At 60.0% G+C, this 53,369-nt stretch carries 62 protein-coding genes, 1 tRNA gene and 2 pseudogenes (1 of these 65 running past the window's edge); 28 read left to right on the forward strand and 37 right to left on the reverse strand.

The window, feature by feature from the left end; genetic code table 11:
* Positions 1-142: 142 nt before the first annotated feature.
* The 3 genes and pseudogenes from ACR0BA_RS12660 to ACR0BA_RS12670 all read right to left on the reverse strand — a co-directional run.
* Positions 143-430, reverse strand: a pseudogene (locus ACR0BA_RS12660) (transposase); the annotation flags it as partial.
* 86 nt (positions 431-516) lie between these two features.
* Entirely contained in the window at positions 517-1,452 is a 936-nt protein-coding gene (locus ACR0BA_RS12665) for a mechanosensitive ion channel family protein (protein ID WP_480728246.1), read from the reverse strand.
* A 61-nt stretch (positions 1,453-1,513) separates the two neighbouring features.
* On the reverse strand, positions 1,514-2,329 hold the full coding sequence (locus tag ACR0BA_RS12670) for a response regulator (protein ID WP_480728248.1): 816 nt from the start codon (positions 2,327-2,329) through the stop codon (positions 1,514-1,516).
* A gap of 57 nt (positions 2,330-2,386) precedes the next feature.
* Between ACR0BA_RS12670 and ACR0BA_RS12675 the strand changes: the two genes are divergently transcribed.
* The 4 genes from ACR0BA_RS12675 to ACR0BA_RS12690 are packed head-to-tail and all read left to right on the forward strand — an operon-like array spanning position 2,387 to position 6,390.
* Positions 2,387-2,611 carry a NepR family anti-sigma factor gene (locus ACR0BA_RS12675; protein WP_367648556.1) on the forward strand — a complete coding sequence of 75 codons (225 nt, stop codon included), beginning with the start codon at positions 2,387-2,389 and terminating at the stop codon, positions 2,609-2,611.
* Positions 2,604-3,149, forward strand: coding sequence for an RNA polymerase sigma factor (locus ACR0BA_RS12680; RefSeq protein WP_170360312.1), 546 nt, complete (start codon positions 2,604-2,606; stop codon positions 3,147-3,149). Before ACR0BA_RS12675 ends, ACR0BA_RS12680 begins: the two co-directional genes overlap by 8 nt.
* Before the next feature lie 6 nt (positions 3,150-3,155).
* Positions 3,156-4,916, forward strand: coding sequence for a sensor histidine kinase (locus ACR0BA_RS12685; protein ID WP_480728250.1), 1,761 nt, complete (start codon positions 3,156-3,158; stop codon positions 4,914-4,916).
* Positions 4,894-6,390: a phospholipase D family protein gene (locus tag ACR0BA_RS12690; RefSeq protein WP_480728252.1), complete on the forward strand. Its 1,497-nt coding sequence runs from the start codon at positions 4,894-4,896 to the stop codon at positions 6,388-6,390. The genes ACR0BA_RS12685 and ACR0BA_RS12690 overlap by 23 nt, the downstream gene beginning before the upstream one ends.
* A 5-nt stretch (positions 6,391-6,395) precedes the next feature.
* On the opposite strand, the gene ACR0BA_RS12695 is transcribed toward ACR0BA_RS12690, so the two are convergent.
* From ACR0BA_RS12695 to ACR0BA_RS12710, 4 genes are read right to left on the reverse strand one after another with little or no spacing between them, the layout of a single operon-like run.
* Positions 6,396-7,388 (reverse strand): AI-2E family transporter, encoded by a 993-nt coding sequence (locus tag ACR0BA_RS12695; protein ID WP_480728254.1) that lies wholly within the window; start codon positions 7,386-7,388, stop codon positions 6,396-6,398.
* Between the two features lie 9 nt (positions 7,389-7,397).
* Positions 7,398-8,159: a hypothetical protein gene (locus tag ACR0BA_RS12700; protein WP_480728255.1), complete on the reverse strand. Its 762-nt coding sequence runs from the start codon at positions 8,157-8,159 to the stop codon at positions 7,398-7,400.
* Complete coding sequence (locus tag ACR0BA_RS12705; protein ID WP_480728257.1) at positions 8,152-8,562, reverse strand: phage holin family protein; 411 nt, start codon at positions 8,560-8,562, stop codon at positions 8,152-8,154. The genes ACR0BA_RS12700 and ACR0BA_RS12705 overlap by 8 nt, the downstream gene beginning before the upstream one ends.
* Positions 8,543-9,052: a hypothetical protein gene (locus tag ACR0BA_RS12710; RefSeq protein ID WP_480728259.1), complete on the reverse strand. Its 510-nt coding sequence runs from the start codon at positions 9,050-9,052 to the stop codon at positions 8,543-8,545. The genes ACR0BA_RS12705 and ACR0BA_RS12710 overlap by 20 nt, the downstream gene beginning before the upstream one ends.
* Positions 9,053-9,264: 212 nt before the next feature.
* Here ACR0BA_RS12710 and ACR0BA_RS12715 point away from each other — a divergent pair, with 212 nt between their 5' ends.
* The 3 genes from ACR0BA_RS12715 (at position 9,265) to ACR0BA_RS12725 (ending at position 10,899) form a co-directional block, all read left to right on the forward strand.
* The gene (locus tag ACR0BA_RS12715; protein ID WP_170365257.1) at positions 9,265-9,462 is read left to right on the forward strand and encodes a CsbD family protein; all 198 of its coding nucleotides are present in this window, start codon (positions 9,265-9,267) and stop codon (positions 9,460-9,462) included.
* A gap of 92 nt (positions 9,463-9,554) precedes the next feature.
* Positions 9,555-10,175 carry a PRC-barrel domain-containing protein gene (locus tag ACR0BA_RS12720; protein ID WP_480728261.1) on the forward strand — a complete coding sequence of 207 codons (621 nt, stop codon included), beginning with the start codon at positions 9,555-9,557 and terminating at the stop codon, positions 10,173-10,175.
* 154 nt (positions 10,176-10,329) lie between these two features.
* The gene (locus ACR0BA_RS12725; RefSeq protein WP_480728262.1) at positions 10,330-10,899 is read left to right on the forward strand and encodes a PRC-barrel domain-containing protein; all 570 of its coding nucleotides are present in this window, start codon (positions 10,330-10,332) and stop codon (positions 10,897-10,899) included.
* Positions 10,900-10,985: 86 nt separating this feature from the next.
* Here ACR0BA_RS12725 and ACR0BA_RS12730 read toward each other — a convergent pair whose 3' ends face one another.
* Positions 10,986-11,735 (reverse strand): Crp/Fnr family transcriptional regulator, encoded by a 750-nt coding sequence (locus tag ACR0BA_RS12730; protein ID WP_170373029.1) that lies wholly within the window; start codon positions 11,733-11,735, stop codon positions 10,986-10,988.
* 63 nt (positions 11,736-11,798) lie between these two features.
* On the opposite strand from ACR0BA_RS12730, the gene ACR0BA_RS12735 reads away from it, so the two are divergent.
* Positions 11,799-12,197 (forward strand): hypothetical protein, encoded by a 399-nt coding sequence (locus tag ACR0BA_RS12735; RefSeq protein WP_170452354.1) that lies wholly within the window; start codon positions 11,799-11,801, stop codon positions 12,195-12,197.
* Positions 12,198-12,292: 95 nt separating this feature from the next.
* Here ACR0BA_RS12735 and ACR0BA_RS12740 read toward each other — a convergent pair whose 3' ends face one another.
* Entirely contained in the window at positions 12,293-12,484 is a 192-nt protein-coding gene (locus ACR0BA_RS12740) for a PLD nuclease N-terminal domain-containing protein (RefSeq protein WP_093961670.1), read from the reverse strand.
* A gap of 187 nt (positions 12,485-12,671) precedes the next feature.
* Here ACR0BA_RS12740 and ACR0BA_RS12745 point away from each other — a divergent pair, with 187 nt between their 5' ends.
* Entirely contained in the window at positions 12,672-13,526 is an 855-nt protein-coding gene (locus tag ACR0BA_RS12745) for a formate/nitrite transporter family protein (RefSeq protein WP_480728264.1), read from the forward strand.
* Between the two features lie 166 nt (positions 13,527-13,692).
* Here ACR0BA_RS12745 and ACR0BA_RS12750 read toward each other — a convergent pair whose 3' ends face one another.
* Entirely contained in the window at positions 13,693-13,977 is a 285-nt protein-coding gene (locus ACR0BA_RS12750) for a DUF883 family protein (RefSeq protein WP_170367725.1), read from the reverse strand.
* A gap of 123 nt (positions 13,978-14,100) precedes the next feature.
* Between ACR0BA_RS12750 and ACR0BA_RS12755 the strand changes: the two genes are divergently transcribed.
* From ACR0BA_RS12755 to ACR0BA_RS12770, 4 genes are all read left to right on the forward strand, one after another.
* Positions 14,101-14,262 carry a DUF1328 domain-containing protein gene (locus ACR0BA_RS12755; RefSeq protein WP_170339293.1) on the forward strand — a complete coding sequence of 54 codons (162 nt, stop codon included), beginning with the start codon at positions 14,101-14,103 and terminating at the stop codon, positions 14,260-14,262.
* 51 nt (positions 14,263-14,313) lie between these two features.
* Positions 14,314-15,939 (forward strand): acetolactate synthase large subunit, encoded by a 1,626-nt coding sequence (locus ACR0BA_RS12760; RefSeq protein ID WP_480728266.1) that lies wholly within the window; start codon positions 14,314-14,316, stop codon positions 15,937-15,939.
* Positions 15,940-16,008: 69 nt separating this feature from the next.
* Complete coding sequence (locus tag ACR0BA_RS12765) at positions 16,009-16,509, forward strand: Dps family protein (protein ID WP_170420633.1); 501 nt, start codon at positions 16,009-16,011, stop codon at positions 16,507-16,509.
* A 124-nt stretch (positions 16,510-16,633) separates the two neighbouring features.
* Positions 16,634-17,008 carry a YidH family protein gene (locus ACR0BA_RS12770; protein ID WP_260064268.1) on the forward strand — a complete coding sequence of 125 codons (375 nt, stop codon included), beginning with the start codon at positions 16,634-16,636 and terminating at the stop codon, positions 17,006-17,008.
* Here the strand turns inward: ACR0BA_RS12770 and ACR0BA_RS12775 are convergent.
* The 6 genes and pseudogenes from ACR0BA_RS12775 to ACR0BA_RS12800 all read right to left on the reverse strand — a co-directional run.
* A pseudogene (locus tag ACR0BA_RS12775) lies at positions 17,005-17,268 on the reverse strand (integrase core domain-containing protein); the annotation flags it as partial. The gene ACR0BA_RS12770 and the pseudogene ACR0BA_RS12775 overlap by 4 nt on opposite strands.
* A complete protein-coding gene (locus ACR0BA_RS12780; protein WP_480728267.1) occupies positions 17,216-17,398 on the reverse strand; it encodes a hypothetical protein in 183 nt (60 codons plus the stop codon). The pseudogene ACR0BA_RS12775 and the gene ACR0BA_RS12780, both read right to left, overlap by 53 nt.
* Positions 17,399-17,417: 19 nt before the next feature.
* A complete protein-coding gene (locus ACR0BA_RS12785; protein ID WP_480728269.1) occupies positions 17,418-18,518 on the reverse strand; it encodes an AAA family ATPase in 1,101 nt (366 codons plus the stop codon).
* Positions 18,519-18,826: 308 nt separating this feature from the next.
* A tRNA-Arg gene (locus tag ACR0BA_RS12790) sits at positions 18,827-18,903 on the reverse strand.
* 21 nt (positions 18,904-18,924) lie between these two features.
* On the reverse strand, positions 18,925-19,401 hold the full coding sequence (locus tag ACR0BA_RS12795) for a GNAT family N-acetyltransferase (RefSeq protein ID WP_170436615.1): 477 nt from the start codon (positions 19,399-19,401) through the stop codon (positions 18,925-18,927).
* On the reverse strand, positions 19,402-19,713 hold the full coding sequence (locus ACR0BA_RS12800; RefSeq protein WP_093963390.1) for an ETC complex I subunit: 312 nt from the start codon (positions 19,711-19,713) through the stop codon (positions 19,402-19,404).
* A gap of 160 nt (positions 19,714-19,873) precedes the next feature.
* Between ACR0BA_RS12800 and uvrB the strand changes: the two genes are divergently transcribed.
* The 3 genes from uvrB to ACR0BA_RS12815 all read left to right on the forward strand — a co-directional run bounded on the left by uvrB (position 19,874) and on the right by ACR0BA_RS12815 (position 23,636).
* A complete protein-coding gene (gene uvrB / locus ACR0BA_RS12805) occupies positions 19,874-22,060 on the forward strand; it encodes an excinuclease ABC subunit UvrB (protein WP_480728271.1) in 2,187 nt (728 codons plus the stop codon).
* 51 nt (positions 22,061-22,111) lie between these two features.
* Positions 22,112-22,711, forward strand: a complete 600-nt coding sequence (locus tag ACR0BA_RS12810; protein WP_170452342.1) for a hypothetical protein — start codon at positions 22,112-22,114, stop codon at positions 22,709-22,711.
* A gap of 217 nt (positions 22,712-22,928) precedes the next feature.
* Positions 22,929-23,636 (forward strand): ORF6N domain-containing protein, encoded by a 708-nt coding sequence (locus ACR0BA_RS12815; RefSeq protein ID WP_480728273.1) that lies wholly within the window; start codon positions 22,929-22,931, stop codon positions 23,634-23,636.
* Here ACR0BA_RS12815 and ACR0BA_RS12820 read toward each other — a convergent pair.
* The 4 genes from ACR0BA_RS12820 to ACR0BA_RS12835 all read right to left on the reverse strand — a co-directional run bounded on the left by ACR0BA_RS12820 (position 23,633) and on the right by ACR0BA_RS12835 (position 25,471).
* On the reverse strand, positions 23,633-23,986 hold the full coding sequence (locus tag ACR0BA_RS12820; protein WP_005978733.1) for an MmcQ/YjbR family DNA-binding protein: 354 nt from the start codon (positions 23,984-23,986) through the stop codon (positions 23,633-23,635). The two genes, ACR0BA_RS12815 and ACR0BA_RS12820, sit on opposite strands and share 4 nt — an antisense overlap.
* Before the next feature lie 56 nt (positions 23,987-24,042).
* Entirely contained in the window at positions 24,043-24,600 is a 558-nt protein-coding gene (locus ACR0BA_RS12825) for a lysozyme (RefSeq protein WP_170367709.1), read from the reverse strand.
* 27 nt (positions 24,601-24,627) lie between these two features.
* Positions 24,628-24,918 (reverse strand): hypothetical protein, encoded by a 291-nt coding sequence (locus ACR0BA_RS12830; RefSeq protein WP_170365278.1) that lies wholly within the window; start codon positions 24,916-24,918, stop codon positions 24,628-24,630.
* 160 nt (positions 24,919-25,078) lie between these two features.
* Positions 25,079-25,471, reverse strand: a complete 393-nt coding sequence (locus ACR0BA_RS12835) for an excalibur calcium-binding domain-containing protein (RefSeq protein ID WP_254437126.1) — start codon at positions 25,469-25,471, stop codon at positions 25,079-25,081.
* Positions 25,472-25,590: 119 nt separating this feature from the next.
* Here ACR0BA_RS12835 and ACR0BA_RS12840 point away from each other — a divergent pair, with 119 nt between their 5' ends.
* Complete coding sequence (locus ACR0BA_RS12840) at positions 25,591-26,100, forward strand: HugZ family pyridoxamine 5'-phosphate oxidase (RefSeq protein ID WP_480637461.1); 510 nt, start codon at positions 25,591-25,593, stop codon at positions 26,098-26,100.
* Here the strand turns inward: ACR0BA_RS12840 and ACR0BA_RS12845 are convergent.
* Both ACR0BA_RS12845 and ACR0BA_RS12850 read right to left on the reverse strand, forming a co-directional pair.
* Complete coding sequence (locus ACR0BA_RS12845) at positions 26,085-26,492, reverse strand: universal stress protein (protein ID WP_093963399.1); 408 nt, start codon at positions 26,490-26,492, stop codon at positions 26,085-26,087. The genes ACR0BA_RS12840 and ACR0BA_RS12845 overlap by 16 nt on opposite strands.
* Before the next feature lie 72 nt (positions 26,493-26,564).
* Entirely contained in the window at positions 26,565-26,885 is a 321-nt protein-coding gene (locus ACR0BA_RS12850) for an antibiotic biosynthesis monooxygenase family protein (RefSeq protein ID WP_480728276.1), read from the reverse strand.
* A 139-nt stretch (positions 26,886-27,024) separates the two neighbouring features.
* Between ACR0BA_RS12850 and ACR0BA_RS12855 the strand changes: the two genes are divergently transcribed.
* Positions 27,025-27,690, forward strand: a complete 666-nt coding sequence (locus tag ACR0BA_RS12855; RefSeq protein ID WP_480728278.1) for a hypothetical protein — start codon at positions 27,025-27,027, stop codon at positions 27,688-27,690.
* A 43-nt stretch (positions 27,691-27,733) separates the two neighbouring features.
* Here ACR0BA_RS12855 and ACR0BA_RS12860 read toward each other — a convergent pair whose 3' ends face one another.
* The 3 genes from ACR0BA_RS12860 to ACR0BA_RS12870 all read right to left on the reverse strand — a co-directional run bounded on the left by ACR0BA_RS12860 (position 27,734) and on the right by ACR0BA_RS12870 (position 32,186).
* Entirely contained in the window at positions 27,734-30,019 is a 2,286-nt protein-coding gene (locus ACR0BA_RS12860) for a glycosyl hydrolase family 28-related protein (protein ID WP_480728280.1), read from the reverse strand.
* 142 nt (positions 30,020-30,161) lie between these two features.
* Positions 30,162-30,563: a DUF4864 domain-containing protein gene (locus ACR0BA_RS12865; protein ID WP_170436180.1), complete on the reverse strand. Its 402-nt coding sequence runs from the start codon at positions 30,561-30,563 to the stop codon at positions 30,162-30,164.
* A 48-nt stretch (positions 30,564-30,611) separates the two neighbouring features.
* Positions 30,612-32,186, reverse strand: coding sequence for a lysine--tRNA ligase (locus ACR0BA_RS12870; protein ID WP_480728282.1), 1,575 nt, complete (start codon positions 32,184-32,186; stop codon positions 30,612-30,614).
* A 265-nt stretch (positions 32,187-32,451) separates the two neighbouring features.
* Here ACR0BA_RS12870 and ACR0BA_RS12875 point away from each other — a divergent pair, with 265 nt between their 5' ends.
* Complete coding sequence (locus tag ACR0BA_RS12875; RefSeq protein WP_093963405.1) at positions 32,452-32,874, forward strand: tellurite resistance TerB family protein; 423 nt, start codon at positions 32,452-32,454, stop codon at positions 32,872-32,874.
* Between the two features lie 6 nt (positions 32,875-32,880).
* Here ACR0BA_RS12875 and dacB read toward each other — a convergent pair whose 3' ends face one another.
* From dacB to ACR0BA_RS12890, 3 genes are all read right to left on the reverse strand, one after another.
* Positions 32,881-34,359: a D-alanyl-D-alanine carboxypeptidase/D-alanyl-D-alanine endopeptidase gene (gene dacB / locus ACR0BA_RS12880; protein WP_480728284.1), complete on the reverse strand. Its 1,479-nt coding sequence runs from the start codon at positions 34,357-34,359 to the stop codon at positions 32,881-32,883.
* A gap of 84 nt (positions 34,360-34,443) precedes the next feature.
* A complete protein-coding gene (locus ACR0BA_RS12885; protein ID WP_480728285.1) occupies positions 34,444-35,046 on the reverse strand; it encodes a nicotinate-nucleotide adenylyltransferase in 603 nt (200 codons plus the stop codon).
* 32 nt (positions 35,047-35,078) lie between these two features.
* Complete coding sequence (locus tag ACR0BA_RS12890) at positions 35,079-35,549, reverse strand: MOSC domain-containing protein (RefSeq protein WP_480728287.1); 471 nt, start codon at positions 35,547-35,549, stop codon at positions 35,079-35,081.
* Positions 35,550-35,685: 136 nt separating this feature from the next.
* On the opposite strand from ACR0BA_RS12890, the gene ettA reads away from it, so the two are divergent.
* From ettA to ACR0BA_RS12910, 4 genes are all read left to right on the forward strand, one after another.
* Positions 35,686-37,353, forward strand: a complete 1,668-nt coding sequence (gene ettA, locus ACR0BA_RS12895; protein WP_480728289.1) for an energy-dependent translational throttle protein EttA — start codon at positions 35,686-35,688, stop codon at positions 37,351-37,353.
* 84 nt (positions 37,354-37,437) lie between these two features.
* Entirely contained in the window at positions 37,438-37,803 is a 366-nt protein-coding gene (locus ACR0BA_RS12900) for a hypothetical protein (RefSeq protein ID WP_480728291.1), read from the forward strand.
* A 421-nt stretch (positions 37,804-38,224) separates the two neighbouring features.
* Positions 38,225-38,431, forward strand: coding sequence for a cold-shock protein (locus ACR0BA_RS12905; protein ID WP_093963409.1), 207 nt, complete (start codon positions 38,225-38,227; stop codon positions 38,429-38,431).
* A 190-nt stretch (positions 38,432-38,621) separates the two neighbouring features.
* Positions 38,622-39,182 carry a L,D-transpeptidase gene (locus ACR0BA_RS12910; RefSeq protein WP_170440322.1) on the forward strand — a complete coding sequence of 187 codons (561 nt, stop codon included), beginning with the start codon at positions 38,622-38,624 and terminating at the stop codon, positions 39,180-39,182.
* A gap of 8 nt (positions 39,183-39,190) precedes the next feature.
* On the opposite strand, the gene ACR0BA_RS12915 is transcribed toward ACR0BA_RS12910, so the two are convergent.
* Positions 39,191-39,805, reverse strand: coding sequence for an SOS response-associated peptidase (locus tag ACR0BA_RS12915; protein WP_170526039.1), 615 nt, complete (start codon positions 39,803-39,805; stop codon positions 39,191-39,193).
* Between the two features lie 3 nt (positions 39,806-39,808).
* Positions 39,809-40,450, reverse strand: coding sequence for an arylesterase (locus tag ACR0BA_RS12920; protein WP_254437125.1), 642 nt, complete (start codon positions 40,448-40,450; stop codon positions 39,809-39,811).
* A gap of 49 nt (positions 40,451-40,499) precedes the next feature.
* On the opposite strand from ACR0BA_RS12920, the gene ACR0BA_RS12925 reads away from it, so the two are divergent.
* Together ACR0BA_RS12925 and ACR0BA_RS12930 are read left to right on the forward strand one after the other, a co-directional pair.
* Positions 40,500-41,195 (forward strand): ABC transporter ATP-binding protein, encoded by a 696-nt coding sequence (locus ACR0BA_RS12925; RefSeq protein ID WP_170372157.1) that lies wholly within the window; start codon positions 40,500-40,502, stop codon positions 41,193-41,195.
* Positions 41,192-43,717: an ABC transporter permease gene (locus ACR0BA_RS12930; RefSeq protein ID WP_480728293.1), complete on the forward strand. Its 2,526-nt coding sequence runs from the start codon at positions 41,192-41,194 to the stop codon at positions 43,715-43,717. Before ACR0BA_RS12925 ends, ACR0BA_RS12930 begins: the two co-directional genes overlap by 4 nt.
* A gap of 2 nt (positions 43,718-43,719) precedes the next feature.
* On the opposite strand, the gene ACR0BA_RS12935 is transcribed toward ACR0BA_RS12930, so the two are convergent.
* On the reverse strand, positions 43,720-44,166 hold the full coding sequence (locus ACR0BA_RS12935) for an RrF2 family transcriptional regulator (protein ID WP_170360231.1): 447 nt from the start codon (positions 44,164-44,166) through the stop codon (positions 43,720-43,722).
* 97 nt (positions 44,167-44,263) lie between these two features.
* Between ACR0BA_RS12935 and ACR0BA_RS12940 the strand changes: the two genes are divergently transcribed.
* A complete protein-coding gene (locus tag ACR0BA_RS12940; RefSeq protein ID WP_480728295.1) occupies positions 44,264-44,833 on the forward strand; it encodes a gamma-glutamylcyclotransferase family protein in 570 nt (189 codons plus the stop codon).
* Positions 44,834-44,904: 71 nt separating this feature from the next.
* Here the strand turns inward: ACR0BA_RS12940 and gltX are convergent, their stop codons facing one another.
* Both gltX and ACR0BA_RS12950 read right to left on the reverse strand, forming a co-directional pair.
* A complete protein-coding gene (gene gltX / locus ACR0BA_RS12945; RefSeq protein ID WP_480728297.1) occupies positions 44,905-46,230 on the reverse strand; it encodes a glutamate--tRNA ligase in 1,326 nt (441 codons plus the stop codon).
* A gap of 74 nt (positions 46,231-46,304) precedes the next feature.
* A complete protein-coding gene (locus ACR0BA_RS12950; RefSeq protein WP_480728627.1) occupies positions 46,305-46,640 on the reverse strand; it encodes a DUF1801 domain-containing protein in 336 nt (111 codons plus the stop codon).
* 214 nt (positions 46,641-46,854) lie between these two features.
* Between ACR0BA_RS12950 and ACR0BA_RS12955 the strand changes: the two genes are divergently transcribed.
* Positions 46,855-47,787, forward strand: coding sequence for an MBL fold metallo-hydrolase (locus tag ACR0BA_RS12955; RefSeq protein ID WP_170601236.1), 933 nt, complete (start codon positions 46,855-46,857; stop codon positions 47,785-47,787).
* On the opposite strand, the gene ACR0BA_RS12960 is transcribed toward ACR0BA_RS12955, so the two are convergent.
* The 3 genes from ACR0BA_RS12960 to ACR0BA_RS12970 all read right to left on the reverse strand — a co-directional run bounded on the left by ACR0BA_RS12960 (position 47,788) and on the right by ACR0BA_RS12970 (position 51,496).
* Entirely contained in the window at positions 47,788-49,119 is a 1,332-nt protein-coding gene (locus ACR0BA_RS12960; RefSeq protein ID WP_480728299.1) for an NAD(P)/FAD-dependent oxidoreductase, read from the reverse strand.
* 144 nt (positions 49,120-49,263) lie between these two features.
* Complete coding sequence (locus ACR0BA_RS12965) at positions 49,264-49,539, reverse strand: hypothetical protein (RefSeq protein ID WP_480728301.1); 276 nt, start codon at positions 49,537-49,539, stop codon at positions 49,264-49,266.
* A gap of 298 nt (positions 49,540-49,837) precedes the next feature.
* Positions 49,838-51,496, reverse strand: a complete 1,659-nt coding sequence (locus ACR0BA_RS12970; protein WP_480728302.1) for an NAD+ synthase — start codon at positions 51,494-51,496, stop codon at positions 49,838-49,840.
* Between the two features lie 156 nt (positions 51,497-51,652).
* On the opposite strand from ACR0BA_RS12970, the gene ACR0BA_RS12975 reads away from it, so the two are divergent.
* The gene (locus tag ACR0BA_RS12975) at positions 51,653-53,125 is read left to right on the forward strand and encodes an MORN repeat-containing protein (protein ID WP_480728304.1); all 1,473 of its coding nucleotides are present in this window, start codon (positions 51,653-51,655) and stop codon (positions 53,123-53,125) included.
* A 4-nt stretch (positions 53,126-53,129) separates the two neighbouring features.
* On the opposite strand, the gene ACR0BA_RS12980 is transcribed toward ACR0BA_RS12975, so the two are convergent.
* A protein-coding gene (locus tag ACR0BA_RS12980; RefSeq protein ID WP_480728306.1) for an SDR family NAD(P)-dependent oxidoreductase crosses the window boundary here: on the reverse strand, positions 53,130-53,369 show its 3' portion. It continues 426 nt past the right edge of the window; only the last 240 of its 666 coding nucleotides appear in the window; its start codon lies beyond the right edge, outside the window — the gene reads right to left on this strand; its stop codon occupies positions 53,130-53,132.

Here is a 53,369-nt window from a genome sequence, read left to right on the forward strand (position 1 = left end):
TGCTTGGTTCCGGGTTTCTGTCTCATCTCCACTCCTTGGTGGTTACGATGTGCCAGAAACCCTCTCTTATCAAATCACCCTAAACTGTCCCATTGGCGCTGACGTCAGACAGTCGAAACTGAGTTTCGACTGCCGGGCAGTGGATGAACAGGAACCTCATGGCTTTTGGCTCGCGAAGAAGGCCGTGGCCTTTTAAGATATCCCTCTCCTCCTTGAGAATGCGGTTCTCCCGCCGAAGTCGCTCGTTCTCACGGGCAAGGTCCAGCTCCTTGTCCGACACCACATCAGTGTCGCGATGCGCCGTCAGCCATTTGTTCAGCGTCGACAAGCCAACGCCCAAATCCGATGCGACCTGCCTGCGCGTCAGACCGCTCGTCAGCGCGATCCGCACCGCATCAGCACGGAATTCGTCCGTTCGTTTCGTTCCCACAGTTCATCTCCCTTGTTGCAATAAATGCTATCAAAGGAGCGGCATCAAACCGTGACAGGTCCAGCCCCCAGGTTCAACAGTCAAGGTTACTCTGCCGCGATCGCCTTCTCTTGCCGTCTCTCGACGTCTTCGATCAGCAGCGTGCGGGTCGGAAACGGAATATTGATATCGGCTTCGTCCAGTGCCTCTTTGACCTTGCGCTTCATGTCTGCCTGGTATTGGAAGTAGTCCGAAGACTTGCACCAAACGCGGACAAGAAAATCGACGCTGCTGCTGCCAAGATTGTTCACCTGGATGAACGGTTCTGGATCTGCCAGCGAACGAGCGTCCGACATGATCGTGTCGCGAATTACACGCTCGGCCTCCGCCAGGTTGACGCCGTATCCAACGCCGAACGTCCACTCGGCACGACGGGTCTCGTAGACGGAATAGTTCTTGATGGTGTTTCCCCACACCTCGGCATTGGGAACGATAACCTTGACGTTCCCCATATCCGCAATTTCGGTATAGTTCAGGGTGATGTCTTTGACGGTTCCGAGCACCCCGTTCACGTCGACGAAATCCCCGATCTTGAGTGGCCGGAACAGGATGATCATCACGCCGGCTGCAACGTTGGACAATGTGCCTTGCAGCGCAAGTCCAATGGCCAAACCCGCGGCACCGATCAGCGCGATGATCGACGTGGTCTGCACCCCGAACGTGTTCAGAATGAACAGCCCCGTAAACGCCAGAATCGTATAGCGCGCCAGATTGCCGAGAAAGTTGAACAGCGTATCATCCAGGCGTTCCGATTTTTCACCGACGCCCCGGATCTTCCGGCTGACATATCTTGAAATCACAAGCCCAAGAACCAGAAGGATCAGAGCCGCGATAGTGTTCGCGACGAGGCCAAGAAGGGCCTCGAGCGTCAGCAGGTCGCTTAGCGATTTCCCGTCATAAAGTTCGGTATTCAAAACTTGCGACAGTTCGGCCCAAACGGTGTTCGTCACGGTCTCTGCGGTCTGTGCAATCTCGTTTTCCATGCTGTTCCTCGTCGTGTCTCATCGCTTGAGTTTGGGTGTTTTGCAGCGCGGCCCAGCTGTTTCAGACCTCGATCACGGCGCTAGAGGCAAAGAACATGGCTTGGCTGACGGCCGATTTGACCTGTTCTTCGGTGTAGGGTTTGGAAATCAAAAAGGCCGGTTCGGGGCCTTTGCCCGTAAGAAGGCGCTCAGGGAAGGCGGTGATGAAAATGACGGGGCAATCGCCGTGCTGGGCAATGATGCGGTTCACCGCATCGATTCCGCTGGATTTGTCCGCCAGTTGGATGTCTGACAGGATCAAGTCGAACGGCTCGCGCTCGGCCAGGTCGATGGAGGCGGTTTCGGTGCGTGCGACCCCGGTGACCCGGTGGCCCAGGTCGGTCACCATCGTTTCAAGATCCATCGCGATGATTGCTTCGTCTTCGATGATCAAAATGCGACCGGATGTGTGGCGGGCCATCTCCTCGTAGGCGATATCGATCAGCTTCTGAGCCTCTGCGGGTTCTATCTGCATGATCGCGGCGATATCGCTGACCGAGAACTCTTCGACCGTGCGCAGCAGCAAGGCCTCGCGCGTGTTCGGCGTCAGGCGTGCCAACTGGGCGTGAGCGCGCGATTGAATGTCAGAACTGCCGCCATCGGCGTCAACGGGCATTCCCGACGTCGACCAGATACCGTGAAAAACACGAAACAACGCGACCCGCGGCGTGAGATCGGCATCGAACTGGGCGGGATCTGCAAGGATCGCTTCAAGCGATGCAGCGGCGTAGGCGTCGCCACTGTCCTGTGAGCCGGTGAGGGCACGGGCATAACGGCGCAGAAACGGCAGCAGCGGGCCAATTTGATCTGCGACGGAAACTCCGGTCAGCTCAGTCATCTATGTTTTCCTCATTTTTTTCTCTAAACTCGGGAACCAAACGCTTACTGGGGCGTTATGGTTCCAGCAAAAGAAAAAATTTTTGATGATGCCATGACAAAACCACAACCCAGCCGAGAACATCGGCCAGAAATAGAAAAGCGGATCGACGAAAACCTCAAGCGGGCTTTCGATGAGGTTGCCAGCGAACCGGTTCCGGATCGGTTCGTCGATCTTCTTGAAAAACTGCGCAATCAGACCACTGTCTCCAAAAGCGGTGAGACGGGAGGCTCGGATGGTTGATCCGCGAGAAGAGCTTGTCGAACATATTGGTGCGATGCGGGCCTTTGCGATCAGCCTGTGCCGAAACGGCGCCACTGCCGATGACATCGTGCAGGACGCATTGATCAAGGCTTGGAGCAATATCGACTCGTTCCAGGAAGGCACCAACATGCGGGCCTGGCTGTTCACCATTGTCCGGAACACCTATTTTTCCCTGCACCGCAAACGCAAGCGCGAGGTCGAGGATGTCGATGGTGTCATGGCGGAGAGCCTGTCGCAGAAGCCCGACCATGACGGACGTTTGGCCTTGAAGGATTTTGCGGTTGCTTTTGAGCAGTTGACGGATGAGCAGCGCGAAGCGTTGGTGCTGGTCGGTGCACAAGGGTTTTCCTATGAGGAGGCAGCCGAGATGTGCGGCGTCGCCCTTGGAACGATCAAAAGCCGGGTGAACCGGGCCCGCGCGCAACTGGCCGAACTGATGGATTTGGAAGATGACGAACCCATCGAATTGACCGATGCGGTAACGGCGGCAATCGTTCAGACGCAACCGGCGGCCTGACGATCAATGGATGCGAAGCCGCGCAGCCTGACCGTTTATCTTGCCGCGCTGGTCACCTTGGCGCTTCTGCCGCTAGGGCTGATTGCGGTCTTGCAGACACGCGCTGTTATTACCGAGGCCGACGAAAGATCGCGGGCCTCAGTGCTGGCGCGCACGATTGAGGCTGCCAGCCGGGAACGGGAGCTTCTGCAGAAAGCTGTTGGTGCAAGTTCGGGACTCACAGCCGCGCTTGCCGAGGGAGGCTTGGACAATGCTGCTTGTTCGGACCTCATGCGCCGGTTCGTCGAACGCCAGCCCGAGTTCGTATTTGCCGGGTTTATTCAGCCAAACGGGGTCATGGCCTGCTCGACCGTCGAGCGAGCCATCGATTTGTCGGACGCGCCCGGTTTCGGGCAGATCTCGGAAAATCCGCAGCTTACGTTTTCTGTCAATCGTGCCGGCGCGGCGACCGGGCAATCGGTGATCATCGTGACCCAGCCGGTCCTTAACAGGACCGAACTTGTGGGGTTCGTTTCCATCTCGATACCGCATGCGTTGGCGCGGACGCCCTTGGATGTTGGCAACATTGACAGCGACGTCGTCATCGCCCTTTTCGACGCGACCGGAGAAGTGCTGTCGTCAAATGTCGGCCTGGACGCGGTCCAGCAATTCCTGCCGCCCGTGCAGGAAAATCTGTTGGTTCTGTCCAGTTCCGGCAAGACCTTTTCCGCCAAGACGGTCGGAGGCGAGGATCGGGTTTTTGCAGTTGCCACCATCATTCCGGGCGAAGTTGCCGTAATCGGCAGTTGGCCGCGCGAGGCGGCTCTGGCCTCTGTTGGTGCAGGCAGTACGGCCCTGACCATTGCGTTTCCCATCCTGATGTGGGTTACCGGACTGGGAGTTGCCCTGTGGGGCCTGCATCGATTGGTGATCCGGCATCTCGACAGCTTGCGTTCCGCCGTTCGTCGCTTTGCCTTGGGCGAGCGCGACCCGATTGAAAGCCTTGCGGGCGCGCCGCAGGAGTTTCAGCAAATCCAGACTGCATTCAACCGCATGGTCTTGTTGATCCGCGAGGCTGAGGCACAGCACGAACGGGATCTTGTCGAAAAAACGCTGTTGTTGCGCGAGGTTCACCATCGTGTCAAAAACAACCTGCAACTGATCGCTTCGATCATGAACATGCATTTGCGCAAGGCTGAAACCCCCGAGGCCCGGCGCTTGCTGGAACAGTTGCAGCGTCGGGTTCGCGGCCTGGCCATGGTGCACCAGACCTTGAACCAGAACTCGCAGATGACGACGATCAACACCGAGGCTCTGATCGGGCATTTGGTGGCCGAACTGGCGCATCGACCGCCAATTCTGGGTCAGGTGGTCGAGGTCGACTGCCGGATCGCGCCGGTCGAACTGGGGCAGGATCAGGCCGTCACGCTGTCGATGCTGGTGGCCGAGGCGCTGACGAACGCGGTCAAATACGTAGGCGTTCCGCAGGACGGACCGCCGACAATTTCAGTAGAATTTACCCGACCCGAGGAGAGCACCCTGCATCTGAAAATCTCCAACACGCGCGGGCAGACGGACGACGGTGCAGATCTGTTCCACAGCGGCGGGATCGGTCAACGGCTGATGCAGGCCTTCCTCCGCCAATTGGACGGCTCCGAAACCATAACCGAGACGTCATCGCATTATGTGTATGAGGTGACGTTCGATATCGCCGAAGTAGAAGGCGATAGCGAACCACAGACCATTGCGGATGAGAGAGGCGGTGATGCCCGTGCCGCAGCAGAATGACTTTGAAGTCCTGATCACGGCCGAGCAAGCCTGGCCCGCCTTGGAAAAAGCGGTTCTGGAGGCCCGGCACCAGATCAAGGCAAGTTTTCGGATATTCGATTTCATGACACGGCTGCGAAGCGATGAGGCGCGCCGGATCGGCGATACCTGGTTTGACCTGATCGAGCATGTCATCTGCAAGGGTGTCTCGTTTCATCTGGTCATCAGCGATTTCGATCCGATCTTTGCGACCGAGTTGCACGAACTGAGCTGGCGCACCAAACGGCAGGCGGTTGCGCTTGCGGAAATCCTTGGCCCTGAACTGGCCGCGCGCTTGAGCGTTCGCGTGTCCATGCATCCCGCGCAGGCCGGCGCATTGCCTTTGGCCACGCTGTTACCCGCGGTTTTGCGAAAAAAGGCGCAGCAGATGCAGGAACTGTCCCGCGAACGACGCGAACGGCAGGCGGTAAGGCTGGGGTCGGACATGTTGCCCCGGCTTCACACCGTGTCGCACCATCAGAAAGTCGCCGTGATCGACAATGAGGTCTGCTACCTCGGCGGATTGGACTTGAACGAAAGGCGCTTTGACACGCCGGATCACGACCGTCTGGCCAAGAACACCTGGTCAGACGTTCAATTGCTGGTCCGCGGATCCGAGGCCGCCGAAGCCGCGCGCCATATCGACCGGTTCGAACATGAAATCGCAACCGGAAAACCGGACCCAAAGGCAACCCACCTGCGCCGCACCCTGTCCAGCCCACGCCGGTTTGCGTTCTGGCGGCTCTCGCCAAAGACCATCGCGCATGAGATCGAGGATGAGCACATCGCTGCCTTTCAAGCGGCGCGGCAACTTCTGCACATCGAGACCCAGTATTTCAGATCAACCCGGCTGGCCGACGCCTTGGCTGAGGTGGGCCATTCCAAGCAGGATCTGAAACTGGTGCTTGTTCTGCCAGCCTTGCCCGAGGAAGTGGCCTTTGGCGGGCATGACGGACTGGACGCGCAATACGGTTTGGACCTGCAGGCCAAATGCCTGCAGATCATCCAGCAGGGGTTCCAAAACCGGGTTTCGGTGTCGACCCCGGTCCAACCGATTTCGGCCAGTGGGGCTGATGCCAGCGCTGAAGTTCTGAGCGGGTCTCCGATCATTCACGTTCACAACAAAGTTCTGGTGGTGGATGACAGCCATGCCCTGGTCGGGTCCGCCAACCTGAACGGACGGTCTTTGCGGTGGGACACAGAGGTCGCCCTTCGGATCACCGCCCGGCAGCGGGTCGCGGTTCTGCGGCAGGCCTTGGTGGACCATTGGTGGTTCTCGGACGATCTGCGCAGACAGATCGAGCCCGATGCCACGTTCGACTGGTGGGGGCGAGAGGTTCAGGCCAACGGCGTGCGGCGCCCCGAAGCGCGCAGCGGTTTCCTGGTCCCGCATGACGCAGACGTTGCGCGCGATATGCGGCAACCTCTTCCGGGGGTAACTGAAAACATCGTCTAGGTGGTCTAGACCGGGCTCATGACCTTGGGGTGCATCAAAACACCGAACCACAGCAGGATCGGCAGCGCGACGATGGCGCCGACCGGTCCCCACAGCCAAAGCCCAAAGATGATGGCGATGAATACGACCAGCGGGTTCACCTGCAGACGTTGGCCGACGAAGGCGGGTGTTACGAATTGTGCCTCGGACAGATTGATGGCCAGGAAGATCAGGGGGGGCAACAGGGCTGCGGCTCCGCCGAACTGGGTTAAACCGGCGATCAGAAGGCCGGTCAGGATCATCAGCGGACCGAGATACAGCACAAAATTCAGAAGGCCGGCGGCCACCCCCCAGACCACGGCGTCATTGATGCCGATCAGCCCCAAGGCCACGGCCGTAACAGTCCCGAGGCCGATATTGACCAACGTCACGGCAGCGAAATAGCGATAGACCGCGCGGTCGGCCAGATACAGCCGCTCCGTCAACGGGCCGGCTGCGGCATAGAGCTCGGGTCGGGTCAAAACGAAAAAGAAGAGCGTGCCGATGAAAATCAGGATCTTTGATCCGAAATTGGGCGCCAGCCACAAGGCATCCATCACTGACGGAAGGGCGGACTCCGTTTCCGCTGCCCCATCGGCGCCGACGGTTTCCTCGATCTCGCGTCCAAGCGTTTCGATACCCCGAATGAACTCGGACATCGCGGCGACCCAAGAGCGCAACTCGCGTTTGATGGCAGGCAACTGTTCGACCAGCGTGGACAGCAATGGTTCAAGCAGAAGGAATGCCGCGACGATGACGGTGCTGGTCACGAACAGCAGTGCCGAGGCGGATATCACACGCGGGCAACCGACCTTCTCAAGCTTGTCCGCAAGCGGGGCAACCACGACCCCCAAAACCAAAGCGAAGGTGATCGGCGCAACGATCGACCGGGCCAGGAACAAAGCGGTGATGATGGCAATCCCGGTCAGGATCGCCAGCATCGCACGCAGGGCCGATGGAGAGCTGAAAGCAGTTTGCATGGTTGCGCTTCACTGACTGCGCAAAGCGTCAGAGGCCCGATCAGCGGCCTCATCCAGCCGTGCGTTGGCCGCGGCATGCAGTTTGTCCAGTTCTTCGTTCAAAACCCGTTGGGCCTGTCGCATCAGCTGATCGCGCCGATGGCCCAACAACTCGTCCTCTTTGCGGGTGTTGGGCAGCAGAGCGCCAGCCAGAATACCTACGCCCAGCGCTAATGCTCCGGCCGCCAGCGGCTGATCATGAACGAAGGTTTGCGAGGCCTTCGCCGCCTTCCGCGCACGCTTCTCGACCGCTTGCTGCGCACTGATTGCGGCCTTGCGCGCCTCGATCACCCGGGCACGGGATTGGGGGGACAGCTTGTCCAGACCACGGTCCAAGGCGGCGGACAGCACGCTGACAGATTGGCTGTGTTCAGTCATTCCGGTCATCTCCTGTTTCATGCGGCTGTCGGCGTCGGCGACACGCTGGTCAAACCCGTCGAAAGCCTGCTGCAGAGGTACGGCCTGGGGCGGGGATTGAGTTCTTTTTGCGCCAGACCCGGGACCCGCAACCAAAAGGGCTGCTCCTGCACCGAACAGAGCAAAGGCCGCCGGGTTTTTCCGGGCCACGGACCAGAGTTGCGCACCGATCTGCCCGCCATAGGCTTCGAGTGTCGATTTCGCCTCGTCGGCCAGGCGCTGCGGCGCCAGCGTATCCGACAGAGCATTCAGCGAGCGCGCAAGGGCGCTGCGTTCATATGCGATCTGCGTTTCAAGGGGTGTCAGGTCAGACATGGGTCGACTCCTTCATCGCTTCGATGTCGCGCTGCAGGTTTTTCATGGCTTGCTCGGGGACCAGCGCGGTGGCGGACATGCGGGACCGGCCAAAAAGCGCGAGGCACGCAGCAGCCAGTGTCAAGCCCGCGCCAACAAGCAACGAGGCCATACCCACCGACAATCCATTGGCGGCGATATACGCGACCAGGGCTGTGGCCATGAGGTTCAGCGCGATCATCAACAGGATCAGAGCAATGCCAATGCAGGCCAGCCCGACGCCCGCTCTCGTCAGGTTTCGGGACAACTCTTCCTTGGCAAGCTTCGCCTCAGCTTGAAGCAAACTCGAGAGATGTTTGAGCGCGTTTGCCAATAGCCCCGGTGCCGATCGCAGATCGTTGGGGTTATGCATTGCGGCCACCATTCATCCGCGCCAGCGCGCTGGTGTGGCCCGACGTATCGACCGAGGTCCCATGCAGCGGCGACGGATCAATATCCCAAGGATCGGCCCCAAAAGATGCGGATTGAGCCGCGCCCGTATTGCGCGCGCTCAGAAAACGTGCTGCGGCAAACCCGGCCAAGGCAGCCGACCCGACGAACAACAGCGGGTTTTCCCGGGCGAAATCAGATACCTTTCGGCTCACATTGGCCAAATCGGCAGAGCGCACTTGCCCGGCAACGGCCTCCATGTTGTCGGCAATCCTCGACAGGACCTGATGCTGCACAGATTGGTCGGGAAATGCATCGGCAGCTGCGTCGGCTGCATGGGCGGCGCTCTCCGCCTCCTGCGCTGCGCTGTCTTTCAGGGCTTCGGCCCGGGCCGAGGCCTCGGCGGTCACGGTGTCCTTGACCTTGTCGGCCAGATCTTGGGCATGGGCTTTTGCCTTCTCCGTGGTCTCAGTTCGACGTGGCATGGTTCGATCTCCTGTGTTGAGGTCTCAAGCCCCCAACGCATGGCCGGCGAGATTGTTCCCAAGACCAGTTCGAACGCCACGGTGGACCCAGTTCGGATACCGTCAGATCGCCCTTGCACGTTGTCAGTTGCAGAAAAAACGCCGGCGCCCGGAACCAGCTCGCGTTTGGCGCGTTTCACTGACAGCGACGAAGCAATCGAAAGGAAATTACGATGAACTGGGACCAAATTCTTGGACGCTGGACCGAATTCAAAGGCAAGCTGATCGAGCGTTTCGGCGAGTTGACTGATGATGAAATCGAACAAGCGCGCGGCGATCGCGAGCAACTGGAAGGCATCATCCAGAAGAAATACGGAGACTCGAAAGAAGACGTTCGGGAAATCGTGGATCGCCTGATGAAGGACATGTAGCCCAAAGGTGGATGCACATATCGCGTGGGGTGGCGTCAAACCAATGGCGCCACACACTCCCAGGATAGACACCAAAGGCAATCATCGAGACTATGAAACTGTCTGACCTCATCAACACGCCCGTTGTCTCAGCTGGAACCGACCACGCAATTGGTCGTGTTTCCGATATCGCCATCCGCGCTGGGCAAACCGAGCTGGAGTACGTCTTGGTCAATCTGAGCGTGACCGGGGGGAGTTACCCGGTGGCGTTCACGGCCGATACGCTCGATTTTGGCGCAAGCGAGATAGAGTGCGCGTTCTCCCAACAACAATTGGATCACCTTCGTCAGCGCAAAGAAGATGAAGATCCCCTTGCAGTGGACATCGAAGGCCTGCCGCCCCTGGTCGTAGGGCCGTTCGGAAACGCGATTGCACCGGTTGTGATGGGGGCGGTCCTGAATGACGCCCTCCGCCAACGCCCCCAACCCACGCCACCCGGTAGCAACTTCCGATGGTTTACGAAGTTGCAGGGCAACCCCGTGTTTGACGTGACTGGTGAGTTGGGCAGATTCAAGGATATTGAGTTCGACCCTGACACCAAGACTCTGCGGTTTCTCCTGATCGACGCGCGACCAGGTATCCTGAGTTTTCCATTCGCCGAGTTGCGCAATATTCCCGACGACGAACACTACATGGTTCTATCCAGGTCTTCCGACCCGCTGCACCCGGTCTGAGTATCTGGACACAACTTGTCAAACCGCGCAGATGCGCGGTTTTTTCTTTTTAAAACAAATATTTTTGCATTTTTCTGGGAACAAGTCGCGGCGTCATTCGTTTGTTCAACAAGACCGCGGGAAATGCGGTCAGAACAGACCAAAGGAGTGAGCTATGAAACGTTTTCTGACCACAACTTCGATCGTTCTGGTGATGTCGGCATCGGCCTACGCAGAAAGCTCGAATGTCGAAGAAGTCGGCAAGAACCTGGAAGAGGCAGCCGAGGCAGCCGGTGATGCGCTGTCCAATACCGCGCAGGATATCAAGAACGCTGCGCAGAACACGGCGGAAGACGTCGACCAGGCAGCCGAAGCTACCGGTGAGTACATCAGCGAAAAAGCCGGACAGATGGCCGATGCGGTTGATCCAACCACCATCGACATCGAGGGTTATGTCCCCGTTGCCCAAGGCACGATCCCGGCCGAAGACCTGACCGGCATGCGCGTCTATGACGTCTCGCAAGAGTGGATCGGCGAGATCGAAGAGGTCGTGGTAGACATGGACGGATCGGTCGATGGTGCCGTGATCGGCGTCGGCGGGTTCCTCGGCTTGGGGGAAAAGGATGTTCTGATCGATTTCTCGCGCGTGTCGCTGATGCGTGAAGTCGATGGTGATACCACCTATGCCTTCGTTCACGCGGACAAGGAGATGCTGAAGGACATGCCGGACTACGAAGGGTCGTAAACGGCTCCTCAGTCGCAAAGCATGTGATCAAGCCGCCGGCCGATTTTTCGGTCGGCGGTTCTTTAATTCCCGTCCATCCGCCGCGATCAGATCAGCGGTCGTGGAACGGCCTCGGTGATTTCGACCAAGCCAAGCTCGGCCAGACCCTCAAGATCGTTGATCTGCAGCACATTGTTGGACCACTCGGCCAGGCCCAGATCCTTCAGCCGGCGCAGGGTCTTGTTCGTGTGAACCAGCGACAAGCCCAACGCATCCGCAAGATCCTGCTGCCGGTAGGGCAGCGGACACCGCAAGCCTTTGGCCAATCCGACGGCCTGCGACCTTGTGTAGAAGCGGTGCAGGCTCCACGCGATCTTCTCGATCGCGCCGCGCTGGCCAACGGTTGTCAGGGCGTCGCCCAGGAAATGCTCTTCGACGGCTGCCAGGAATGTAAGGTCAAAGGCCCGATCAGGCTGGTTCTGATATAACTCGAACAGCCGAGAGCGATTGAAAACGCACAGCCGCATCGCGGTTGTCGCTTCGACCGAGTGCCGCATCTCGCCCATGACCCCAGCCTGCAACCCGACCAGATCGCCTGGAAGCACAAAGCCGATGACCTGCCTGCGACCGTTTTCCAGCGTTTTGTAACGAACGCCCATCCCGCTCAGAACCGTGAACAGATGCGCGGATTTCGCACCCTCGATGAACAGCTGTGTTCCGGGTTCGGCCTGCATCTCGCCGGTTTTGAACCCCTGCATGAACCGCAGGTCGTCTCCCGAGAACGGCAGGAAGACATCCATCTGCCTCAGCGGACAGTCCGCACATGCGATCAGAGAAATTTTTCGTTTCTGTGTCATAGTTTATTGCGGCGCTGCGGGATTGCCCTACGGTGGCATCGAACAGATTTCAGGATGGTATTTATGGAAGCCTCTTCCCGCAGCGTAGCAGATGTTTTAATTGTTACGGAAAACTTTATCGAAGCAGCGGACATCAGTGACGCCATCCCCGGAGTTTCGCCCGATCGCATTGTCCATATCCGCGAGCTGCACGCGGGCGGGCATTTCTGGCAGGACCCCGAATTCGCCCCGGCCCTGAGCGTTCTGAGCTATCGCAGAAGTGAGACGTCATTTGACGCCGTCGCGCGGCTGTTGGTTGAACGCGGCAGTGCACTGTTGCTGCTGGACCCGTCCCCCGAGGTGCAAGCGCAATTTGAATGCGCGGCTCTGATACGGCCTTTCACGGCCGCAGATCTTGCACGCAAGATCGCATCCATCGATTTCAGTGGGAACGGCTTGAAGGTCGGTTCAGATCCTGGGTGAGTCGGCGCAGGGCGCATTGTGCCCCCAATATCCTTGAACGAAAAAAGCGCGGCCGATGCCGCGCTTTGATTTTGTACTAACAAATTTCGAACTGATCAGATCGCGCTGCGCGCGGCCTTCGGGCCAAAGATCAGCCAGCAGATGAATCCGATGACCGGAAGCAACAGAACGAAAAGGACCCACAGGATTTTCGCACCGGTCGTCGCAGACGAACCGATGATCGAGATTATGGCCCAGATCGACAAAACCAGGACGATCAGACCGCCAATGCCATATACTTCCACCATACCGAAGTTCCTTTCGAATTACGTGTCGTTGTTCCTACGAGGAAACAACGCGATAGGTAGCCGAAAGTTCCCGACAAAGATCTGGGCGTGATCCCAGTTCTTTCAGAAGGTTTGAGGAACTTTGTACCTGACGGAACCAAAACGACCGGCAGAACGTTGGGTTTGAAGGTCGATACATGGGGTCAAAATGTCCGATAAAAACAAAGCGCCGCGAAAAGATCTTGTCGAGAAAGAAAGTGAGCGCGAAGCGGTCGAAGAAGCGTCCGGCCTGTCTCCGCGCCTGATATTCGAGACCATCCGCCAAAACGGCGACGAGGAACTGGACCGCCCGACCAAAGCGTTGTTCTGGTCCGGGATTGCCGCAGGCGTGCTGATCAGCTTTTCGGTGCTCGGCGAAGCGATCTTGCGAGCACATCTGCCCGAAACCAGCGGGCGCTTTCTGATCGAGAACCTGGGCTATTCCCTCGGCTTTGTCCTGGTCATTTTGGGGCGGATGCAGCTGTTCACCGAAAACACGATTACGACTGTGGTTCCAGCCATGATAAATCCGTCCGTTGCCTGCTTCACCAAAACCGCGAGGCTGTGGGCAATCGTACTGGGTGCCAATGTGCTGGGGGCGTTTGCGATATCTGCCTTCCTGATCCATACGCCGGTGTTGTCGCCCCAGCTCGTCTCGGTCATCAACGACCTGAGCCACCACGCCACCGGCATGGGCGCCTGGGTTGGCTTTCTGCGCGGAATACCGGCGGGAATCCTAATTGCGGCGATCGTTTGGATGCTGCCTTCGGCACAGAACAACGAGGTGCTGGTCATCGTCATCTTCACTTGGATGATTGCGGCCGGTGACTTTACCCACGTCGTTGCCGGATCGGTGGAAATGGCGGTTCTGATGCTTCAGGGGCAGTTGCCAGTAGGCGCAGCCGTTTTCAGCTTTTTCCTACCCGTTCTCGCCGGCAACATCATCGGAGGAACCGCTGTCTTCACGATGCTGGCCTACGCCCAGATCAAACCCGAAATAGAAGAAGACCCAAAGCGCGGCTGAGGCGCTTTGGGTCGTTGGGATGGCGGGCTGGTTGGCGTGGCAGTGACGAATAGCGCTGTCAGCGATTCCTGATGAAAAACCAGATCAGTAGACCGGCCAAACCCAAGCCGAGCATGGCCGGCAATACGTATTCGATGCCCATATCGGTCGCGGTGTACCGCGTGTTCTAACCGCGGTCCGCCTTGCGCAACGCGAGGCCCAGCAGGACACCCACGCCCAACGCTCCGACCATTGCCAAGCCCGGGTTCTCGCGCACGAATGCGGCACTTTTCTCGGATGTCTGTGTCAGCTGCTTTTGCGCCTCGTCGCGCGCCGTCTTCAACGTGTCACGCGTTGCGGTTACGCCATCTTCCAACGCTGATTTTGCCTCCTTGGCCACTTCGTCGATCCGCGCCGCCATCTCGACATGCGGAGTGTCCTGAGGGGCCTTCTTCGCCGTTTTCTGTGTCATGTCAGATCTCCTTTCATCGACCCAACGCGGGCGGTCGCCAAAGGTTCCACCAAAATGATCCGGAACGAATCTGGGGTTCCAAGCGTTGACCCGTCAGTAGTCACAAAAATGAAAGGAAATCCCATGTTGTCTTGGGCGCTGATCTTTTTCGCACTTGCTATCGTTGCTGGCATCTTCGGGTTTGGCGGCATCGCATCGGCCTCGGCCGGTATCGCACAGGTCCTTTTCGTGATCTTTCTGGTCCTGTTCATCGGTTCGCTGATCTTGCGGCTGATCCGTGGGTAAACTCCGGCGCATCCGCACTCCCTGAAACCGTACCCCGAGGTTCAAAGCCCCATGAAAGATGCCGTCCATACCCAAACCGCCGCCGAATTGCTGATTGCCTGCCTCGAGGCCAACGGCGTGACCTGTGCATTCGGTGTTCCGGGTGAGGAAACAACCGATCTGATCGCCGCAATCGACCAGTCGAGCATCGACTTCGTCCTGTGCCGGCACGAGCAGTCGGCGGCGTTGATGGCATCGGTTCACGGTCGATTGACGGGGAACCCGGCGGTTTGCCTTTCGACGCTTGGACCTGGAGCGACCAACCTTGTCACCGGTGTGGCTGACGCTACGCTTGACCATGTGCCGCTGATCGCCCTCACGGGACAGGGGGCGCGGTCCACGCTGGGCCGCGAAAGCCATCAGATCATCGATCTCGAAGCACTCTTCGCGCCAGTCACCAAGTTGAGCCGAACGCTGATGGTTGCGGATGAAATCCCCCAAGTCGTGGCCGAGGCCGTGCGATTGAGCAAGCTCGACAAACCCGGAGCCGTCCATCTTTCCCTGCCCGAAGATCTGGCCGAGGTCCCGATTCTGGCCGAACCTTTCGTGGCGCCGCCGCCAGCCGAGGTGCGACCGGCGGCCGATGCGGTCATCCGTTCCGCGCGCCTGCTGGCCGAGGCGAAAAAGCCCTTGATCCTTGCGGGACACGGGGTGATCCGATCCGGCACCGCAAGCGACGTTCGGGCACTTGCGGAAAGCCTTTCTGCCCCGGTCGTCACGACATTCATGGCCAAAGGCGTTTTGCCTCCGGGGCACCCGCTCTCGCTGCATTCGATCGGTCAGCCGGGCAAGGAGTTGGCGTCTGAAGCCTTCGACCTGTGCGACCTGATCATTGCCATCGGGTTTGACCCGGTTGAATATCCACCCTCGAACATTTCGATAGGCGGTAAGAAGCCGGTTCTCGAGATCTCGGACGTGGCCTCGACTGTTGATGTGGACTGGCCGGTAAAGGCCGCTCTGACCGGGGATCTTCCGCACTGCATCGACGTTCTGGCCAAGGCCACGGCCGCACGACCCACGCAAAGCTGGTTCAAAGGTCTCCAGCGGAGGATTGGCGCCTCGCTGGAGGGTGGACCAACAGCTACCGATGCCGCCTGCGTCGCGCCGTCGGACATTTGTCAGGCGATTTCCGAAACGCTTCGCGAAAGCGACGTTCTGTTGTCTGGCGTGGGCCTGCACAAACTTTGGGTCGCCAGCAAGGTTCAAGCACGCCGAGCGGGTCAAATCATCATTCCAAACGGCCTGGCCGGTATGGGCCTTGCGCTGCCCGGAGCGATCGAGGCTGCCCGCCTGTTGGACGAGGGTCGGGTGATCGCCGTTTGCGGTGATGGGGACTTTCTGATGAACGTTCAGGAGATGGAGACGGCGGCCCGGTTGTGCGTGCCCGTGACTGTTCTGGTCTGGGAAGACAACGGCTATGGTCTGATCGACGAAAAACAGCCAGGTGCGCGCGAGTTTTCCTTCGGCAACCCCGATTGGGAGTCGCTGGCCCGATCCTTTGGCTGGGTCTACCACGACATCGAAAGCCACAGCAAACTTGCTCCTGCGCTGCAGGCGGCGGCTGACGTCGCCGTTCCGACCTTGCTGCGGGTGTCGGTCGACTATTCGGCTGATGGCGGGATGCCCACTGTCACCTGATTTTTTCGCCGAAAGTGGAACCAAATCCGCCTTTGGGCGTTTCTTCCCCAGTAGAAAAAAGGAGTTGTCATGACCGACGCATTGAACGTTGTCCCGAACGAAAACCCCGTTTCGACTGGCGTGCGCGACACCGCGCCCTTGGCGAAGGGTCTGGCTGATGTTTTGGCCGACACCTACCGGCTGACCTTCAAGACACATGCATATCACTGGAACGTGGAAGGCCCGCTGTTCTATTCGATCCACAAGTTGACCGAAGAACAGTACGAAAACATGTTCGCCGCCGCTGATGAGATCGCGGAACGCATTCGCGCGCTGGGCCATCTGGCGCCCTCGCGGATGTCCGACATCCTGGATTTCTCGGCCATCAAGGATCGCGAAGGGGACCTGTCCGCCGCCGAAATGATCGAAGATCTGGCTGCTGATCACGAGCGGGTGGCGCACCGCCTGCACGCCCTGACCGAGCTTGCAGGAAGCCGCAAAGACGTCGTGACGGAAGATCTGGCGACCGAACGTTCGGCATTTCATGAGCAGGCAGCTTGGATGCTGCGGGCGATCTCGAAATCAAGCTGACGGGGTGACCGGGCGCGTGTGTCGTTTTGCGACCCAACTGTGCGCGTCTTAGGTCTTGCGCAGGCTTGCCGAAAAACCGGCAAGCCTGCACATTCCGATCTGGCGGCCAGTCCAAAGGGCGACAATGTCTGACAAAAGCACGAAAAGCCAAAACTTGGCCGAGGAGCGGACCGACTGGGCCGAAGACCGCACCATTTTGGCAAATGAGCGCACATTTGCGGGATGGATGAGAACCGGAATGGCATGCGTGGCCATTGCCCTTGGCCTAAAGGCCGTATTTTCCGCCGTCGAGCCCGAGTGGCTGGCGAAAGCCGCAGCCACTCTTTTTGTGTTGATCTCCTTGCTGATCTATTGGGGAGCCTGGATGAACGCCCGCCGCGTATATTCCCGATTGGAAGCGCACAGCGCTCAACCGGCCTCCCGCTTCCACTTGCAATTGGTTGTTGGAAGCCTGTCCCTCGGATCAATCGCATGTTGTCTCGTGTTGTGGCTTGTCTAAATGAGGCGCCTGGCGTGCCCCCATCGGGTGGTACGGTTTGATAGTTGGTGTATCATCAGACTCTGGTCCACCGGCACGATGCATTCTGGCGCGAGCGGACAGTAGCCCAGTGAGCTGTGTGGCCTGACGGTATTGTAGTGGACACGCTAGTACTCGATCAGAATTCTGGCTTCCTTTAAGCCGTAGAATAGCTCGCCGTTGCGCAGTTCATCGCGGAACCGTGCGTTGAAGCTTTCGCAGCAGCCGTTTTCCCAAGGTGAGCACATCGGCCTCCCACAGGATGTCCTCGAACCCCCAGGCCTTGATCGGATCGAGCCCATGGCGCTGATAGCGGTCGAAATGCAGGTCGCCAAGAACCACGGGGGGGCCGGTCTGGTACGGAATGGTCACATGGGTCAGGGCGGTGTCTTCAATGCAGCAAGGGGCGCATCGCCAGCGTCTCGGCGCGGTCGAGCATCCGGGCGACGGAGCGCAGGCTTGGGCGGCTCTGCCTGACGGCACCGGTCTCGAAGATGGCGGCAAGGGCGTCGAAAGCAGGCGCGGGAAGGTTCCGCCGCGCGGCTTCGGTCATGGCGAAGTCCCTTAGCTGCCCCGTGGTCAGATCCGGCAGGTCCAGCACCACGCAGCGGCTTTGAAACGGTTCCGGCAGGCCCTGCCTGCTGTTCGCCGTCATCACCCAGTTGACCCAGGACATGTCCATCTTGACCTGGAAGAACGGGCATTCCCAGGTTGCTGCCGTCATCCGCTCCAGCTGCGGCAGGAGCGCGTCCGTCAGCGTGTGCCGCGTGCCTTTGTTGGAGTGGACCTCGTCGGCTTTCTCTATCTCGTCGATGATCACCAGAGGTCCGGCATGCCGGCTGTTCAAGACCGTGTTGACCAGCTTGCCCGCGTGGGCGCTGCCCCAGCCGCGCTGGGATCCGGTGAGCGCGAAGGACGCCGGCTCGCCCGTTGCGTCAATCTTGGTCGCGGGCACCTCCAGATGATGGGCCAGCCGCCGGGCCCAAAAGCTCTTGCCGATGCCGGGCGGGCCGATAAGGACGAGCGGCGTGAAACGGACACCGGGCAGGCCCTCGCGCGCCGAGGCCCGCAGCCCGTGCCAGACGGCTTCGCTGGCGGGCGCCATCCAGGGCATCTCGGCGTGGAGCGCGGCGGCGATCTCATCCGCCTCGTGTTCGGTGGTGATGCGGGTGACCGGCAGCCCGCCACGCAAGGGCGTCAGCTTGGCGCGGTTCTCCTCGCTGAGATGAGACAGGCCGGACAGGGCGTCCAGCCGCTGCACGTACCGGTGCGCGCGACGCCGGATCTTCCGTCGCTCGGCCTCATTCAGATAGTCGAAGAACTGATCCATCTTGTCACGGCCGTCTTCATCGTCACCGGTCTGGGCCGCCTGGCGTTGCCTGCGGAGGCCGCGCAGAAATGTCTTCAGGCGCCGCTCGACCTCGTGCAGCGTCGGCAGGTCGTCTTCGAAACGCAGCGCATGAAATGGAATCGTGGTGGTGGCACGGGGCATGGCAGAATCCTTTCGTGGCGTGACAGGGCTTGCCGCGCCAGTGTCCGCACCGCCGGGGCCGGCGGGCTGATGGGTATGAAAGGTTCCGGAACCTGTGGAACGATTGGGGAACATCTAACATGCTGCGTGTCAATGCATCCTGGTTGGGTTGCGCCATCGAACCCGGCCGGAATGAACAAACAGCCACACGACACACAAGTTGTTGAAAGAACTGCGCTAAAAGGAAGCTAGATTCGAGTGCAATTCAAAAAAGCCGTTTTTTGTCGCAAAAACGGACTTTGGATGTCGAACGTCATAGGATCAGGAACTGGCGATCCCGGAAGGACTCGAACCCTCAACCTGCTGATTAGAAGTCAGCTGCTCTATCCAGTTGAGCTACGGGACCGCTGGGCCCTTCTTGATCGGTTTAGGGCCGGGGTTCAAGAGCCAAGCGCATGAACGCGCTGTTGGGATCGTCCCGATACCCAAAGATCGGACCGCAATAGCTGTATCCCAACGCTTCATAGAGTTTGCGTGCGGCGTCGTACTCGGCCAGATGGGCAGCGCCGGTTTCCAGAACCAGAGCAGAGATTCCGTCGGCGCGTGCGCATTCGGCCAGGTGGTTCATCATCGTCCGCGCCAAACCGCGCCCACGTGCTTTGGCCAGGATATGGACCGACTTCACCTCGGCCGTCCCGTCCGGCAAAGCCTTCAATGCGCCGCACCCCACAGGCTCGTCGTCGTCAAACAGGGCCCAGAACCGAATACCCGGCCCAGAGAGCGCCTCGGCATCCATCGTGTGATTGCTTTCGGCGGGTCCCGCGGTTTCGCTGTGCGCGAAATGCGCCTCGACCACCGGCCGCAGGGCAGCCGAAGTCGGATCCGCTTCGCGGATGTCAATCATTCAGTGGGTCCAGGGACCGCGGCGGTCTGTTGCAAAATTCTCGCCATACCCGCGCTGGCGCAGGTTGGGTTTGCGCTTGTGCGGTTCGCTGACCAGAACTTCGATGCCATGATCCTTGGCATAGTCCAACGCTTCTTCCTTGGTGTCGAACTTCAGGCGAACCTGGGATTGCGTGTCAGAAGACGATGTCCAGCCCATCAGCGGATCAACCTCGCGCGCCGACGCAGGCGCGAATTCCAAAACCCATTTGCGGGTCTTGGCCATACCCGACGTCATCGCATTTCTTGCAGGCTGGTAAATCCGTGCGCGCATGTCGCCTCTCCATACTCGGTTGGTCGCGACCGTTTATGCGTCAGAGTGCGGGCGGGGACAAGATTGCAAATGCCGCAGGGCCATGCAAATGACCGGCGCTGCAGGGGTTGCATGCGGACAAAATAAGAACAAATGTAAGAAGCCCAAGCGGAGCCTGCCGATGCCCTATGCACATTCTGACAAAACCCAGCTGACCGTCGACGATGTCCGCGCCCGCCTGAAGCTCGAGGGCGGCAAGCGGTTCGTCATGCATACGGAGTTTGCGCCGGCCGGGGATCAGCCAACGGCCATCAAGGAACTCGCCGCCGGTGTCCTGGACGGCGAGCGCGATCAGGTGCTGCTGGGTGCCACGGGCACCGGCAAGACCTTCACCATGGCCAAGGTGATCGAGGAAACCCAGCGCCCCGCCATCATCCTGGCCCCCAACAAGACGCTGGCGGCCCAGCTTTACGGCGAGTTCAAAGGCTTCTTCCCGGACAACGCGGTCGAGTATTTCGTCTCGTACTACGACTACTACCAGCCCGAAGCCTATGTGCCGCGCAGCGACACCTATATCGAGAAGGAATCGCAGATCAACGAACAGATCGACCGGATGCGCCACTCGGCCACCCGGGCGCTGCTCGAGCGTGACGACGTCATCATCGTGGCCTCGGTGTCGTGCATCTACGGCATCGGCTCGGTGGAAACCTACGGGGCGATGACGCAGGATCTGAAGGTAGGGAACGAATACGACCAGCGGCAGGTGATGGCCGATCTGGTGGCTCAGCAATACCGCCGCAACGATCAGGCCTTCCAGCGCGGCAGCTTCCGGGTGCGGGGCGATTCCCTGGAAATCTGGCCCGCCCACCTGGAAGACCGCGCGTGGAAACTCTCGTTCTTCGGCGAAGAACTTGAGGCCATCACTGAATTCGACCCCCTGACCGGCGAGCGCACTGACACGATGGAGCAGATCCGGGTCTATGCGAACTCGCACTACGTCACGCCGAAACCGACCATGCAGCAGGCAATCCTCGGCATCAAAAAGGAACTGCGCCAGCGGCTGGATCAACTGGTGGGCGAGGGTAAACTGCTGGAAGCACAGCGGCTGGAGCAGCGCACCAATTTCGACCTCGAGATGCTCGAGGCGACCGGCGTCTGCAACGGGATCGAGAACTATTCCCGCTACCTCACCGGCCGCGCACCGGGCGAGCCGCCGCCGACTCTGTTCGAATTCATCCCCGACAACGCCATCGTCTTTGCCGATGAATCCCACGTGTCCGTGCCGCAGATCGGCGGCATGTATCGCGGCGACTACCGGCGCAAGTTCACGCTGGCCGAACACGGGTTCCGACTGCCCTCCTGCATGGACAACCGTCCCCTGAAGTTCGAGGAATGGGACGCCATGCGCCCGCAGTCGGTCTTCGTCAGCGCCACCCCGGCCAAGTGGGAACTGGAGCAGACCGGCGGCGTCTTTACCGAACAGGTGATCCGCCCCACGGGTCTGCTGGACCCCGAGGTCGAAATCCGCCCCGTCGAGATGCAGGTGGACGACCTTCTGGACGAGGTGCGCAAGGTTTCGGCCAAGGGGTTCCGCACGCTGGTCACCACGCTGACCAAACGCATGGCCGAAGACCTGACCGAATACATGCACGAGCAGGGCATCAAGGTCCGCTACATGCATTCCGACATCGACACGATCGAGCGGATCGAGATCCTGCGCGACCTGCGGCTGGGTGCCTTCGACGTGCTGGTGGGCATCAACCTGCTGCGCGAGGGACTCGACATTCCCGAATGCGGGCTGGTCGCCATTCTTGACGCGGACAAAGAGGGCTTCCTGCGCTCGGAAACCTCGCTGATCCAGACCATCGGTCGCGCCGCCCGCAACGCCGAGGGCCGCGTGATCATGTATGCCGACCGCATCACCGGCAGCATGGAGCGCGCGCTGGAGGAAACCAACCGCCGCCGCGTCAAGCAGATCGCCTATAACGAGGAACACGGCATCACGCCCGAGACGGTGAAGAAGAACGTCGAGGACGTTCTGGCCGGTCTCTATGCCGGCGACGTGGACATGAACCGCGTCACCGCCACCATCGACAAACCGATGCACGGCGCCAACCTCGAGGCCCATTTGGACGGGTTGCGCGACCAGATGCGCAAGGCGGCCGAGAACCTGGAATTCGAAGAGGCTGCCCGCATCCGCGACGAGATCAAGCGGCTCGAGGCGGTCGATCTGGCCGTCGCCGACGACCCCATGGCACGGCAATGGGCGGTCGAGAAAGCCTCGGAAGACGCGGTGAAATCGCGTGGACGGTCAACGGCTGGCAGGCCGGGGCAGCGGGGTGGGAATGTGAAGCGGAGGAAGCGTTAGGAAAAAGAAGCTTCTGGTGTTAAAATAAAGCCTCTATTTTAGGAGGTTATAATGAGAAACTTGTATTTGCATCTTGCATCCTTTTTCGCTTTTTTTGCTCAAGCTTCAAATGCGGAAGAAAGTTGGATACTCACATCTTCCTTCATCAACAATTCTGAAGTTGGTGCTCTGTCGAGCAGCCTATCACTACGCAACGAAACGGCTGACGAGAGCACTGGAACTATAACTATGAATGGCACTATTGCAGACATGAGTGGTTCTGTGACACCTGTATCTGTTTCTGTTACCTCTTTCGAAGCAACAGACAATTTCTCTGCCGAAGGCGGGCAGATAGAAACAGTCGCTGGTCCTGCTGAAATTAAACGAATTGCAAACTATGTTTCCATGCCAGAACCGAAAATTACCACTTCGGTTTATAGTGTTGTTGGACTGGAAACGTCAGATGTCGGCTTTATTACCGTTCAAGATGACCCTAACCCTTTAATAATTTTAGGTCTGACTGGTGGCGCATATATGCTGATTTGCGGAGGGCTGGAAATCTATCGTGCAAAGCAAGCGTGTTCCGGAAACAGAAGTCTCGATATTGGAATTGAGTATAAAGATTTCAAGTTTGGCTGCTACATTGAATGCAAAGATCCGGATAACAACTAACCGCCAAAGGATCTTGCAAAACACCAAACGGCTAAAGTACGCGCTGCTCACACGCTGCAGCGTTTGAGCAGCGCCGCCCGGAACTTTGCAATTGTTACTGGCCTACTCCGAAGTCGCCAACGGTTTTAAAGGTGTGGGCGACAAACACTTCAACCTTGCACCCCGCTCCTCCCTCCTCCACGTTTGAAATCACAAATTGTGATTCCAAACGATTGCCATGACGGACGCCAAAAACCTGCCCTCCACGCATGAGGTCCAAAGCGCCATTCACCGGGTGCGCGGCACCCGTGTGGTGCTGGCCGAGGATCTGGCGCGGTTCTACGGAAAATCCGTCAGCGCCTTCAATCAGGCCGTCTCGCGCAACAAGGACCTGTTTGAGGGCTACCGCTTTCAGCTGACCGATGCCGAGGTGGCCGATTTGATATCACGGAATGTGATTTCAAAGCCCAAAGGCCGCGGCGGGCGGCGGGTCAACCCGTGGGTCTATACCGATTACGGCGTGGCCATCGCCTCGACCCTGTTCAAGGATCCGCGCGCGATCAAGATCACCCGGATGATCACCGAGGCCTTCGTCGATGGCGCCAACGCCCTGGCTGAAACCCCACGCAGCGCGCCCGAGATCCTGCCGCCCGAAGGCACCCCCACCCCGCTGCTGCCGAATGGCGAGCAGTTGCGGGCGCTGGCCGAAAACATCCTCGATTCCGGGCAGCAGAGCCTGGTCGATTACATCGCCAACCCCACCACCAAGCGCCAGCAGGCGGTGGCGGTGATCATGAAGACCCTTGCCGAAACCGCGGGCGAGGAAGTGCGCACCCAGCACGAGCGCCTGCGCCTGCGCATCGCTGAACGGTTGGCCGCGGGCGACTATGCCGATGACGATGACCGCAAGCGGCTGATCGAACTGCTGCAGGCGATGAAGGGCTAAAGCCCCAGTTCCGCCCGCATCTTTTTCGTCAGCTTGGCCACGACCATCTCGTAGGACGTCACGATGTGGTCGCGCAGGGACGCATCGCTCATCCCGCGTTCGTCGTAAACCTGCAGCCATTTCATGCCGCGTGAGGCCAGATAAGGCGCGGGCCGGATGCCGGGCTGATCCTGCAGCACCTCATAGGCCAGGTCGGTGGCCTTGAAGGTAAAGGCGTCCTGGCCGTCGTTCCAGCCGCAGATCGCGAACACCTTGCCACCCACCTTCCAAACATCCGCGTTGCCCCACTGCACGACGTGGCTTGTGGCCTTGAGAGAGGCGCAGAAGGTGTTGAATTCGTCTCGGGTCATGACGCCGATCCTGACGGGCCGGCAAGGATTTCGCAAGCAAGCATGACCTGTCGGGCCTAACCGAACAGGTCTTGCAGAACGTCGCCGATTTGAACCGTCGCCGCGCTGGACCAGTCTGGCCGATAGGACGGTTTTCGCACCTGGTACTCGGTTCCGGTGCCCGTGCCCGACCAGACGCCATCGAAGAACAGAGCGCGCTCCTTGCGCCGCCGTGGGCGTATTTCAGGCGGCCGCCGCCAATACATGATCGCGCGTCGAGCACCGGCCACATCCCCGGCCTTCCATCTGCGCACCCAAACGGCCCGGTCTATGGCCCCAGTGTTGTAGTGAAAGGACAAGGCCGCGCCCAACTGCGCCTCGGTCAGGGCGTGGCCGGCAAAGGCCGTTTCCACCGCAGGCAGATAGTTGGTGCGGATAGCCCACTCATACACTTCAAAACAGCGCCGCAAGGTCTGGGGGTTGTCCAGATAACGCGGCCAGACCGTGTGGCCCGAGGCCGACGTGATCCCCACACTCCAGGTCCAGACATCAACGGAATCCAGATAGGCCTCGCGCACGATCGCTTCGTGCGCGATAAGCTCGGCGGCAATACGCGGTGTGATCTTGTAAGGCATCAGGCCATCCCCGGGTGGCGGCCGATGTCACCCCTTTTCCCAATGGGCGATGACATCATACCCCATCGGCGTCGGAGGTCCTTCAAGATACTCGGCAAACTGGCCCCACAACTCGGCAACCTTGGGGGCGTTTGCGTTTGATGTCGCCTCGCTTTCGACGACCGAGATCACATAGCCGCTGCCGTCCTCGTTCATCACATTCGTAAAGCAGTGCATACCGGGCATGCCCATGATCTGATCCTTCAGATCGTTCATTCGGGCCGTAGCGGCCTCGCGGGTGCCGGGCTTCATCTTGAACTGGGTAACGCGTGCAAACATGGTTGTCCTCCCTCGCATGGGGTCCAGACCCCGAACCGCGGCAAACTGCCAGCGGACGGCATGATCCTACCACGACCTGCTCAAATCACGCAGGGACACAGGCACCGCGATCATGTGCGCGAAAAGGTTCAACCATGAAGATAGGTATCTTCCATGGCCGTCAGGGGCGGACAAATTTGGCGTTTCCGACAGCCCGCGGTTTGGGCGCCGTGCTTTGCGTGGACGCAGGTGCCTGGACCGGCACAGCCGACCGCGTCGCGGCCCGGACACTGGACTCGCATGCGATCCCGTCGCCGTCAGGGTCGTTGCGTTTGTGGTATCCAAGCTGTCCCTCGCGCATCGGTCCAAGGCCAACGGAGCGTGCCGCGTCGCAACCAGCCAGCGCCACAAGGTGCATCACGGCTTCGGTCCGCTCCAGATCCGAGGTCCGGAGATATACACCCAGCGCGATCATCCCCGTCGTCAGCGGCAGGGCCAGCACCATCAGCAGAATGCGCAGCGGGGACAGCGCATGTCGGCGCAGGGCATCAGCCTTACGCTGCCGACGTGCCAAGCGCGGATCTGGTGCGGGTTCGTTGTATACGGTTGTCTTCAGCTTCATAAACTTGGCGATACACCAACTATGTGGCAAAGCCGAGGCATCGGAATGACGCAATCCAGCGAGGGCGCCACGTGAACACTCGAAACCCATTTCAACCGGTCGACGAGACTGCGCGGGAACTGGCCCTTGATCTTATCACGCAGGCCCGTTTTGCTGCGCTTGCCGTGGTACATCCGGACAACGGACTGCCGTCGATCAGCCGCATCGCACTGGCCACCGACAGTGCTGGATGGCCGCTCACCCTGATCTCGGATCTGGCGGAGCACTCACGCGCGTTGGAGGCGAATCCGGCCTGCGCGTTGCTGATCGGCGAGCCCGCTGACAAAGGTGATCCACTGACCCATCCCCGGCTGACCCTGCACTGCACGGCGCGCCCGACCCCACGGGCGACCAAGGAGCATACCGCGCTTCGGGCACGCTACTTGTCACAGCGTCCGAAGGCCGGACTATATATCGACTTCGCGGATTTCCGTTTTGTGCGTTTCGAGATTGTTGATGGGCTTCTCAATGGCGGGTTCGGCAAAGCGTGGAAGATGACACGCGAAGACCTTTGCCCGCCATCAAATCAGCGAACGACGTGAACTGCGCAACTGGCGTGGCGCACCACATGTGTCGCGGTCGAGCCGAGCAACAGATCCTGCATCCCCGGTCGGTGCGAAGCCATGATGATCAGGTCAGGTTTGTTGGTTTCCGCCCAATCCAGAATCGTGCGCCCCGAATGTCCCTCGACCACAACGCCCTTGGCGTTCGGCAGCTTGGCAGCCAAAATGTTCAATTCATCCTGGATCGCGCGCCGCGCCTCGGTCAGGTATTCGGCCGGCATGTAAGAGATTGCGTAGTCCGGAATATGCTCGACAACATGCAACAGGGTCACTTTGGCATCTGGCGTCGCCAACAGCTTGGCCAGTTTCAGCGGCCCCGACGTGTCACGCTCGGCATCGAAGGAAATCGGGACAAGAATATTGTGATACATGGCTGGCGTCTCCTTGAGTTTCGCGTTCAGATAGCAGTAGCCAAAGTCTTCTGACCTTGATTCAGGTCAGGATCAGTCAAATGTTTCGGCCACGTCGTACATCACCGGCTCGAAGCTTTTGCATAATTCGTTGATCTTGCGGTTGCGCTCGCGCATTTCAGGCGTTCGCAGCATGGCCAGAAAGTTTTCCCGCCGCTCCCACTGCGAATAGTTCGCGATGCGGGTCTGGGCATCGTTGACATGCAGCCCGGCCGCAACAAAACCGGGCTGCTTGGAAATGAAGTTCGCATAGGCGTCGGTTAACGCTTCCAGCAGGTCCTGACAGGTTCCGGGGGTCATTTCGAAAGTGGTGATAACGGTCTGAACACTGGCGTCTTTTGATATCTTCGGCATCGGTCATCTCCCTTGTCTGACCCAAGCCTAGCACAGGTTTTTCAAACGTCTTGCCTTTCGTTGAACTGGCGCGAAAAAGTTTCCGAAAAATGAACCGAGCGCTAACCTTCCGTTAACCAAGGTTGATGATCCTGCGCAAATGGACCGCCTGATCGCCTTCCTGTGTGCAAGTCTTGTGTTTTCGACTCCGGCCTTGGCCGGGGCATGGCTTCGTGAAGAAGGCGCCTCGTTCACATCGTTGGCCCTGACGGCGTTTTCCGAGCCCGGGAAGGGCATCCGCTTCAAGTCCTCGCTCTATGGGGAATGGGGAATGCGCCCAAATCTGACGCTGGGTTTGGACGCGGAAGAGCATCAAGAACTCTACGGTCACGCCGTGGTGTTTGCGCGCCTACCGGTTGCCGAATTTTCCAACGGTGGGCGTCTGGCGGCCGAGTTGGGTGTCGGCGCGCATCACCGTGAAACCCGCGCATGGGCGATGTACAAGGCAACCCTGTCTTGGGGCAAAGGATTTCAGGCCCGATATGGCAGTGGCTGGCTGGCGGCTGATGCCGCGCTGGAGTACCGAAGCCATGACGCTCTGATCCGAAAACTGGACCTGACAGTGGGTTTGTCGTCGCACCGTCGGGTCAATCCCCTGCTCCAGATCGAAACGTCCTATGTACCTGGCCGCCCGCTCTATTGGAGCGCGCGACCCTCGGCGATGTTTCGATCGGGCAGCGGCCCCAACACCTGGATAATCGGGGTCGAGCGCAACGCCGCCCGGGACAGGCCAGGCCTGAGATTCGCGCTGTGGCGCGAGTTCTGAATGCTGCGCGCCGGCCGCCCCAAAAGCGACCGGCCGACACGGATCAGACCTCGATCCGCATGATCACCGAAACTTCACCGCTCAAGGCCTCGGACCAACGCAACTTGATCTGGTCCTGGTTCGTCCCTTGCTGCAACTGAACATAGGGGGCCGTATAGCGCAGAGTTCCAAAGGCGGTTCTCAGCCCGTCCAGCACGACGACGCTGTCACAGCTGCGGGCCTGCCCACCAAAGGGGAATGCACCATCCGAGTCCACCGTCCAGGCAGAGGCCGCCGTATTCTGTTCGTGTCGGACCCGCAGCGGGTTCGCGGTCTTGATTGTCACGTTGTGATACGTGTTGTCCGCGAACGTGACATTCACATGCCGATCAGGATTCAGATCGGCAAAAGTTGTATCAACCTTGTCCACGCGGTCGATTGACCCGTTCGCCGTTCGGAACTTGTTGCCCGTAACCGTCATTCCGTTCAGGAAATGCCCGACGCCATGCGGGCGCACAACGATATAGGCGAACCACGGGGCAACGTCACTTGAATAGAAGATGTTGTCGGTGATGCTCATGGCGCTGAAGGAATAGCCCGAGGTGTAGTCGGGTTCGGCATCGCGCTCATTGCTCCACTCGATGAGACAGTTGTCGACATAATTGTCGGCGATCGAAGAGCTGTTGTAGGCCCCGATCATTACCAAACCCGCATTGCGCACACCGTTCGACACGCTGTCGCCCTGAAAGAAATGGTTGCCCAGAACCAGGTTGTTATCTCCGCCCAGAACCGCGAAGTGGTGGAAACGAACGGCGCGGTTGTGGCGCAGCTTGACGTCGTTGGCATTGGCATTGATGGCAATCGAACTGCGGTCGGGCACGTCCAGAGACTCGTCACTGGACAGGAACTGACAACCGTCGATCAACATGCCTTGGCACCCCACCCCGATCGAAGTGATGCCGCGGTCCAACGGACGGCTGACAAAGCAGTTTTTCAAAACGAACGTGTTCCCGCCCGGCGACAGGCGGATCGCGCTGCAGCGCCCGTTGCATTGAAACTCGATGTCTTCCATGGCGAATTTCTGGAGCGCACTGAAGCCCGAGAAATCCAACATGTACTTGAAAGCAACGAACGTGAATGTCTGCGTGCCAGCCGCATCATAGATAGGTGCGTTCAAGGTGATCTCACCGGCACCTTCATCCTTGGACCGAACATAGATCTCACGTCCAACGCCGCTGCCCTGAACCAACGACCCGAGCGGGATATTGGCCACGTTGGCCACACCGGACAACTTGTAGGGATCCGCCGGATCGTATGTTGCGACAGAGGTAAAGGTCTCGGTGTCCCATGAGGCGCTGCTCTTGACGTCGAACTGCCCGTTGCGGATCACGCGGCGAGTGGAGTAGCTGCCGCGATTGGGTACGGCGGCCTGCATGTCGATCGGCTCGGACACCGAGATCTTGCGGCCGCCCAGGTCCAGCGATTCATGATCCGAGTTGTTCAACAGCGCCTGAAACGCCTTTTTGAAGGCCAGGGCTTCATCGCCGAAGGCGGAGATGTAAGTCGGCAGATCGAAATTCTTGGTCAGAAGAAGCATCTTGTCATCAGGCATCGTGACCGTGCCCTCAAAGTCGACCTCCGCGTCCAGCCCAACATCCTGTGCCAGGTGGTAGGTTCCCTGCGGCACATAGATGCGGCGACCTCCCGCGGCTTGGTCTGCCGCCTCGAACGCGGCCGAGTCGTCGGCCACACCATCTCCTAACGCGCCATAGTCCCGCACGTCCACAAGGCTGATCATGTCGCGCAAGAAGACCCCGGTGACATCGGTAATTTCGATATCATCAATCCGAACGAGCGCGCCGTTTGCCCCCTCGATATCGAGGCCGAAATGCCCGTATAGCGCCGAAATGCCCCAAGGCATGTCCACGCCCGGCCGCTGTCCAATCCCGACGATGGCGGTGACCTCGTGCACCACGCCATAGCCCGACAGCTGGATGGCCGGGCCCTGTTCGGTCAGTCCGGAAAGGTGCACGTCGCCGGCCCCTCCGGCCCATCCAGCGATCCGGACCTGCGGCAATGGCCCGCTGATCGCTTTGACCCGCGCCTTGATCTGCAAATAGCAGCCCGGCAGAAGCGGCGTCTGCCCCATGTACCGCAGTTGCTGCGTGGCATTGACCTTCAATATCTCAAGACAACCGCCAAACTCCGCATCTGCAGGCACGAACACTCCCGTTCCAGACCCGTCATAGGTCGGTGAGCCCGGAGTGCCATCGCCGCTGGACCACACATCCAGACCATTCGCGAATTGCGGCGGCGTGAAAACGATTCCGTCGGTGATTGCCTTGTTCATTGAATACCCTTTCCCAAACGCGCCCACTCTTCAGGCTATGGCGCATGCCAGATTTCGGATCCGGAAGCCGCCCGGACACGCTGGTCTGAGTATCGAAAAGGGATTAACCGTCGCTCATATCATCGTGACGGTGGGTGTTGCGTCAGGCGGATGGGTCGGAGTTGCCAAGCAGTTGCACCCCGTTGATCTTCCAGCCGTTTTCCAGCTGGACCATCTGATAGTCCAGGATGTGAACCCGGCCGTTCGCATCCACCACCATCACTTTCTGCCACCAGAACCCTGAGATCTGCCGCAATTCCAGAAATCGGATCTCAGCTGGGCGCCAGACCATTGGATAGCCGTTGCGCACCATCGCGCCAAAATTCTCGGGCGTGCGGAACATTGTCTGGATGTTGGGGCTGGCGAAGGTGAAGGCCGTGGCGAAGTCATCGGCCTTGAAGGCTTCAATCTGCGCCGCGATATTGGCTTCGATGTCGCCACTTTGGGCAACTGCGGCTGTTGCCAGACCGGCGCTCAGGGAAACTGCAAGCAAAAGTTGACGCATGGGGCCACCTCCTGCCGGAAAGGTAGCCCCATGCAGTATGTGGTCAAATCAGGCCAGGTCTCCGGCCAGGGCCTTGTCGATCAGTGCAATCGTTTCGGGGACGCCATAAAGGGCGATGAACCCGCCGAACCGAGGGCCTTGGCTGGCGCCCAACAACACCTCGTAAAGGGCTGTGAACCAGCCGCGCATCGGGTCAAAGCGCTCACGGCCGATGGAATAGACCACCGATTGCAGAGCTTCGTCCTCGACCGGACCGTCATAGGCTTCAAGCGCCGACTTCAGGGCCTCAAGCGCCTCGCGCTCTTGCTCCGTCGGCGCCCGATGCTTGCGGGTCGGTTTCACGAAGTCGTTGAAGTAGCGCACTGCAAAACCGGCGGCCTTGTCGAGGTCCGGGTGGCTTTCGGCCGTGGCTTCGGGCGCATAGCGGCGGATGAAGCCCCACAGCGTCTCTTTGTCTTCGGCACCTGAAACCGACGCGAGGTTCAACAGCATTGCAAAGGGTACGATCAAAGTCGATTCCGGCACGTCACCGCCGTGAATGTGCCAGACCGGGTTGTTCAACTGAGCCTTCAGGTCCTGCCCGGGGTAGGCACGCAACTGCTGATGGTATTCATCATATGCCTTCGGGATGACGTCAAAATGCATCCGCTTTGCCGTCTTCGGCTTTTGATACATGAAATAGGCCAGACTCTCGGTCGGCGCATAGGTCAGCCACTCGTCGATCGAAACTCCGTTTCCGGACGACTTCGAGATTTTCTGCCCGTTTTCATCGAGGAACAGCTCATACGAGAAATGCTCGGGCGCACGGCCGCCCAGCGCCCGGCAGATCGCGTCATAGATCTTTTCGTTGGTCGCATGTTCCTTGCCATACATCTCGAAGTCGACGCCCAACGCCGCCCAGCGCGCTCCGAAATCCGGCTTCCACTGCAACTTCACATTGCCGCCGGTCACGGGCAGCGTCCACTCCTTGCCGTCTTCATCATCAAAGGTGACCGTGTAGGTCTCGGCGCACACCTTCTTCATCGGGACATAGAGGACCCGGCCCGTTTCCGGATGGATCGGCAGGAAGATCGAATAGGTCTGCTGACGCTCCTCGCGCAGGCTTTTCAGCATGATGGCCATGATGTCGTCATAACGTTCGACTGCACGCTTCAGGATTTCGTCGAACTGACCCGAACGATAAAAGTCGCGCGCCGAATAGAACTCGTATTCGAACCCGAACGTATCAAGGAACCGACGCAGCATGGCGTTGTTGTGTTCACCAAAGCTGGGATACTCGCCGAACGGATCAGGGACCGAAGTCAGCGGCTGCTGCAGATAGGCTTCAAGGGCCGCTGGGTTCGGCACGTTGCTGGGAACCTTGCGCATCCCGTCCAGATCATCCGAAAAGCAGATCAGCTTGGTGGGAATGTCCGACAGGGCCTCGAAGGCGCGCTTGACCATCGTGGTCCGTGCCACCTCACCGAAAGTGCCGATATGCGGCAGGCCCGACGGGCCATATCCCGTTTCGAACAGAACGAAGCCCTTTTCCGGTGGAGACTTCTGATAGCGTTTGAGCAACCGGCGCGCCTCTTCGAAAGGCCAGGCCTTTGACGTCATGGCGGTTTCACGCAGTTCAGACATTTCGTTCGTTCTCCATCGGGAAATCAGCGACGGTCGCTCAATGCGACCGACCGGCATCTCCTATTGTGCAGATGCAGCGTGAGTCAATGACCGCAGGCGAGAAACGCCGCCCCTGCTACGATTTCAGACGGTTGCTCGTGACCAGGAACACAGAAAATTCTGATCAGGACACAAGCAGACATCGGTATGTATTGGAAAACAAGATATTGAACCCTTTGCCACACCTCAATAACGTGCGGCACGATACCAATCGCAGGACGTTCCCATGACCCAACCCGTTTCCCACCCGATGTCGCCGCAGGATTGCCTTGTGGCGATCATGGTGGCCGTTTCAGCCTCGGACGAGAACATCCGCACCGTCGAACTGGTCAAGATTGAGACAGCCGTGAACATGCTGCCTGTGTTTGCCGACTACGATATCGACCGTATGCGCCGGGTTTCGCAGATCGTGTTTGACCTGTTCGAGCAGGAAGACGGTCTGGACGCACTGTTTGGTCTGATCCGGGACAACCTGCCTGAGCGGTTGAACGAAACGGCCTATGCTCTGGCCTGCGATGTCGCCGCCGCCGATGGCTCGCTCGCCGAGACCGAACTGCGGCTGCTGGAAGAGATCCGATATGAGCTGGAGATCGATCGGCTGCACGCCGCAGCGATCGAGCGCGGCGCACGGGCGCGTCACACCGTCTGATTGGAGTCAGCTGCCGTAAAGCGCGCCCCAGCGCTCGATGAGGGCCTGCTGCAGTTTGCGAGACCTGCGATTCCAGCTGCGCGCGCCTTCAGGGCGTTCGCGGCTTTCACGCGCGATGGTCGCCCGATGCGGAAGATCGGCAGTGAATATCGCAAAGGCCAGTTCTGATCCTCCGGCGGTGGTCAAATACCCGCCCAGGCCAGACACAAAGTTCAGGGTTCCGGTCTTGGCGTCCACCTTGATCGGGTGCCCTCGGATCCGCTGGCCTTTGGCGTCGATCAGGGTAAACGGCTTCAACAAATGCCGCAGCGTTGCATGCTGCTGTGCGGCCACCAGAACCTTGACCAGACCAGAAGGAACCATTCGCGAAGCATCACCCAACCCCGAATGATCCACCATCGCAATACCGGACGCGCCATAGGTCTGAGCCGACCAGCGATTCATCTCATCCGCAGACTCTGCCAGTGTTTGCGGCCGCCTACCCCGCGCAACGGTCGCAGCCAGCCCCACCATCTCGGCCGTCAGGTTGGTCGAATATTTCAGCATCCCTTTCACGATGCTGGTCAATTCATCGCTTTGATGCGTGACCAGAACGGTGCCGCTGGGGACCTCGCGCGTGACTTGAACCCGCCCCAGGACGATGCCGTTGACCCGGGCCAGAGTGCGGAACACATCTCCGGCATACAAACCCGGTTTGCGCACGGGCAACCACCTGGCGCCGCCGCTGCCCAGCGCGCCCTTGGCAACTGTCCAGCGGTCCTGCCGCGCGCTGGGTTGATAACTGTAGACCGGAAGGTTGCGATTTTCGATCCGCATCGCGGCCATGTCCACCGACGGCGTATAACTGGCGCTGCGTGCGTCCATGGTCACGTCATAGCTGGACCCTTGGCGTTTCCACTCGAAATGCACACGGTTGAAGTTCAGCGAAATTCCACTGATCGCAGGACTATAGCCCACATGATCAGGCTGACCGGGGTCTATGCTGAATACATAGGGCAATGCGCCGCTGTACACTTTGAACGCACCCCGAACCTCGGTCAGTCCGGCCTTGCGCAGGTTGGCGGCCATCGTGGCCAGAGCATCGGTATCCAATACCGGATCGCCGCCTCCGACCAGTATCAGATCACCCTTGAGGATCCCGTTTTCAATCGGACCATCTGCGATCAGCTTTGTTTCGAACCGATGGTCCGGGCCCAGAACGTCCAGCGCGTAAAGCGCGGTCAGGGCTTTGGCGACACTGGCCGGCGGCAAGCCGCGGGCCCCGCCGAATTCCTCCAGTTGCGCGCCGGTTTTCACGTCGGCCACGGCGAAGACCACTTCGCCCTTCAATCGCGCCGCCTGAATGATGCGTTCGGCACCGCTCAACTCGGCGCCACGGGCAACAGGCCGCAATGAGACCGTTGGCGCCCCGGCAAGACCCGCGGTGGGGATCAGAAGCGAACCGGCGCCGGCCAGAAAGAAACGTCTCGAAATACGATCAGTCATGGGTCAAATAAAATCCCAGAGATCACAGGCAAACAACCATGCAACTGAATTATGTGCCCATCGGGGCTGTTCAGGCAACACCTGTCAGGTCCAGCCGCCTTTAGAGCGTATCTGAGTCGAGCTGACATCGACCATCGGCACGTTCACGAAACACCAGGCCGGCGCATCGGCCCGCCCCAAAAGATGCCGCGCCGTTCCGTCAATACGGTATTTGGAATAAACACGCGCCGCCGGTGACATGCGCGCCGAAATCCGATCTCCAGGGCGCGCCACCACGCCCACAGGAACGGTGTCCATGATCAACCGCCAGTCCTTCCATTTGTGAAACTGGGACAAGTTGTCAGCCCCCATCAGCCAAACGAACCGAACCTGCGGATAGAGCCGCCGCAGTGCAGCAAGTGTGTCAGCCGTGGCGCGGGTGCCGGTCAGATCCTCTATGTCAGTCACCTCAACCTTGGGATGCTGCATGATGGACCGTGCAGCCTCAACTCGCTGATCGATCGGAGCCGGGCCGCGAGACTTCAGCGGGTTCCCCGGCGACACCAACCACCAGACCCGATCCAACCCAAAAGCCTTCATCGCCTCCAGTGTAACGTGCACATGCCCCTGATGCGGCGGATCGAACGATCCCCCGAACAGTCCCACGACCTGACCGGGCCGCGCATATGGTATCGCGCTTCGCAACATCCCCTGCTGTAGTCCAGAACTCACCGGCCTTGTCAATCAACAGGTTGCACAGCATCGCCCAAACCGACCGCCCCGGATCGCACCACTTCGGCACACCAGCCGCCATGCCCACGCACGGCAGAGTACCCCCCGTTGCCCAACGCCTCTTCCATCCTGCTGCAAGGCGCGCAGATAACCGTGATCCGCAAAATGGCGGTGCCGACCTGAACCTCGCGCCCTTTGAGAGCGCCCAAATTGATGCCGGAAACCACCAGATTGCGCCGCAGCACGTCCGGCGTGACTGGGCCTTGTCCCAAATAGCTGCCGATCGCGGCAAGATGCTCGTTCTGAATCAGGGTCACCGCACGCTTCCCTGGGCGACTGCGATCGCCCTCAACCCCGTCTTCCCGGATCATGGCCTGACCCAGCGCGATCATGTCCAATCGTCGCCCCGGTCTGACGCCGATCCAATCGATCCGTCCGGCCTTGGCCCAACCCGATACCAATTGCACAAGTTCCGGCATTGCCAACATCCTTCCCAGTCCGGTCAGGCCGGCGCATAAGGCCAGCCAGAAATTCGCCAAAGCACCAGCTTGCCCCGCCCGTCCCGCTTGGCTATCAAGCGGGTCAACCTGAATTCCCCGACCCAGAGGACGCGACATGGCCGCCTATCAATATGTCTACCACATGCAGGGTGTCTCAAAGACCTATCCCGGTGGCAAGAAGTGCTTTGAAAACATTCACCTGAGCTTTCTGCCCGGCGTAAAGATCGGTGTCGTCGGCGTGAACGGCGCCGGTAAGTCGACCCTGATGAAGATCATGGCCGGCCTCGATACCGATTTCACAGGCGAGGCGTGGGCCGCCGAGGGCGCAAAGGTCGGCTATCTGCCACAGGAACCTCAGTTGGACGAATCCCTGACCGTCCGTGAAAACGTCATGCTGGGCGTGGCCGAGAAAAAGGCCAAGGTCGACCGTTTCAACGAGATCGCGATGGAGATTGCCGAGAACTACTCGGACGAGTTGATGGAAGAGATGACCGCCCTGCAGGACGCGATCGACGCGGAAAACCTGTGGGACCTCGACAGCCAGATCGACGTTTCGATGGAGGCGCTGCGCTGCCCGCCGGACGATGCCAACATCGGCAACCTCTCGGGCGGCGAGAAACGCCGCGTGGCGCTCTGCAAGCTGCTGCTGGAAGCGCCCGACATGCTGCTCTTGGACGAACCGACCAACCACCTGGACGCCGAGACCATCGCCTGGCTGCAACAGCACCTGATCGACTACAAGGGCACGATCCTGATCGTCACGCACGACCGCTACTTCCTGGATGACATCACCGGCTGGATCCTCGAGTTGGACCGCGGCCGTGGCATCCCGTACGAGGGCAACTATTCCTCGTGGCTGGAGCAGAAAGCCAAGCGGCTTGAGCAGGAAGCCCGCGAGGACAAATCCAAGCAGAAGACCCTGCAACGCGAACTGGAATGGATGCGTCAGGGTCAAAAGGCCCGTCAGGCCAAATCCAAGGCCCGGATCAACGCCTACAACGAGTTGGCGGAACAGTCCGAGCGCGAGAAGCTGACCCGCGCCCAGATCGTCATCCCCAACGGCCCGCGCCTGGGCAGCAAGGTGATCGAGGTCAACGGTCTGGCCAAGCATATGGGCGACAAGCAACTGATCGAGAACCTGTCCTTCAGCCTGCCGCCGGGCGGCATCGTCGGTGTGATCGGCCCCAACGGCGCCGGTAAATCGACCCTGTTCAAAATGCTCACCGGCCAGGAAAAACCTGATGCCGGCACCATCGAATACGGCGACACGGTGCAACTGTCCTATGTCGATCAGTCGCGCGACGACCTCAACGACAACGACTCCGTGTGGGAGGCGATCACCGGCGGCGCCGAGATCATCCAACTGGGTGACGCGCAGGTCAATTCCCGCGCCTATTGCTCGTCCTTCAACTTCAAGGGCGGCGACCAGCAGAAGAAGGTCTCGCTGCTGTCAGGGGGTGAGCGCAACCGCGTCCACATGGCCCGCCTGTTGAAAGAGGGCGGCAACGTCCTGCTGCTGGACGAACCGACCAACGACCTGGACGTCGAAACCCTGCGTGCGCTGGAAGACGCGCTGGTCGATTTCGCCGGCTGCGCCGTGGTCATCTCGCACGACCGTTTCTTCCTCGACCGGATCTGTACGCACATCCTGGCCTTCGAAGGTGATGCGCATGTGGAATGGTTCGAGGGCAACTTCGAAGACTACGAAGAAGACAAGAAGCGCCGCCTGGGACCGGACGCGCTGGAACCCAAGCGCCTGAAGCATAAGAAGTTTGCGCGATAACACTCCTGACACATCTCCGGATGGATAGTGTGGGCAGAAATCAGCCCATACTATCAACGGGATGATGGACAGTTGGAGAACGGTATGGCGGAAGCGCTACCGTTGCTTGGTTTCTTTATGATCGCAAGCACTTCGGTGTGGTTGTCTTCGCTGATCTTGGCGTCTGTGTTTCCATTCTTCAACTTCAAGAAAGAGTATGCCGAGTATCTGTTGAGGGTAAGCGGCGCACCGCCCACCCGTCTTCGTCTGCTTCTGACGGTTTACGGGGCTAACAGCTATTTCTTTAAGATTGATTGGGGGTACGAGTCACCTGCACCGGGTGCACTCAAGACCACTCCAAATCGCAACCTTTTTCGCGTGCTCCTCCTGGCGCTTGCGACCTTGATTTTTACCGTGTTCCTTTGGGTCGCTGCATTCGCGATTTTCAACTTCATCTCGGCACTCATTTAGAAAACGACATCCCGGCATCTGGGTGATTGCTTGTGCCGATCCAGGCTTTCGGGCGTCCTAATGCCATTGAATGGAGTCGGCTATCAGACAGGTGACCGATCCTCTTTCTTAGTTGTGCGGCTGCTGGCCTCGCGCCCGTTCGGCCCGCGAAGGGCGCGATAATCTGACAACAAAAAAGCCCGAGGCAGGTTCGAATTCAGTTCGGCGGATTTACGTTCAAAACGCCCGCTGGCCCCTGAAAGCACAACACATTCTGCCCAACTGACCCTTGCCATATGGCCCTCTCAGTGCCATATGCAAAGAGCTTACGTTATTCTACTTCGACCTACTGTCTCCGTTTTCGGCGTTCAGTCTATCGATCCAGACAACGACGCCGGGCTGCCGCAATTCCGTGGGCAGCACTAATACAGGAGATACGGATATGCCCGCAGGCACCGTAAAATGGTTCAACACCACCAAAGGTTTCGGCTTCATCGCACCCGAAGAGGGCGGCAAAGACGTGTTCGTGCACATTTCGTCCGTCGAACGTTCGGGCTTGACTGGTCTGGCCGACAACCAGAAAGTCACCTATGAACTGCGCGCTGGTCGCGACGGTCGCGAAAGCGCCGACAACATCGAACTGGCCTAAACCAGGTCTCTGGGGGCGACGGATGGCCGTCGCCCCCATTTTTTTGCCCGGTTTCTGATCGCGCTTTCCAGACCCGGTGGGGCAGGAAAACCACATCACTTTCCGGTGAAACCCGCGCGGGAATTGACCGGATCGGCTATTCTGAACAGACTGCTACCCTGTTTTCTTTGTTGATTAGCCGAGTATTGCCATGTTCTCACGCCGCAATTTTCTGATCTCCGCTGCCGCTATCAGCGCCGTGCCTGGCACGGCCCACGCGCAGAAGAAGCCGGTCGAGTACGACCCGACTCCGCAAATCGTTCGGATCAAGAAGCAGTTTTTGCCCGGGCAATTGTTGGTCGCGCCACGTTCGTTCTACCTGTATTTCGTGACCGAGCCCCGCAAAGCCATCCGTTATGGCTGTGGCGTCGGCAAGGCCGGGCTGGAATTTACCGGAACTGCGACGATCGACGTGAAAAAGGAATGGCCCACCTGGCGCCCGACCGAAGAGATGATCGAGCGGGACCCCGTTGCCTATGCCAAATTCAAGGACAATGACTATGTCCAGCCCGGTGGAGGAGACAACCCGCTGGGCGCCCGTGCCCTGTATCTGTTTCAGAATGGCGTCGACACGTATTTCCGCATCCATGGAACGACCCAGCCGCAGACCATCGGACGAGCCGTGTCGAACGGGTGCATCAGAATGCTGAATGAGCACGTGATCGACCTGTACAACCGCGTCCCGATCGGAACGGTCGTCACCGTCGTCTAAGGCAGCGGTCAAGGTCCCGACCAATCCACCCCTTCGGCTTTTTCAATCTTCAGTCTTCCGTTTGGCCACGGGACACAAAGGCTTGCCGCTTGCCTGTCCGATCCGTTCAGCCAGGTCCGGACGTCTTCGGGCCGCAACAGGACACCCATGCGGTGGTGGATCGGCCGCAGATCATCGTTCGGCTCGCAGGTCACAGCAGCGAACTGATCGACATGCTGACCACCGGGCGCGATCCATCTGTCCGTAATCGCGGCAAACAACAATGGGATTCCGTCGGCGGATTCAATCCGCCACGCGGTTTTGCGGCGCTTTTCGCCGGTCCACTCGTACCAGCCATCAACCGGAACAACCGCGCGACCGACACCTAGAAAAGCAGATTTGTCAAAAACCGTTTCCGACCGCGCATTGATGATCGTTTCCATGACCGGCCGCCCCCGGGCATTGACGCGCCCTACGGGGATCATGCCCCACCGCATGGGCCCGACGCCTTCAGCAGTCAGAACGATCACTTCCTGACCGGGTTGTATGTTCTGGCGCGGCTGTTCATCCGGCCAAGCAGTTTCTCGACCCAGGAATTCGGAAATCTGGGAAAACGGCCGCGTCAGAAAGAACCGCCCGGGCACGGTTTACGGCCGCTGTTTTGCGGCGGCGATCAGATCAAGGACAGCAGGTCCAAGATCATCCACGATCAGCGCAACGCCGCGCGCATTGGGATGAATCCCGTCTGGTTGCATGTAGGTCTGCACGGCTCCGGGGTCGCCACCCGCCTGCAACCCGGAAAAAAAGCTGGGGGAATAAAGTGTGCCGAACTGGGTGGCCAAATCCGGATACATCGCATCAAACGCCTGTTTGTAGTCCGCGCCATAATTGCCCGGAGCCTGCATGCCGATCAGCAGAACCGGAACCTTGGCCGTTTGCGCCTCGGTCAGAATTTTTTCCAGATTCGACTTCGAGACCGCCGGGTCGATCCCACGAAGAACGTCGTTTCCGCCCAGCGCCACGATCATCCCGTCCACCTCTGGTGTCAGGGTCCAGCCCACACGCGCCGCACCACCGGCCGTTGTGTCCCCGGAAACACCGGCGTTGATTATCTTCACCTCGACGCCTTGCGCATCCAGCCACCGGTTCAGTTGAGGGACGAACCCATCCTTCTCAACAAGGCCGTAGCCTTGAGTCAGCGAGTCTCCGAGAGCGGCCAGGACCACCGGCTCGGCTGTGGCAGCAATGCCGCAGAGCGACAACAGCCCCGCCGCCAGAGCCTTGCGCAAATTCCTGACCGCTCCATATCCCAAATGACTGCCCCTTTCGGAAAGACTTATGACTGAACCCGTTCTGACACTCCAAAATGCCGCTTTGTCGCTGGATGGCAATGCCGGACCCGTTGAAATCTTGCGGGACATCAATCTGACCGTCAAAGAGGGAGAGACGCTGGGCCTCGTCGGCCCATCCGGTTCGGGCAAATCCTCGCTGTTGATGCTGATGGGTGGGCTGGAGCAGACGACCGCGGGTCGCATCACCGCACTGGGGCAGGACCTGACCTTGATGAGTGAGGACGCGCTTGCCCGCTTTCGTCGTGATGCGATGGGCGTCGTTTTCCAGAATTTCCATCTGATCCCAACGATGACGGCGCTTGAAAACGTGGCCACCCCGCTGGAACTGGCCGGTCACCGCGATGCCTTCGATCGGGCCGAGGCCGAATTGGCGGCGGTGGGGCTTTCGCATCGGCGTGATCACTACCCGGCGCAACTGTCAGGCGGCGAACAACAGCGGGTCGCGCTGGCCCGCGCTTCGGCCCCGCGGCCTCGGATCCTGTTGGCGGACGAACCGACCGGCAATCTGGATGAGGCGAATGGCGCGGCCATCGTTGATTTGCTGTTCGGCCTGCGTGACCGGCACGGGGCAACGCTGGTTCTGGTCACACACAGCCACTCGCTGGCCCGCAGTTGCGACCGGGTCGTCCGATTGCGCGACGGCCGCATCACCGAAGAGGCCAGCCAAGAGGCAGCGGAATGAGCTTGCGCCTGGCGACGCGCCTGGCCCGACGTGAACTCAGGGGCGGCTTACGCGGCTTTCGGGTTTTTCTGGCCTGTCTGACCCTGGGGGTTGCCGCCATTGCTGCGGTTGGATCGGTGCGGCAAGCAATCATGACTGGCCTTGCGCAAGAGGGCGCAGCCTTGCTGGGCGGCGATGCCCAGATCGAGCTGACCTACCGCTTCGCAAACGAAGCAGAAACCGCATGGATGGAGCAGAACGCCGATCGCGTGTCCGAAGTCGTCGATTTCCGCTCGATGGCCGTGACCCGCAGCGACGCACCGCAACGCGGACTTACTCAGGTCAAGGCCATCGATGACGCCTATCCTCTGATCGGCACCGTCCAACTGGACCCCGAAATCTCGCTGTCCGAGGCGTTGGACGGAAATGCCACTCTTCCCGGGGCAGTGATGGACCCGGTTCTGATCGAGCGTCTGGGGCTGGACATCGGCGACAGTCTTGCACTGGGCACGCAGGACTTTGTGCTGTCCGCCGCCCTGATATCCGAACCCGACGCGGCCGGAGATGGGTTCACCTTGGGCCCGCGCACATTGGTTCGCACAGCCGATCTGAAAGACTCGGGCCTATTGCAGCCCGGCACGCTGTTTTCGACCAAATACCGTATGGACCTGCCGGTCGGAGCCGACCTCGCAGAACTCTCGCAACAGGCCGAGAGCGTTCTGCAAGGCTCAGGACTGCGCTGGACCGATGCGCGCAACGGCGCACCCGGAATTGCCGAATTCGTTTCGCGCCTCGGCGCGTTCGTGGTGCTGGTGGGTCTCTCGGGTCTGGCTGTGGGCGGCATCGGCGTGTCCGCGGCCGTACGCGCCTATCTCGCCCGAAAGACCGAAACCATCGCCACATTGCGCACCCTGGGCGCTGACCGCGCCACGATCTTTCAGACCTATCTGATCCAGATCGGCGTCCTTTCGGTTGTCGGGATCGCCGCTGGTGTAGCCCTTGGCGGGCTGGCGCCGATTCTCCTGGCACCCCTGATCGAAAGCCGGCTTCCCGTACCGGCCGTTTTCTCTGTCTATCCGCAACCGCTGTTCGAGGCGGCATTGTATGGCCTGCTGACCGCCTTGCTGTTCACCCTGTGGCCCCTTGCCCGGGCTGAGGACGTCCGGGCAGCGACCCTGTTCCGCGATGCACTGAGCAGTGCCCGCAGGCTGCCCCGCGCCGCTTACCTGTTGGCGACGGGCCTGGCCCTGGCGACACTGATCGCCACCGCCGCTTGGTTCAGCGGATCCCCCTGGCTGACCCTCTGGACCGGAGGTGGATTTGTCGGCGCATTGGTGCTGTTGGCGCTGTCGGCCCATGGCATCCGCTATGTGGCAAAAAGGGCCGCCACACGCGCCCGTGGCCGCCCGGCGTTGCGTTGGGCACTTGCCGCAATTTCCGACCCCCGCGAAGGTGCCGCATCGGTGGTCCTGTCTCTGGGATTGGGGCTGTCGGTACTGGCTGCGGTCGGACAGATCGACGGCACTCTGCGCAATGCGATATCCGGGAACCTGCCGGACGTGGCGCCGTCGTACTTTTTCGTGGACATCCAAAAAGACCAGATGCCCGGCTTCAGCAGCCGGCTTGAAAACGACCCCGGTGTCACACGCGTAGAAAGCGCACCAATGCTGCGCGGAATCATCTCGCAGATCAACGGCCAGCCCGCACATCAGGTTGCGGGCGATCATTGGGTTCTGGAAGGCGATCGCGGCGTGACCTATTCGGACAACGCGCCACAAAACGCCCGCATCACCGCCGGGGAATGGTGGCCAGAGGACTATTCAGGCCCGCCTCAGATCAGCTTCGCCGCGGAAGAGGCCGAGGAAATGGGTCTCAAGCTTGGTGACGAACTGACTGTGAACATTCTCGGGCGTGATATCACCGCGACCATAACATCGCTGCGCGAGGTGGATTTCTCGAACGCGGGCATGGGATTCATCATGTCGATGAATCCGTCCGCACTGGCCGGCGCGCCTCATAGCTTCATTGCAACGGTTTATGCCGAGGAAGAGGCCGAGGCAGCCATCCTTCAAGACCTTGCGACCCAGTTCCCCAACATCACCGCGATCCGGGTTCGGGACGCGATCGACCGTGTCTCGGGCCTGCTTGCCGGTTTGGCCTCGGCCACCTCCTACGGCGCCGGTGTCTCTTTGCTGACCGGTTTTCTGGTCCTGATCGGCGCAGCGGCCGCGGGAGAGCCCGCACGTCGCTACGAGGCCGCAATCCTCAAGACGATCGGCGCAGATCGCCGACGGATACTTCTCAGTTTTGGCTTGCGCTCGGCGCTTCTGGGTGCGGCTGCGGGCTGCGTGGCGCTGCTGGCCGGCATCCTTGGCGGCTGGGCGGTGGCGACATTCATTTTCGATACCAGCTTTGCGGTGATATGGCCTTCGGCATTGGGTATCGTCGCTGCCGGGCTGGCCGTCACGCTGCTGGCAGGGCTGTTCTTCGCCCTCCGCCCCCTATCCGTCAGCCCAGCCCGCGTCCTGCGGGCCAGCGATTGAATTCAACGCACGCAGGTAACGGGTTGCAGAATTTTCAGCAGGGGATCGTTGTCACAAACCAAAGCATCCAACGATATTTCATCCAGCGACGCAAAGAAGACCTCGGCCGCGTCCTGCAGCGCCAGACGCAGGCGGCAGGCATCGGTCAACGGACAGGTGTTGTCGGCATCCGCAAAACACTCGGCGATCGGCAAACTGCCCTCGACATGGCGAAAGACGGATCCGATCCGGATCTGGTCCGCCGGCCGCCCCAGAGTCATTCCACCGTTGCGACCGCGCTGCGTGCTCAGATACCCCAGCTGACCCAGCTGGTTGATGACTTGCGCCAGATGGTTTTCCGAGATGTTGCAGACATCCGCAATCTCGGATTTCGTCACGAGCCGATCCGGATGTGCAGCGCAATACATCAACAGCCGCACGGCGATATTTGTTCGTTTGGTGATCCGCATCAGATCCTCCCCCCGAATTTCAAGATGCAGCCTTATTGCACAGACCGCAAAAAAACGGTTTGACATACATCAATCGTCAAGAAGGACAGCACGCGACATGGCAGAGCCCTATTTCTTTGGCTATGGCAGCCTCGTAAACCTTGCCACGCATGACTTTCCCGACCCGCGCCCGGCGCGACTCAAGGGCTGGCGCCGGGCGTGGCGGCATACCGATCTGCGCCCGGTCGCCTTCTTGACCGCAGTGCCGGATCCCGCCTGCGAGATCGACGGCATGATCGCACATGTCCCCAAAAACGACTGGGCGGCACTGGATGAACGGGAGTGGGCCTATGATCGGATCCCCGCCACCCACGCCATAACTCATCCTCTGAAGACAGAGGTCGAGATTGCGGTCTATGCGGTTCCGGAACAGCACCGCAAGGACCCGACCCACAGCCACCCGGTTTTGCTCAGCTATATAGACGTTGTGGTGCAGGGGTATTTGCGCGCATTCGGCTTGCCGGGTGTCGAGCGTTTCTTCGCCACGACCGACGGGTGGGACGCGCCGATCCTGAATGACCGGAACGCGCCGCGTTATCCGCGCCACCAACAGCTTCACCCCGACGAAACAGCCTTGGTCGATGAGCACCTGTCCCGGGTTTCGGCCCGGATCGTTCAAACCGCGTGAAGAAGGCGGGCGCCTGCAGCACCCGCCTCTGGTTCTTGTTCAGATCAAAGGCGACACCGCCCCGCGGTGTCTTATTTTCGCGCCCGCACGACCTGCAGCAACGGCAGAAAGGTCGCCATCTCGGGGCCACGCTCCATCCCGGTCAGCGCCTTGCGCAACGGCATGAACAGGCCCTTGCCCTTGCGGCCGGTCGCCTCTTTCACGACCGCCGTCCACTTGCCCCAGGTCTCGCCGTCAAACGGCCCCTCGGGCAGCAGTTCCATCGCCTGCGCGACGAATTCGCGGTCTTCGTCGTCGATCAGCGGCTCGGCCCCGTCGCGACACAGCTCCCACCAGCCCTTCAAATCGTTCAGCGTGGTGATGTTCTCACGCGCCATCATCCAGAACGGCTCGGCCAATTCATCGGGTACACCGGCCGCGGCCACCGCGTCGGCAACCTTCTCGAGCGGCAGCGTCTGCAGATACCGGGCCGTCAGCGGGAACAGATCCTGCACGTCGAACTTGGTCGGCGCCGACCCGAACCGGGTCACGTCGAAACCTTCGATCAACTCGGCCATGTCGCTGCGCAGTTCCACCGGATCCGAAGACCCCAACCGCGCCATCAGGCTCAACAGGGCCATCGGCTGCACGCCCTGCTCGCGCAGATCGCGCAGCGCCAGCGTGCCAAGGCGCTTGGACAGCGCCTCACCCTGCGGGCCGGTCAGCAACGAGTGATGGGCAAAACGCGGGACGGTTCCGCCTAGCGCCTTGATGATCTGAATCTGGGTCGCGGTGTTGGTCACGTGGTCGGCGCCGCGCACCACGTCGGTCACGCCCATCTCGGTGTCGTCCACGACCGAGGCCAGCGTGTACAGCACCTGCCCGTCGCCACGGATCAGCACCGGATCCGACACCGAGGCCGCATCGATCGACACGTCACCCAGAATGCCGTCCGTCCACTCGATGCGCTCATGATCCAGCTTGAACCGCCACACGCCGTTGCCGCGTTCAGACCGCAGCGCCTCTTTCTCAGCCTCCGACAGGTTCAGGGCGGCGCGGTCATAGACCGGCGGCTTGCCCATGTTCAGCTGCTTCTTGCGCTTGAGGTCCAGCTCGGTCGGGGTCTCAAAGGCTTCGTAGAACCGGCCGATCTCGCGCAGCTTGTCGGCGGCTTCCGCATAGCGGTCCAGCCGGTCCGACTGCCGTTCGACCCGATCCCAGTGCAGACCCAGCCACTCGAGATCCTGCTTGATCGCATCAACATATTCTTCCTTCGACCGCTCGGGGTCGGTGTCGTCGATACGCAGGATGAACGTGCCGCCGGCCTTGCGGGCGATCAGATAGTTCATCAGCGCGGTGCGCAGGTTGCCCACATGAATATAACCGGTGGGCGAAGGGGCGAAACGGGTGGTTGTCATGGATGTCTCCTGTTGGCGCGGCTCATGTCACATGAGCGCGTTTTTGTCCAGAAGGCGGTGCGAATGCTTGCCGTTTACTCGGACTTGATGGGCCAACGTGATGACAGGTCATCCAACCCTGCGCGGATCAATTCGGCCAGCACGTCCTCGTCAATGTCCGACAGCTTGTTCACGTACAGACATGATTTGCCGGTCTTGTGCTTGCCCAGGCGCGCTAGAATACTGCCGAAATCGGAGTAGCCCGGCATGATATAGATCGAAAACGCGGCCTTGCGTGGGGAAAACCCGGTGGCCAGAAACGTGCCTTCCCGCCCGGACTTGTAGCGGTAGTCATACCGCCCGTATCCAACGATGGATGGCCCCCACATGACCGGCCGAAACCCGGTGACGGTTTCAAACAGGGTGTTCAGCCTCTACGCCTCCGCGGCGCGCGCGGCCGGCAGGATCGCTGCCAAGAATTCCTGGACGCTTTGATCGGTCGGAACGGTTTTGTTTTCTGAGCGGGACATGAACAAGATTTAACATGCGTTCGGCCAGCGCGCAGCCCATATGGTAGAGTGGAAAGTGGCAATTATCCGAAAGCGTTCTAATTCGTCGCACGTAATCTGACAGGGAGACTTTGAAATGACCATGAAACTGACCCGCCGGGCCGCTTTGGGCACCGCCGCTGCGCTACCTTTTGCGTCTATCGCGACACAGTCACTGGCTGCCGGGGCCGAAACCAAGGCCAACTCGACCGTCGCCCGCAGCTTTCAACTGGGCAATTTCACGGTCACGACCCTGTTGGATGGCAGCTTGCCGCGAGACGGCGCCCAAGAGATTTTCGGCGGTGGCGCGTCAGACGAGGAGTTTGCCAAGGTATCCGCCGACAATTTCATCTCGCCCGACATTGCCCAGTTCTTCTTCACGCCAACGCTCGTCAATACCGGATCCGAACTGATCCTGTTTGACACGGGATTGGGCCAAGGCGGTATCCAGAAGGCTCTGGCCGATGCGGGCGTTGGCCCCGAGGCGATCAACGTTGTGGTCCTGACCCACATGCACCCCGACCACATTGGCGGCATGACGACCAACGATGCCGCGACCTTTCCGAACGCACGCTATGTGACCGCCGCGGCCGAGTACGATTTCTGGTCAGCACAGGAGGCCGGCAACCGCGTCGGCGACCTTGTGGCAGCCAAGGTCACCCCGATGACTGAAAAGATGTCGTTCATCGAAGACGGTGGCGAGGTTGCATCCGGCGTGACCGCCATGGCGGCCTTCGGGCATACACCCGGACACATGGTCTATCATCTCGAAAGCAACGGTCAGCGGCTGATCCTGACCGCCGATCTTGCCAATCACTATGTCTGGTCCTTCGCGCATCCGGAATGGGAAGTCCGGTTTGACATGGACAAGGCAGCGGCAACCGCATCGCGTCGGAACGTGTTGGGTATGCTGGCCGCGGACAAGGTCCCGATGATCGGGTACCACATGCCTTTCCCGGCCGCCGGCTATGTCGAGCCGCGCGGCGAAGGCTTCCGCTTTGTACCTGTCAGCTATCAGATGATGGGCTGATCAATACCCCGGGTCCGGCCGTACTTTCGTTCCGTCCGAAAACCGCGACAGTCGAAAGGCGGCCGGGTCAACACAAGGCGCTGTGTTCGTCACCAGATCGGCCACCAGGCGGCCGGCACCGGGCCCTATGCCAAATCCGTGTCCCGAAAATCCGGTTGCGATCACCAGTCCCGGGATTTCCTGCACGTTCGAGATGACCGGGATTGCATCCGGGGTCACATCGATCATCCCGGCCCAGCTCTGCACGATTTCGGCACCAACCAGGGCCGGAAGCGCCTGACGGGCCTTGGCCCATGACTTGCGGAGCGCCTTCTGCGACGGCTCGGGGTCCAGTATCCGACAGAGTTCGAACGGGGTTACGTCGGTGGACGCCCATGACCGGCGCTGACGCGCCTCAATGGTCCAGCGGTGCGACAGGCGGAATCTGAGCGATTTCCATTCCTGCGCAAATGCCGGCAGGAATTTCGCGGCCAACCGAAAACTGTCAGGCACGATATCCACCGTGTTTTCATGGCCCGAGGCGATCGTGTACCCGCCGTCGGCGCGTTTGCGAATGGCAAAATCATCCGACCACAGAGCTGTTTCCGGACCCGGTTCCACAGGCGAGGTCCGAAGAACCGTGTTCAGCACCTTCAGCTGTGGCAGGGCAATTCCTTCGTTGCCGGCAAACAACCGCGACCATGCCCCCCCGGCCAGAACCACTTGATCGCAAGCGACCCGCCCCCGTTCCGTGTAAACCCCGGCAACACGACCAGCTTGCAGGTCGAGGCAGCGTACCGCGCAATTCGTCATGATGACCGCGCCTTGGTCACGCGCCGCCTCGGCCAACGCCGGAGCAACCCATTGCGGCTCGGCCCGTCCGTCCTGTGGCGTGAAAAGCGCGGCCTTCAGCTTGGTCTTGAGGCCGGGCATGTGCTGTTCCAACTCGGATCCGGAAACCATGCGCGCTCCGGTCTGGTAGCCTTCGAGGTTTCGCAACCAGCGTTCCATATCAGCTGCGGACCGGTCGGTCCGCGCACCGAACAGAATGCCGGATTGCACATAGCCGGTTTTGCGCCCGATCCGCTCATCAAGCGATTGCCAGATCCTGAGCGACTCGGTCATCAACGGTATTTCGCGCGGGTCGCGCAGCCCCAGGCGAACCCAGCCCCAGTTCCTGGAACTCTGTTCAGCGCCGATCTGGCCCTTTTCACACAAGAGGACGGAATTGCCACGTTCCGCCAGTTCCAGCGCAGTTGAGACACCGATAATCCCTCCGCCGACGATCACGACGTCAACGGATTTGGGCAGGCAAAGATCGGATTCAACAGGGTTGGGCTTGGGGCCGGGCATCAACGGATCTTGTTAGTCAGACACGAGCTTCATCGAGCCTTGGCAAACGTCACCCGGCAATCCTGAATAACGGAAAAAGCATCACTTTGTTCGGCTGTGTGGCGTCGATGCAAACGCCACAATGCAATTAGACCGGCACCCGGTTCAGGCCGCGCCCGAGAACTCGGCCCATTTCTGACGCAACAAAGCTGCGACACCCGAGTTTTGGGCCTCTGTCTCGGTCTCTTCGGGTTGAAGCTCGGGCAATTCCGGGTGTTTGGCTGAGAACTCCTCGGACGGTTTCTCGCTCTCTGTGTCAGCCTCGGCCAACACACCGGCGATCGCCGCTTCTAGACGCGCCTCATCCAATTCGCGCGCCGGCGTCTCCATTGTCTTGTACCTCAACGGCGCATGCAGCGGTTTGTCATATCCATCAACCATCGGACCACCTAAACCTTATAACCGGCACCCCACCACGGATGCGTCACCAGAAAACTTGGTCTTCAACTGCGCTTCGGCCGACAGATCAATGCCCGGCCCCCGCGCGCCGATCTTTCAAAATATGTGGCAAGATCGGTCCTAAACTATGGCAAAAAATGTCCAAAAAACAAGGATGCGGCCAAGCGCTGTCAGCAAAACCGCCCCACCTGCAGAACAGTCAGGGTGGAGTCCCGTTATTGCTGCCAATTTGTAAACAAACACCCGGACCCGGGCACGGGGCGCTCAGCCGCAGTTTCCGTCAGCTCGGATCGCGCCAGCGATTCACGATCGGATAGCGCCGGTCCAACCAGAAGGCCCGAGGTGTCAGGCGGGTGCCCGGCGCGGACTGAAAGCGTTTGTATTCGCTGATATAGATCAGGTGCTCGACCCGGCGGGCATCAGCCTCGTTGTACCCGGCTGCAACACAATCCGCGATTGAGCCGTCCTGATCAACCAAGATGTCGAGAATACCGTCCAGGACCGGGTAATCGGGAAGGCTGTCGCTGTCTTTCTGATCCTCGCGCAGCTCGGCACTGGGTGGTTTGTCGATGACCGAGGGGCGAATGACCTCGCCGGCCGGTCCTTTCATCCAGTCGCGGTGATTGGCATTGCGCCAGCGGCAGGTTTCGAACACCCGGGTCTTGTACAGATCCTTGATCGGGTTGTAGCCGCCATTCATGTCGCCATAGATTGTGGCATACCCGACCGCCACTTCGGATTTGTTGCCGGTGGTCAGCAGCATCTCGCCAAACTTGTTGGACATCGCCATCAACAGCAGACCGCGCAGACGGGACTGGATGTTCTCCTCGGTAATGTCGGCCTGAAGACCATCAAACAGCGGCGCCAGGGTCTCGGTGACGGCGGCGCGGGACTGGCTGATCGGAACATAGTCGTATCGCACACCCAGCGCCTTGGCGACGGCTTCGGCATCCTCCAGCGACTCGGCGCTGGTGTATTCCGACGGCAGCATCACGCAACGCACATTTTCGGCCCCGAGAGCGTCAACCGCGATGGCCGCAACAAGCGCGGAATCGACCCCTCCGGACAGTCCCAGCAGTGCTTTGGAGAATCCGGTCTTGCCCATATAGTCGCGCAACGCCTGCACCATGGCGCGATAGTCCTGCTCCCACGCGTCAGGCTGCTCGGCGATTTCGGCGGGGACGATGGCCCATCCTTCATCACCGCGCCGCAGATCGATCTGCATCACCGCCTCGTCGAAGACTGGCATTCGAAAGGCCAGTTCGCCGCCGGGATTCAGGCCAAATGTCCCGCCATCGAAAACCTGATCATCCTGCCCGCCCACCATGTTGAGGTAGATCACCGGCAGCCCGTTTTCGACCACACGGGCCACCATCTGGTTCAGGCGCACATCGTGCTTGTCGCGGAAATAGGGTGATCCGTTGGGGATCAGAAGAAACTCGGCGCCCGTCTCCTGCAGCGTCTCGGCGACATCCTCGTGCCAGCCATCCTCGCAGATCGGGCTGCCGATGCGGGTGTTGCCCACCGCGTAGGGACCACCCAAAGGCCCGGCGTCGAACAACCGAACCTCGTCGAACACAGTCTCGTTGGGCAAATGGTGTTTCAACACCTTGCTGACGATCCGCCCCCGGCTGAGGATCAGATAGGCGTTGTAGAGGTTACCACCCTCGACCCAAGGCCCACCGATGGCCATCGCCGGACCATCCGCGCAGGATTCCGCCAACTGCTGCACGGCCGCCATGGCAGCCATGTGAAACGACGGCTTCAGAACCAGGTCCTGAGTGTTGTAGCCGGTGATGAACATCTCGGGCAGAGCGACCAGATCGGCCCCCGCAGCGCGGCCCTGCTCCCATGCTGAACGGACTTTTGCGGCGTTGCCTGCAATGTCGCCCACCGTCGGGTTCAGCTGCGCCAGCGTGATGCGGAAATGGTCGGCCATCTTTGCCCTCTTGCCCTAATCACCTGAAAAGGCATTTAGCAGATCAGGCCGCAAGTGAAAGGCCAATGCGGCAAAACCCGTTGCCCGACCTTCATCAGTGTCATAGTTTTGCACGAACCAATGCACCACGGGACAATCGGGCAGGCAGGGACCACCATGAACGCTTTTCGTACAACGATTGCCGTTGCCGCAATGGGCATCGCCGCACAGAGCGCGTCCGCGCAGCAGGGCCAGATCATCACCGCGGATGACGACGTGGGCGGAGTCTACGAAGGCACCTTTGAAAACGGGCTGCGTCACGGAACCGGCACCTATCGCCTGCCAGACGGCTTTGAATACACCGGCGAGTGGGTCGAAGGAGAAATTCAGGGCAAGGGCGTGGCACGTTACGCCAATGGGTCGGTCTACGAGGGCGATTTCGTCAAAGGTCGCCCGCACGGCAAGGGCAAGATCACCTTTGCCGACGGCGGCACCTATGAGGGCGACTGGACCGACGGCGCGATAAACGGAACCGGCATCGCGCAATACGCAAACGGAATGCGCTACGAAGGTGGCTTCAAGAACGCCCAGCATGACGGCAAAGGCGTCATGACCGACCCCGGCGGCTATGTCTATGATGGCGACTGGGTGGACGGCGTTCGCCAGGGCAAGGCCAAGATCACCTATGCGGACGGCGCGGTATACGAAGGCGACATCGTTGCTGGCCAGCGTCAGGGCAACGGATCGCTGACCTTGCCCGACGGCATGATCTATTCCGGCGAATGGACCGAGGACCGGATCACCGGAACCGGCGTACTGAAACAGGCCAACGGTGACGTTTACGAAGGCGCATTGGTGGACGGGCGCCGGCAGGGCAACGGAAAGGCGACCTACGCGAACGGCGATACCTACGAAGGCGATTTCGTCGACGACCGGCGACACGGCAAGGGAACGTTCACTGGCACCGACGGCTATGTCTACACCGGCGACTGGAAAAACGGTCAGATCGAAGGGTTGGGCGAACTGACCTATCCCGACGGCTCGGTCTATGTCGGTGACTTCAAGGCGGACCTCGCCGATGGCAAAGGCCGGATCACCTATCCCGACGGGTCGTCCTATGACGGCGACTGGGTAGCGGGGGTGATCGAAGGTCAGGGCACCGCGACCTACACGAACGGCACGATCCACAAAGGACAGTTCAAGAATGCCCGAACGCACGGCACCGGCGTTCTGACCCGTGCCGACGGGTCTCGCTACGATGGCGAATGGGTAGACGGCGTGCGTCAAGGCAAGGGCACCGCCACCTACGCGGATGGAACGGTCTACACAGGTGACTTCCAGAACGGTCAGCGCCATGGCGAGGGCGAGGTCGTGATGGCGAATGGCTTCAAGTATTCCGGCCAGTGGACCGACGGCAAAATCACCGGCTCAGGTGTCGCGACATATGCAAATGGCGATGTCTATGAAGGCAACTTCGTGAACGGCAAACGCCAGGGCTCTGGAACAATGCGCTATGCAAATGGCGAAGAGGAAAGCGGCACGTGGGAAAACGGCGCTCTGTCGGAAGCAGGCGCGGCACAACCATCGGGCAACGAGCCGCAGGCGCCGGAGGCCGAACAGGACCCGGAAGTCACCCCATCGGACGGATAGCCCGCTACCAGGGAACCGGTTGGCCGGCCCAGTCGAAGAACTGGCCGGTCTGATCAGCCGTCAGACCATCCACAACCCGCAGAAGGTTTTGGGCGGCGTCACTCGGCTCGACCGCGGGATGGCGGCCCAGGTATTTCTGCGTGAACGGGGTCTTGACCGTTCCGGGGTGCAGGGCGACGCAGATCGCATCCTTGTGGGTTCGGGCCAGTTCAATTGCGGCCGTGTGCACGATCTGGTTCACCGC

The sequence above is a fragment of the Ruegeria sp. CI5 genome, assembly GCF_056536885.1.

What these genes read in the sequence shown, in the direction of transcription:
- ACR0BA_RS12665 (WP_480728246.1), bottom strand. Translation starts at nt 1,452, where the DNA reads ATGGAAAACGAGATTGCACAGACCGCAGAGACCGTGACGAACACCGTT.
- ACR0BA_RS12670 (WP_480728248.1), bottom strand. Translation starts at nt 2,329, where the DNA reads ATGACTGAGCTGACCGGAGTTTCCGTCGCAGATCAAATTGGCCCGCTG.
- ACR0BA_RS12675 (WP_367648556.1), top strand. Translation starts at nt 2,387, where the DNA reads ATGGTTCCAGCAAAAGAAAAAATTTTTGATGATGCCATGACAAAACCA.
- ACR0BA_RS12680 (WP_170360312.1), top strand. Translation starts at nt 2,604, where the DNA reads ATGGTTGATCCGCGAGAAGAGCTTGTCGAACATATTGGTGCGATGCGG.
- ACR0BA_RS12685 (WP_480728250.1), top strand. Translation starts at nt 3,156, where the DNA reads ATGGATGCGAAGCCGCGCAGCCTGACCGTTTATCTTGCCGCGCTGGTC.
- ACR0BA_RS12690 (WP_480728252.1), top strand. Translation starts at nt 4,894, where the DNA reads ATGCCCGTGCCGCAGCAGAATGACTTTGAAGTCCTGATCACGGCCGAG.
- ACR0BA_RS12695 (WP_480728254.1), bottom strand. Translation starts at nt 7,388, where the DNA reads ATGCAAACTGCTTTCAGCTCTCCATCGGCCCTGCGTGCGATGCTGGCG.
- ACR0BA_RS12700 (WP_480728255.1), bottom strand. Translation starts at nt 8,159, where the DNA reads ATGTCTGACCTGACACCCCTTGAAACGCAGATCGCATATGAACGCAGC.
- ACR0BA_RS12705 (WP_480728257.1), bottom strand. Translation starts at nt 8,562, where the DNA reads ATGGTGGCCGCAATGCATAACCCCAACGATCTGCGATCGGCACCGGGG.
- ACR0BA_RS12710 (WP_480728259.1), bottom strand. Translation starts at nt 9,052, where the DNA reads ATGCCACGTCGAACTGAGACCACGGAGAAGGCAAAAGCCCATGCCCAA.
- ACR0BA_RS12715 (WP_170365257.1), top strand. Translation starts at nt 9,265, where the DNA reads ATGAACTGGGACCAAATTCTTGGACGCTGGACCGAATTCAAAGGCAAG.
- ACR0BA_RS12720 (WP_480728261.1), top strand. Translation starts at nt 9,555, where the DNA reads ATGAAACTGTCTGACCTCATCAACACGCCCGTTGTCTCAGCTGGAACC.
- ACR0BA_RS12725 (WP_480728262.1), top strand. Translation starts at nt 10,330, where the DNA reads ATGAAACGTTTTCTGACCACAACTTCGATCGTTCTGGTGATGTCGGCA.
- ACR0BA_RS12730 (WP_170373029.1), bottom strand. Translation starts at nt 11,735, where the DNA reads ATGACACAGAAACGAAAAATTTCTCTGATCGCATGTGCGGACTGTCCG.
- ACR0BA_RS12735 (WP_170452354.1), top strand. Translation starts at nt 11,799, where the DNA reads ATGGAAGCCTCTTCCCGCAGCGTAGCAGATGTTTTAATTGTTACGGAA.
- ACR0BA_RS12740 (WP_093961670.1), bottom strand. Translation starts at nt 12,484, where the DNA reads ATGGTGGAAGTATATGGCATTGGCGGTCTGATCGTCCTGGTTTTGTCG.
- ACR0BA_RS12745 (WP_480728264.1), top strand. Translation starts at nt 12,672, where the DNA reads ATGTCCGATAAAAACAAAGCGCCGCGAAAAGATCTTGTCGAGAAAGAA.
- ACR0BA_RS12750 (WP_170367725.1), bottom strand. Translation starts at nt 13,977, where the DNA reads ATGACACAGAAAACGGCGAAGAAGGCCCCTCAGGACACTCCGCATGTC.
- ACR0BA_RS12755 (WP_170339293.1), top strand. Translation starts at nt 14,101, where the DNA reads ATGTTGTCTTGGGCGCTGATCTTTTTCGCACTTGCTATCGTTGCTGGC.
- ACR0BA_RS12760 (WP_480728266.1), top strand. Translation starts at nt 14,314, where the DNA reads ATGAAAGATGCCGTCCATACCCAAACCGCCGCCGAATTGCTGATTGCC.
- ACR0BA_RS12765 (WP_170420633.1), top strand. Translation starts at nt 16,009, where the DNA reads ATGACCGACGCATTGAACGTTGTCCCGAACGAAAACCCCGTTTCGACT.
- ACR0BA_RS12770 (WP_260064268.1), top strand. Translation starts at nt 16,634, where the DNA reads ATGTCTGACAAAAGCACGAAAAGCCAAAACTTGGCCGAGGAGCGGACC.
- ACR0BA_RS12785 (WP_480728269.1), bottom strand. Translation starts at nt 18,518, where the DNA reads ATGCCCCGTGCCACCACCACGATTCCATTTCATGCGCTGCGTTTCGAA.
- ACR0BA_RS12795 (WP_170436615.1), bottom strand. Translation starts at nt 19,401, where the DNA reads ATGATTGACATCCGCGAAGCGGATCCGACTTCGGCTGCCCTGCGGCCG.
- ACR0BA_RS12800 (WP_093963390.1), bottom strand. Translation starts at nt 19,713, where the DNA reads ATGCGCGCACGGATTTACCAGCCTGCAAGAAATGCGATGACGTCGGGT.
- uvrB (WP_480728271.1), top strand. Translation starts at nt 19,874, where the DNA reads ATGCCCTATGCACATTCTGACAAAACCCAGCTGACCGTCGACGATGTC.
- ACR0BA_RS12810 (WP_170452342.1), top strand. Translation starts at nt 22,112, where the DNA reads ATGAGAAACTTGTATTTGCATCTTGCATCCTTTTTCGCTTTTTTTGCT.
- ACR0BA_RS12815 (WP_480728273.1), top strand. Translation starts at nt 22,929, where the DNA reads ATGACGGACGCCAAAAACCTGCCCTCCACGCATGAGGTCCAAAGCGCC.
- ACR0BA_RS12820 (WP_005978733.1), bottom strand. Translation starts at nt 23,986, where the DNA reads ATGACCCGAGACGAATTCAACACCTTCTGCGCCTCTCTCAAGGCCACA.
- ACR0BA_RS12825 (WP_170367709.1), bottom strand. Translation starts at nt 24,600, where the DNA reads ATGCCTTACAAGATCACACCGCGTATTGCCGCCGAGCTTATCGCGCAC.
- ACR0BA_RS12830 (WP_170365278.1), bottom strand. Translation starts at nt 24,918, where the DNA reads ATGTTTGCACGCGTTACCCAGTTCAAGATGAAGCCCGGCACCCGCGAG.
- ACR0BA_RS12845 (WP_093963399.1), bottom strand. Translation starts at nt 26,492, where the DNA reads ATGTATCACAATATTCTTGTCCCGATTTCCTTCGATGCCGAGCGTGAC.
- ACR0BA_RS12850 (WP_480728276.1), bottom strand. Translation starts at nt 26,885, where the DNA reads ATGCCGAAGATATCAAAAGACGCCAGTGTTCAGACCGTTATCACCACT.
- ACR0BA_RS12855 (WP_480728278.1), top strand. Translation starts at nt 27,025, where the DNA reads ATGGACCGCCTGATCGCCTTCCTGTGTGCAAGTCTTGTGTTTTCGACT.
- ACR0BA_RS12860 (WP_480728280.1), bottom strand. Translation starts at nt 30,019, where the DNA reads ATGAACAAGGCAATCACCGACGGAATCGTTTTCACGCCGCCGCAATTC.
- ACR0BA_RS12865 (WP_170436180.1), bottom strand. Translation starts at nt 30,563, where the DNA reads ATGCGTCAACTTTTGCTTGCAGTTTCCCTGAGCGCCGGTCTGGCAACA.
- ACR0BA_RS12870 (WP_480728282.1), bottom strand. Translation starts at nt 32,186, where the DNA reads ATGTCTGAACTGCGTGAAACCGCCATGACGTCAAAGGCCTGGCCTTTC.
- ACR0BA_RS12875 (WP_093963405.1), top strand. Translation starts at nt 32,452, where the DNA reads ATGACCCAACCCGTTTCCCACCCGATGTCGCCGCAGGATTGCCTTGTG.
- dacB (WP_480728284.1), bottom strand. Translation starts at nt 34,359, where the DNA reads ATGACTGATCGTATTTCGAGACGTTTCTTTCTGGCCGGCGCCGGTTCG.
- ACR0BA_RS12885 (WP_480728285.1), bottom strand. Translation starts at nt 35,046, where the DNA reads ATGTTGCGAAGCGCGATACCATATGCGCGGCCCGGTCAGGTCGTGGGA.
- ACR0BA_RS12890 (WP_480728287.1), bottom strand. Translation starts at nt 35,549, where the DNA reads ATGCCGGAACTTGTGCAATTGGTATCGGGTTGGGCCAAGGCCGGACGG.
- ettA (WP_480728289.1), top strand. Translation starts at nt 35,686, where the DNA reads ATGGCCGCCTATCAATATGTCTACCACATGCAGGGTGTCTCAAAGACC.
- ACR0BA_RS12900 (WP_480728291.1), top strand. Translation starts at nt 37,438, where the DNA reads ATGGCGGAAGCGCTACCGTTGCTTGGTTTCTTTATGATCGCAAGCACT.
- ACR0BA_RS12905 (WP_093963409.1), top strand. Translation starts at nt 38,225, where the DNA reads ATGCCCGCAGGCACCGTAAAATGGTTCAACACCACCAAAGGTTTCGGC.
- ACR0BA_RS12910 (WP_170440322.1), top strand. Translation starts at nt 38,622, where the DNA reads ATGTTCTCACGCCGCAATTTTCTGATCTCCGCTGCCGCTATCAGCGCC.
- ACR0BA_RS12925 (WP_170372157.1), top strand. Translation starts at nt 40,500, where the DNA reads ATGACTGAACCCGTTCTGACACTCCAAAATGCCGCTTTGTCGCTGGAT.
- ACR0BA_RS12930 (WP_480728293.1), top strand. Translation starts at nt 41,192, where the DNA reads ATGAGCTTGCGCCTGGCGACGCGCCTGGCCCGACGTGAACTCAGGGGC.
- ACR0BA_RS12935 (WP_170360231.1), bottom strand. Translation starts at nt 44,166, where the DNA reads ATGCGGATCACCAAACGAACAAATATCGCCGTGCGGCTGTTGATGTAT.
- ACR0BA_RS12940 (WP_480728295.1), top strand. Translation starts at nt 44,264, where the DNA reads ATGGCAGAGCCCTATTTCTTTGGCTATGGCAGCCTCGTAAACCTTGCC.
- gltX (WP_480728297.1), bottom strand. Translation starts at nt 46,230, where the DNA reads ATGACAACCACCCGTTTCGCCCCTTCGCCCACCGGTTATATTCATGTG.
- ACR0BA_RS12955 (WP_170601236.1), top strand. Translation starts at nt 46,855, where the DNA reads ATGACCATGAAACTGACCCGCCGGGCCGCTTTGGGCACCGCCGCTGCG.
- ACR0BA_RS12960 (WP_480728299.1), bottom strand. Translation starts at nt 49,119, where the DNA reads ATGCCCGGCCCCAAGCCCAACCCTGTTGAATCCGATCTTTGCCTGCCC.
- ACR0BA_RS12965 (WP_480728301.1), bottom strand. Translation starts at nt 49,539, where the DNA reads ATGGTTGATGGATATGACAAACCGCTGCATGCGCCGTTGAGGTACAAG.
- ACR0BA_RS12970 (WP_480728302.1), bottom strand. Translation starts at nt 51,496, where the DNA reads ATGGCCGACCATTTCCGCATCACGCTGGCGCAGCTGAACCCGACGGTG.
- ACR0BA_RS12975 (WP_480728304.1), top strand. Translation starts at nt 51,653, where the DNA reads ATGAACGCTTTTCGTACAACGATTGCCGTTGCCGCAATGGGCATCGCC.